This window comes from Methylobacterium sp. GXF4, from assembly GCF_000272495.1.
Lineage (GTDB): Bacteria > Pseudomonadota > Alphaproteobacteria > Rhizobiales > Beijerinckiaceae > Methylobacterium > Methylobacterium brachiatum.
On record NZ_AKFK01000077.1, the window covers coordinates 56625 to 112276 of the forward strand.

Genomic DNA, 55652 nt, shown 5'->3' on the forward strand with positions numbered 1-55652 from the left:
TGGGCCTCGGTCCGGGCCGCCGGCACCCAGTTCGCCTTCATCAAGGCGACCGAGGGCGGCGACCACGTCGACGAGCGCTTCCGGACCAACTGGGATGGCGCGGCCCGGGCCGGCGTGCCGCGGGGCGCCTACCATTTCGTGTTCTGGTGCCGCTCCGCCCGGGACCAGATGGAGTGGTTCAAGCGCAACGTCCCGAACGACCCGACGGCCCTGCCGCCGGTGCTCGATGTCGAGTGGAACGGCCACTCGCAGACCTGCCCGAAGAAGCTGCCCAAGGCGCAGGCCCTGGCGATGGTCACCGAGATGCTCGAGGAGATGGAGCGCTACACCGGCAAGCGCCCGATCATCTACACCGACATCACCTTCCACAAGGATGTGCTGGAAGGCGAGCTGCCGGACTACCCGCACTGGTTGCGGTCCACCGCGGCCGAGCCGGAGCAGCGCTTCGTCAACCGCAAATGGATGCTGTGGCAGTTCACCTCGACCGGGCGCGTCCCCGGGGTGCAGGGCGACGTCGACCGCAACGCCTTCTACGGCACGCCGTCCGACTGGGCCTCGTTCCTGTCGACCGATTGTGATCCTCGCGAGCACCGGCGGCTCTCGGAACAGGGCCTGTGCACCGACAAATAATTGAGCGGGCCCGATAGACTTAAGTTGGTTCACGAACACGGGGTGGGATATAAGCGTGTCCGGTTCGCCGGCTCGCAGGCGGGCAACCGGTGAGGATCCTTTCGGGAGCCTCTTGTTCCACGATCCTCATCCCGCAATGCCCGCTGACCGCGCCGCCGCCCCGACCGGCAACCTGCTCCTCGACGCGCTTCGAGGGGCCGACCGCGCGCTGATCGCGCCGCATCTCGAGCCGGTGGCGTTCGACAAGGGCGCGATCGTGTTCGAGGCGGGCTCGGACGTGACGCACATCACCTTCCCGTGCGGGCAGACCGTGGTGGCGCTGATCATCGCCACCCGGGACGGGCGCTGCGCCGAGACCGCCACGATCGGCCGCGAGGGCGCGGTCGGCGGGATCGTCAGCGCGGGCCGGGTGCCGGCCTCCACCGAGGCGATCGTGCAGATCGGCGGCCCGATGCTGCGGCTCGAGACCGACCGGCTGCAGGAGGCCAAGCGCCAGTCTACCGAGATCCGCAACCTGTTCGCGCGCTACTCCGACTGCCTCCTGGCCCAGGTGCTGCAGGCGGCGGCCTGCAACGCCCTGCACCCGATCGAGCAGCGCTGCCTGCGCTGGCTGCTGACGCTCCAGGACCGGATCGGCGGCGACACGCTGCCGATCACCCACGAGTTGCTGGCCTCGATGCTCGGCGTCCAGCGCACCTATCTGACGCGGATCCTCAGCACCCTGCAGGACCAGGGCCTGATCCGGGTCGGGCGCGGGCGAATCACCGTGCTCGACCGCCGGGCGATGTCGGCGGCGGCCTGCGAGTGCCATTCCCGCGTGCAGCGGCATTTCAAGACCGTGCTCGGCGCGGTCTACACGGCAGAGGGCCTCGACCGGATCGAGCCGCCAGCCCCGGTCGATGCCGATCCGGAGCCCGCCCTGGCGTTGCGCAGCAGCGCGCACGGCTGAGCCGGGCCGGCGTCAATCGGCCGACCGGCGCTCCAGGATCTCGATCAGCGCCCCGTCCGGTCCCTCCACGAAGGCGATCCGCAGGCCCGGGCCGCGCTCGGTGATGCCCGCCCGCACGGTGACGCCGCGGGCCGTGAGATCGGCCATGGCCGCCTCGATGTCGGCGACGCGCAGGCCGATATGCTCGATGCCGAGGCAGGGCGTCTGCGTGGCGGGGGCGGTCTCGGGCGGGGCCTGCTCGATGAAGACGGTCAGGCCGCCGAGATCGAGCACCATGCGCTGCACCGGGTCGGCGCCGACGCGCTTCACTTCCCTGGCCCCGAAAGTCTCGACGTAGAAGGACGCGGCCTTCACCGCATCGCGGCTGCGCAGATGGACGTGGTCGCAGGCGTACTGCATCGCGTGTCTGTCTCCGGGGCCCGGTCCCGGCCGGCCCGTCATGGCGTCGCCGACAAAGGGTAGGGGGTCGCGCGTCCCGGGGCGAGATCCGCCGCTTGACGCAGCGCACGAACCCGCAGACTTTCGCCGCCGCGATCGTTGCAGGGATGCAACATCCTTCCCACATCCGGGTGGAAATCCCACACCGCACAGCTCAAGAGACCGATGCGCAATCCCTACGACGTGCTGGGCGTCCCCAAGGGAGCGAGCGAAGCCGATATCAAGAAGGCTTATCGCAAGCTCGCCAAGGACTTCCACCCCGACCGCAACAAGAACGACGTGAAGGCCAAGGACCGGTTCGCGGAGGCGAACTCGGCCTACGAGATCCTGGGCGATTCGGAGAAGCGCAAGCAGTTCGACCGCGGCGAGATCGACGCCGATGGCCGGCCCCGCGCCTCCGGGTTCGAGGGATTCTCGGGCGGGTTCGGCGGCGGCCGGTCGAGCGGCTTCGATTTCGAGAACATGGCCCGCGGCCGACAGGGCGGCATGGGCGGTGGCATGGGCGGCGGCGGGATGGGCGAGGATATCTTCTCGCACATCTTCGGCGAGGCGTTCCGCGCCGGCGGCGCCGGGCCGGGCGGCGCCCGCCAAGCCGCCAAGGGCGACGACGTCGCGGCCGAGCTGTCCGTCAGCCTGGAGCAGGTCGCCAGCGAGGAGAAGCTGCGCCTGGCCCTGCCCACCGGCCGCGAGGTCGACGTGGTGATCCCCCGGGGCGTGGAGGATGGGCAGACCATCCGGCTTCGCGGCCTGGGGCAGAGCGCCGGCCCCCGCGGCGAGCCCGGCGACGCGCTGCTCACCATCCGGGTCCGGCCGCATCCCCGCTTCACCGTCGACGGGGCCGACCTGAAGACCAGCGTCGAGGTGCCGCTGGAGGATGCCGTGCTCGGCGGCACGATCCGGGTGCCGACCCTGACCGGCGCCGTCGAGATGAAGATGCCGCCCATGACCAGCTCGGGCCGCACCTTCCGGTTGCGCGGCAAGGGCCTGCCCAAGAAGGACGGCACCCGCGGCGACCTGCTCGCCACCACGGCGATCACCCTGCCGGAGAGCGAGGATCCGGCGCTCATCGAGTTCGCCCGGAGCCGGCGCGCGAAGGCCGCCTGAGCGCCTGCGTGACAGGCGCGGCCTCTCGGGCCGCGCGGCGGCCCGGTGCGGACTTCCGTCGCCGGTCCGCCTCCGCTAAGGAGACCGCCGGTGCCGCGAGGGGCCGAGAGGTTTCCAGGATCGATCATGGCGGAACACGGGCAGGGCATTCTGGCGGGCAAGCGGGGCCTCGTGCTCGGGGTCGCCAACAACCGCTCGATCGCCTGGGGCATCGCCTCCAGCGCCCGCGCGCACGGGGCCGAACTCGCCTTCACCTACCAGGGTGACGCCCTGCGCAAGCGGGTCGAGCCGCTGGCCAAGGAGCTCGACGCCCACGTCATCGGGCATTGCGACGTGACCGAGGCAGCCACGATCGACGCCGTGTTCGCGGAGGCCGCGCGGGTCTTCCCCGAGGGCATCGACTTCGTCATCCACTGCATCGCCTTCTCGGACAAGGACGAGCTGACCGGCCGCTACCTCGAGACCTCCGAGGAGAACTTCACCAAGTCGCTCCTGGTCTCCTGCTACTCGTTCACCGCGGTGGCCCAGCGCGCCGAGAAGATCATGCGCCCGGGCGGCTCCCTGGTGACGCTGACCTATTACGGCGCCGAGAAATGGATGCCGCATTACAACGTGATGGGCGTGGCCAAGGCGGCGCTCGAAGCCTCGGTGCGCTACCTCGCGGCCGATCTCGGCCCCAAGAATATCCGCGTCAACGCGATCTCGGCCGGCCCGATCAAGACCCTGGCGGCCTCGGGCATCGGTGACTTCCGCTACATTCTGAAGTGGAACGAGTACAACGCCCCTTTGCGCCGGACCGTCACGATCGGCGAGGTCGGCGAGACCGCCGCCTACCTGATCTCCGACATGTCGGCCGGCATGACCGGCGAGATCCTCCACGTGGATGCGGGCTACCACGTCGTCGGCATGAAGAACCCCGAGGCGCCGGACCTGACCCTCGACAAGGATTAGTCGTCTGCGTCGTCAGCGAAATCCCCCGAGAGTCTCAGCCCCTCGATCCAGGTCTCGCCGTCACGCTTGACCACGACCCGCGGCCGGGCGCCGCCATGGCTCGCGATCCCGTCGGCGAGCCGCCCGGAATGGGTGACCAGCCAGATCTGGGTGCGCTGGGCCGCCCGGGCGATCAGCCGGGCCAGCGGGTCCATCAGGTCGGGATGCAGGCTGGTCTCCGGCTCGTTCAACGCGATGAACGGCGGCAGCCGATAGCCGAGCAGGGCGCCCATCAGGGCGAGGTAGCGCAAGGTCCCGTCCGACAATTCCGGAGGGCCGAAGACCCGGTTCGGAAAATCCGGCACCGTCATCCCGAAACGCGCCTCGCGGCCTGGCACCGGCACCACCAGCCTGGCGCCCGGGAACGCCTCGTCCAGGGCCTCGTCGAGATCCGCCATGTCCTGCCGGATATGGGCCAGGGTGGCGAACAGGGCCGCAAGGTCGGACCCGTCCGAGGCGAGCGTCGGCGTCGTCACCGCGAGGCAGGGGCGGCGGAGCGGTGACTCGGCGTCGGTGCGGAAGGCGTGGTGGAAGCGCCACGCCGTCATGGCGAGACGCACCAGGGCGATCTCGGGGTACAGGGTCGCGTCGAGGAAGGTGCCGAGCGCCGTCTCGGTGGGCAGCAACTCCGTGCCGAGCGAGCGCTTGCGCCCGTCCTCGTCCCGGGCGAAGCCGGTCCGGCCGTCGCGGTCGAGGATGACGGCGGTCCGGCCGCCCGTGCGCACCGACAGGCGCTCGGTCTTGACCTGCGGCTCCTGGGCGAAGGCCGCGCCGGTGGGGATGCCGTTGACCTGCGGCACCAGCCCGATCTCGACCGCGTAGGCGAAGTCCTGCCCGGTCCCGTCCTCGTGCAGGGTGGCGGACAGGCGGACCCGCGCGGCCTCCCCCTGCCGCCGACGCCCGGCCCAGAGCGCCGAATCCATCCCGCCCTCCGCGGCGAGCTCCCGGGTGAGCGTCCCCCGGGCTGCGGCCTGCAGCAATTCGAGGCCGCGATAGAGGTTGGTCTTGCCGGTGCCGTTGCCGCCCACGAACACCGACAGGCCGTCCACCGGGAAGCCGATCCGCCGGAGCGAACGGTAGCCCGAGACCGCGACCTCCCGAACCAACAGCATGCGGCACCCCTTCGTTCAGTCCGGGACCTTCAGGTCGGCGATGCCCTTGGCGGCCTTCGGGAATCGCGGGTCCATCGCCTCCAGCGTATCGGCGATCGTGCGGGCAATCACGTAATTGCGGAACCACTTGTGGTTGGCCGGCACCACCAGCCACGGGGCGTGCGGGCTCGAGCATTGCGACAGGGCATCCGAGAAGGCCTGCTGGTAGGCGTCCCAGGATTTCCGCTCGACCAAGTCGGCCGGGTCGAACTTCCAGTGCTTCTCCGGGTCGGCGATCCGGGCCTCCAGGCGCTTCTTCTGCTCGTCCTTGGAGATGTGCAGGAAGAACTTGATCACCACCGTGCCGGATTCGGTGAGCAGACGCTCGAAATCGTTGATCAGCCGGTAGCGACCCTGCCAGACCGCGTCCGGCACGAGGCCCTTCACCCGCACCACGAGGACGTCCTCGTAATGGCTGCGGTTGAACACGCCGATCATGCCGCGCCCCGGCGTCTTGGCGTGGTAGCGCCACAGGAAATCGTGATCGAGCTCGTCGCTCGACGGCACCTTGAACGACGACACCGTGCAGCCCTGCGGGTTCACGCCCTTGAGCACGGCCCGGATCGTCCCGTCCTTGCCGCCGGTATCGATCGCCTGGAACACGAGCAGCAGGCTGCGCGCGCGCTCGGCATAGAGCCGCTCCTGCAGCGCGCTGATGCGCTCGCGCTCCTGGCCGAGGGCGTCCTTGGCCCAGAGCTTGTCGAGGCCGCCATCGGCGTCCGCGTCGAGCGCCGACAGGTCGATCCGCGTCCCGGGCTCGACCGCCACGATCCCCGGGGCGGCCAGGATCGGGATCTGCCGGTGGCTGCCCAGGGCGGCCGGCACCGTCCCGGCGATCGCGTCCGCCGCCCCGGCCCAGACGGCGGTTGAGGGCGCCCGCGCCCGGGCGGCCTGGTGCCGATCCGGGCCGTCTGTCACGCTCCCGTCCTGCGAGTGGCCGGGAAGATGCTTGCCGTGCTTCTTGGACATGGGCAGGACCGTGTTGAGGGGCTTTGCCGACGAACGCGCAGAACGGTTGGCAAGCCCGGCCGTTCCGGGCGCCTGCGCAGCGACAGGATTTTGAGACGGTTGGCCACGATCTATTTCATCCGCCACGGCCAGACCGCCTGGAATGCCGAAGGCCGCCTGCAGGGCAGTCGCGACATCGACCTCAACCCGCAAGGGGAGGCGCAGGCCGTCGCCGTGGCCGAGCGCCTGGCCGCGGTGGCGGGGCCGGGCCTGGCGGAGGCCGAGTTCCTCGCGAGCCCGCTCAAGCGCACCCGGCGGACCATGGAGATTCTGCGCACCACGCTGGGCCTGCCGCCGGGCGCGTACCGGACGGATCCGCGGCTGCGGGAGATCGGCTTCGGCACCTGGGAGGGCTCGACCTGGGCCGAGATCCGCCGCCGCGACCCGGGGGGGGCCTCGGCGCGCGACCGCGAACGCTGGAACCACCGTCCGCCCGGCCTCGGCGGCGAGAGCTACGCCACCCTGGTGGAGCGGGTCGGGCCGGTCCTCGCCGATCTGCAGGGGGATGCCGTGGTGGTGGCCCATGGCGGCGTCGCCCGGGCGGCCCTGGTCGCCCTTGGCCTGCTGGACGTCTACGCCGCGCCGCGCCTCGGCATCCGCCAGGGCGAGGTGCTGGTCCTGGAGCCGACCGGCTGGCGCTGGGCCTGAGCGTCTCGCGCGGGATGCCCGCGGCACGCTCGCGTGCGGTGGAAGACAGCCCGGCGGCCCGTGCGTTTGGTAAGGCGCGCTAAGCCGTCCTTCACCCAGGGTTCAAAGCCGCCTCGATAACGGCATGATCGACTGGCTATAGGGCGGTCGCCACGGTATGCGCCGACCTGTTCGGTCGGCCAGCGGAGCAGCGGATGAGCGACCTCGCCGAGAAGACCCGGTCCGGACCGGCTGCCGAGGCGCGTGAGCGTCCGGCGGACGGGGCGGCCGTGCTGCGCGGCGCGCACCGCCCCGACCTGATCCGCGACGAGGTGCTGGCCGAGATCTTCCTGGCCTCGGCGCGCGCCCGGCCGGAGCATCCCTGCCTGATCGACGGTGCGCGCGTGATCGCGGGCGGCGTCCACCCCAGCCTGACCTATGCCGAGGTCGCCGCCCGGGCCGGGCGGATCGCCGCCGGCCTCGCCCATCGCGGTATCGGCCCCGGCGACATCGTCGGCCTCTGGATGGCCCGCGGTCCCGACCTCCTCGTCGCCCAGATCGGCATCACCCTGTCGGGCGCCGCCTGGCTCCCGTTCGACGCCGAGGCGCCGGCCGACCGGGTCGGGGTCTGTCTGACGGATGCCGCCGCCAAGGCGCTGCTGGTCTCGCCGGCGCTCGCTGCCGCCGCGCCCAGCGCGGCGCCGGCCCTGACCCCGGCCGATCTCGATGCCGCGACGCCCGCGGATGCGCCGGTGCCGGATGCCCGCGCCGCCGGCCTGACGCCGGAGCATCCCGCCTACCTGATCTACACCTCGGGCTCGACCGGCGTGCCCAAGGGCATCGTCATCAGCCACGCCAACATCTGCCACTTCCTCCGGTCGGGGAACGCGCTCTACGGCATGCGCGCCGACGACATCGTGTTCCAGGGCGCCTCGGTCGCCTTCGACCTGTCGATGGAGGAGATCTGGGTCCCGTATCTCGTCGGCGCGACGTTGTTCGTGGCGAGCCCGGCCATGATGGGCGACGTCGAATCCCTGCCGGGCATCCTGGAGGCCGAGCGGATCACGGTGCTCGACACCGTGCCGACCCTGCTGGCGATGATCTCCGGCGACCTGCCGACCGTGCGCCTGGTCCTGCTCGGCGGCGAGGCCTTGCCCGAGCCGCTGGTCGCCCGCTGGGCCACCGGTGCGCGCCAGTTGTTCAACACCTACGGGCCCACCGAGGCGACCGTGGTCGCCACCGCGGCCGAGATGCGCCCGGGCGAGCCGGTGACCATCGGCGGCCCGATCCCGAATTACTCGGTCTATGTCGCGGGCAAGGATCTGAGCCTGCTCGACCGCGACCAGCAGGGCGAGTTGCTGATCGGCGGTCCCGGCGTCGCCCGGGGCTACCTGGCGCGGCCCGAACTCACGGCGGAAAAGTTCATCGCCAACCCGTTCGCCTCGGACGGGACCGACCCGATCCTCTACCGCTCGGGCGACGCGGTCTCGCTCGATGCCGCCGGGCGGATCCTGTTCCACGGCCGCATCGACGACCAGGTGAAGATCCGCGGCTTCCGGGTCGAGCTCGGCGAGATCGAGGCGCGGATCCGCAGCGTGCCCGACATCAACCAGGCCGCCGTGGTGCTGCGCCAGGACGACGGCGTCGACCGGCTCGTCGCCTTCCTGATCCCCGAGCGCGGCCGGACCGTGGACACCGCCACCTTACGCCGGACGCTCGCCGGCCAGATGCCGCCCTACATGGTGCCCGGCCATTTCGAGCTGGCCGAGACCCTGCCGCGCCTGACCTCCGGCAAGGTCGACCGCAAGGCGCTGAAGATCGCCCCGCTCACGGTCGTGTCGGCCGACGGCGAGCAGGAACCCCCGGCCAACGAGACCGAGGCGGCGCTGGTCGCCGCGGCCAAGCAGGTCTTCGGCAACCAGCCGATCCCGTTGGAGGGCGATTTCTTCGCCGATCTCGGCGGGCACTCGCTGCTGGCCGCCCGCTTCGTCTCGGCGGTGCGCGAAGCCCCGGCGCTCGCCGGCATCACCCTGCCGGACGTCTACGCCCTGCGCACCATGCGGGCGATGGCCGACGCGCTGATCGCCCGCACCGGCGGCATGGGCGCGGCGGCCTCGGTCCGCGACCTGAGCTTCGAACCGCCGCCGTTGCTGCGGCGGGCCCTGTGCGGGCTGGCCCAGGCCGTCGCGCTGCCCTTCGTCATCGCGCTGGCCACCGCGCAGTGGCTCGGCATGTTCGTGACCTACCTGCTGCTGACCGGCGGCGGCCTCAGCTTCTTCGCCGAACTGGGTGTGCTGCTGCTCGTCTACATCGCGATCAACGGCGTGACCGCGGTGGTCGCGGTGGCGGGCAAGTGGCTGGTGCTCGGCAAGACCAAGCCCGGCCGCTACCCGCTCTGGGGCGCCTATTACTACCGTTGGTGGCTGGCGCAGCGCCTGGCACCCCTGGTCCACGTGAAGTGGCTCCAGGGCTCGCCGGCGATCTCGGTCTACCTGCGCTTGATGGGGGCCAAGGTCGGCCGCGACGCGCTGATCTCCGACATCGAGATCGGCGCCCCCGACTTGCTCACCATCGGCGACGGCGCGTCGCTCGGCGGCCGGCTGGTCATCGCCAATGCCGAGATCGTCGGCAACGAGCTGGTGATCGGCTCCGTCGAGATCGGTGCGGATGCCGCGATCGGCACCTCCTGCGTGCTCAGCCACGACACGGTGATCGGCGCGCAGGCCGAGATCGCCGACCTCACCACGATCCCGACCGGCACCCGGGTCGGTCCGGCCGAGATCTGGGACGGCTCGCCCGGCCGCAAAGTCGGCCTGGCAAACCCGGCCGAGCTGCCGGCGGCGGCCGAGGCCTCCTTCCCGCGCCGCGCCGCCTTCGCGGCGGCCTATATCGTGCTGCTCGGCGCGATCCCGGCGGTCGGCCTGCTGCCGATCTTCCCGGCCTTCTTCATCTTCGACCAGATCTCGGATTCGCTCTCCGACATCACCGATGTCGACTACCACTGGTACCTGCCGATCCTCACCTGGCCGACCGCCATGCTGATGACCGCCGGCACGGTGCTGCTGATCGCCGGCATCCGCTGGATCGTGCTGCCGCGGACCCGCTCGGGCACCTACTCGGTCCACTCGCTGTTCTACCTGCGCAAGTGGTCGCTGGCGCTCGCCGTCGAGGTGACGCTGGAGACGCTCTCGTCGCTCTTCGCCACCGTCTACATGCGCGCCTGGTACCGGCTGATGGGCGCCAATATGGGCCACGGCGCCGAGATCTCGACCAACCTCGCCGGCCGCTACGACCTCGCCGAGGTCGGCGCGAAGAACTTCATCGCCGACGAGGTCGTGTACGGCGAGGAGGAGATCCGCCGCGGCTGGATGCATCTCGAGCCGGTGCGCACCGGGGCGCGGGTCTTCGTCGGCAACGATGCCGTGGTCCCGCCCGGCGCCGTCATCCCGGACGACGTGCTGATCGGTATCAAGTCGAAGCCGCCGGCCAACGACGCGATGAGCCCCGGCGAGACCTGGTTCGGCTCGCCGCCGATCCGGCTGCCCGCCCGCCAGAAGGTCGATCTCGGATCGAACGCCCAGACCTACGAGCCCGGGATGTGGCCGAAGATCCGGCGCGGCGTGTTCGAGGCGTTCGCGACCTCCTTCTCGCCGATGCTCTACATCACCCTGGCGATCACCGTGATCGACTGGTACTTCTACCCGGCGATCCTGGAGAAGGACTGGACCGGGCTGGCCGTCAGCTTCGTCACCGCCAGCGTCTGCATCGCGCTGATCCAGTCCGCCGCGGTCATCGCGATGAAGTGGCTGCTGATGGGCGTCTACAAGCCCGGCATGCAGCCGATGTGGTCCTGGTGGGCGATGCGCACCGAGGCGATCGCGGTGGCCTATTGGGGCCTCGCCGGCAAGGTGCTGCTCGAGCACCTGCAGGGCACGCCGTTCCTGCCTTGGGCCCTGCGCCTGTTCGGCGTGAAGGTCGGCAAGGGCGTGTGCATGCTCACCACCGACATCACCGAGTTCGACTGCGTGTCGATCGGCGACTACGCCACGATCAACCGCGTTTCCGCGCTGCAGACCCACCTGTACGAGGACCGGATCATGAAGATCGGCCGCGTCGTGGTCGGCCGCGGCGTCTCGGTCGGGTCGTTCGCGACGGTCCTGTACGACACCAAGGTCGGCGACTACGCGCGCCTGCGCCCGCTCACCATCGTGATGAAGGGCGAATCGATCCCCGCCAGCACCGAGTGGGAAGGGGCGCCGGCGGTACCGGTGATCCACGCGGCGCGCGACGCGGGATAGTGTGTCTCGGCCTTGTCCCCACCCATGCCCTCATCGTGACGTGCCCTCCGATCGCCGGGCGCCTCAGGATAGGGGCGCCGGGTCGGAGGGGGCACCAAGCAAGACCAGGCGAGCCTTCGTCGTGGACCGCGACCGGCCCCCAGGAGGGCGGGCCTCGCGCCCGTTCGGTGGCGTCCAGTAGTGCGCAGCATCCATGGCGCATCGGGCCTGAAGAGGCACAGCCGCCCAAGGTCTGGGCGGCCGGACCGGCCTGAGGTGTCCCGCGACATCACAACCGAAGGTTGCTATCGCGCTGAAGTGTAAGCATCGGCGCGGTATTTTCGTCGCTCCGGTGCGAAATGAGCCGGAACGTGCGTTGAGGTCCGGCCAATATCAGATGGCTCGTGCTATCGTCCGAGTCGGAGACTGATAGAACGCCGTGCATCTCGATCCAGCCACCCTGCTGATCGTTAGTTCCGTGATGACCTTGCTGGTCGGCACGCTGTTCGTTCTGTCGTGGCGGCAGGCGCCGGCGTCGCGCGCCCTGGCGCTGTGGGGCGTCGCGCATATTCTCGGTGCCGTCGGCTCCGCCGGCCTCGCCCTGCGCGGCCAGATTCCCGACCTCGTATCCATCGCGCTGTCCAACGCCGTCGTGCTGGCGGCCTATGGGCTGATCTGGAGCGGCGTCCGCTCGTTCGAGGGGCGACCGATCCGGATCGGCCTGGCGCTCGCGGGGGCCGCCATTTGGTGCGTGCTCTGCCTAGTGCCGGCCTTCTACGGATCGATGGAGGCCCGGATCGTGTACGCGTCCGCGGTGGCAGCCCTCTATTCCGCCGATTCGGCCCGCGCGTTCTGGCGCGGCCGCGGCGAGCGCCTCGCCTCGCGGGTGGCGGCCGTGACCACGCTGGGGCTGCACGCCACCTTCTACCTTGTCCGCATCCCGTCGACGCTTCTGGCGCCGCCGCCGCCGAAGCTGAACCCGTTGACCTCGCCCTGGGTGGCGATCCTGTGCTTCGTCACGCTGCTGTTCTCGATCGCCCTGGCCTTCACCTGCATGGCCCTGGTCAAGGAGCGGGCCGAGCGCGAGCAGCGCCTCGCCGCGGCGACGGACCCGCTCACGGGAATCCCCAACCGGCGGGCCTTCGCCGAGGCCGCGGAGGCGGCCCTCGCCACGCGCCGGGACGTGGCGCTGCTGCTGTTCGACCTCGACCGGTTCAAGGCGGTCAACGATGTCCACGGCCACGCGGTCGGCGACGCCGTGCTGGTCGGGTTCTGCACCATGGCGGCCTCCCTGCTGCCCCGGGAGGCGGTGCTCGGCCGGCTGGGCGGCGAGGAATTCGCCTGCCTGCTGCCCGACGTCTCCCCGGCCGAGGCCCTGGCGCGGGCCGAGGAGCTGCGCCGGACCTTCGCGAGCCTGTCGGTCTCGGAACTGCCGGACCTGCAGGTCAGCGTCAGCATCGGGATCGCGCAGGCCCGGGACGGGATCGATTACGAGGCGCTGATGCGTCGGGCCGATGCCGCGCTCTACGTCGCCAAACATGGCGGGCGCGACCGGGTCGCGGTGGCGGAGCGGGTGCAGGCGGCGTAAGCCGGCGCGGTCGGAAACCGGCCGCGGATGCGGTATCGCGGGCCGGATTGGAGACCGGCCATGGACGAGCCCACCCGCATCGATCGCCTGGAGATGCGCCTCACCGAGCAGGACTCGGTCATCGAGGATCTGAACCGCACCGTCACGGAGCAGTGGCGGGTGATCGACCGGCTGGTCCGCCAGGTCGCGGCGCTGCGGGATCAGGTCGAGGAAGCGGCGGCCCGGTCCGCGCCGCGCGGGCCGGAACCGCCGCCGCCGCATTACTGACGGATGTCGGCGCGCCGCTTGCGGCGACGCGCCGGGTCGGGATCAGAAATTGGCCTGCGTGACGAACTTGGTCACCAGATAGGCGTCGAGCGCTTCCGAGCCGCCCTCGCTGCCGTAGCCGGATTCCTTGACGCCGCCGAAGGGCGTCTCCGGCACAGCGAGGCCGTGGTGGTTGATCGAGATCATCCCGCTCTCCACCGTGTTCGCCACCCGCGCGGCCCGCTCGGCCGAGCGCGTATAGGCGTAGGCCGCGAGCCCGTAGGGCAGGCGGTTGGCCTCGGTGAGCGCCTCCTCGTCCTCCGAGAACCGGTTGATCATGGCCACCGGGCCGAACGGCTCCTCGTTCATCATCCGGGCGGTCAGCGGCACCTCGGTGAAGACCGTCGGCTCGAAGAAGTTGCCGCGGTTGCCGATGCGCTTGCCGCCGGCCCGCAGCGACGCCCCGGCCGATTCGGCATCGGCGGTGAGCGCCTCGATCGCCTCCAGGCGGCGCCCGTGGATCAGCGGGCCCATCTTGGTATCGGGGTCGAAGCCGTCGCCGACCTTCAGGCTCTTGGCGTGGCTGGTGAAGCCCTCGACGAACCGGTCGAACACCGAATCGTGGACCAGGAACCGGGTCGGCGAGACGCAGACCTGGCCGGCATTGCGGAACTTCGACGGGGCGAGGACCGAGACGGCCTTCTCAACGTCGGCATCGCCGAACACGATCACCGGGGCGTGGCCGCCGAGCTCCATCGTGGCGCGCTTCATGTGCTCGCCGGCCAGCGCCGCGAGCTTCTTGCCGATCACCGTCGAGCCGGTGAACGAGATCTTGCGGATCACCGGGTGCGGGATCAGGTAGGCCGAGATCGTCCCCGGGTCGCCGTAGACCAGCGACAGGGCGTCGCCCGGGATGCCGGCATCCAGGAAGGCGCGGACCAGGGCGGCGCAGCTCGCCGGCGTGTCCTCGGGGCCCTTGAGGATCACCGTACAGCCGGTGCAGAGTGCCGCCGAGATCTTGCGGACCGCCTGGTTGATCGGGAAGTTCCAGGGGGTGAAGCAGGCCACCGGGCCGACGGGCTCGCGCACCACCGCCTGCAGCACGCCGTCGGCGCGGGCCGGGATGACGCGGCCGTAGGCGCGCTTACCCTCCTCGGCGAACCAGTCGATGATGTCGGCGGCCGCCAGGGTTTCGACCCGCGACTCGGCCAGCGGCTTGCCCTGCTCCTGGGTCATGATCCGGGCGATCTCATCGGCGCGGCTGCGCAGCAGGTCGGCGGCCTTGCGCATCAGCTTGCCGCGCTCGAAGGCCGACACCTTCCGCCAGGCCGGGAAGGCACGGGCGGCCGCGGCCAGGGCCTCGTCGAGATCCGCCGTGGTGGCGACGGCACATTGGCCGATCGTCTCGCCCGTGGCCGGATTCAGGACGCCCAGGGTCTCCCGGTCGGCGCCCGCGCGCCAGCGTCCGGCAATGTGAAGCTCGGTATCCGGATACATCGGTCAATTCCCGCTCGGCCGCATGCTCGGCCGTGGCCGACATGTGGCAACGTGGCGCGGATCGGCAATCCCGCTCGCGGCATGGCTGAGGTCGGATCGGAGCGTTCGCCGCCGGAACCCGGTCAGGCGGCGCGGGAGCGGATGGCCTCGGGGCCCGAGACGATGGTGGCGCTGCCGTGCCGGGCCCGGAGGGTGCCGCCCTTCGGGACGACCTGCCAGCCCTCGCGGCAGCCGTCGATCGGCTCGGACACGACGACGATCCCGCCCGGGCCATCGCGGAAATACAGGCTCGGCGGCCGGCCGTCGCAGGCCCAGCGATAGGCGGTCAGCGTCTCGCCGTCGGTGAGCAGGGCGGTGAAGCGCAGCGGCTCCGAGACGCCCGCCTCCTTCATCAGGCCGCGGACCGTCTCCAGGGTGCGGGCCATGGCGCCGACCGGGTCCTGCTCGAGCCCGTTGGCCAGGGCCAGCAGGAAGATCGCCTCGGAATCGGTGCTGCCGCGCCGATGATCGTAGAACGTGTCCGGGATCAGCGCTTCCAGCCGCCGCTTGATGCGGTGGTAGCCGCCGATCTGGCCGTTATGCATGAACAGGTGCCGCCCGTAGACGAACGGATGGCAATTCGCCCGGGCCGTGGCGGTGCCGGTCGAGGCGCGGACATGGGCGAAGAAGGTCCGCGCGCGCACCTGGCCGCACAGGTTGGTCAGGTTCTCGTCCGACCAGGCCGGGGAGATGTCGCGATAGACGCCGGGCTCCGGGCGCTCGCCGTACCAGCCGATGCCGAACCCGTCGCCGTTGGTCTCGGTCTTCCCCTCGTCGGCGTGCAGGGATTGGTGCACCAGCGAATGCGTCGGCGCGCAGACCAGGTCCGAGAGAAAGACCGGCTCACCGCTATAGGCGAGGAAACGGCACATGTCGGACGTCGATCCTTCTGTGGTCCGTGCGCGATCCGCTGAAGGTCACCCCCGGAACGGAACGGGTGCCCGCGAATGAGATTAACAGTCGGTCCACACGGGTGAACAGTTTCTTAACCGCGACCCAGCTGCGCCATTTTCGGGCGATCCGAGCAAAAATGGCGCCGCTTGATCGCGGAGCGGGCAAGAACGGCTCGACCACGGGGACACTTGTGAGCCGGCTCCTCGCAGGTCACCATGGCCGAATCGGGGAATCAGCGGTCCATCAATGAGGCCGCGACCCGTCGAGGGGTCGAACGCAAACCAGAACAGGAGATTTACATGGATCGCGCACAGCCCGAGTGTTCCGCCCCCGTGGCCCTTGTCGTGGAGGACGACGCGGCGGTGCGCGACCTCGCGACCGCGGTCCTGGAAGAGAGCGATCTCGGCGTGATTGCCTGCGAGAGCGCCGAGGCCGCGCTCTCGGTGCTGGAGCGGTCCGACGTCACCGTGGCGCTGCTGTTCGCCGATATCCGCTTGCCGGGCGCCATGGACGGCGTGTCGCTGGCGCAGGCGGTCGAGCGCCGCTGGCCGGACGTGCGCGTGGTCGTCACCTCCGGGGCGAGCCGCGACGAACGCCTGCCCAATCAGGCGGTCTACATGCAGAAGCCCTGGCGGGCGCTCGACGTGCTGGTCCAGGCCGAGCACGCCACGATGGCCGCCAAGGCGGCCTGAAACGGGGGTGCGGCGCGCCTCCTCCCGATGAGGGGAGGGGGCCGCGTATCCGGGCTCCGCGGAGGCTCTGTCCCGGCGAAGATGCGCGAGTTGCGATTCTGCTCAGCCGCACACGATGGTTGCCGGCAGTGGGTTGCAGCCTCTTCTGCCGTCATTGCGAGCGCAGCGAAGCAACCCAGCGAAACGCCACGTTCGGGAAGCGCGCGCAGCCCTGGGTTGCTTCGCTGCGCTCGCTATGACGGAGCTCGGCAACGAACGGGAGGCTGATGGGTATCCGTAGCTGTGGCCGCGCCCGGAACCCTCACGCTCCAAGCGATGATCGAACGCAAAAAGCCCGGCCGCTCGCGCGGTCCGGGCTCCTACCGTTCGGGGACGAACGTCTTAGGCGACGGGCGCCGGGTTCACCGGAACCTGGCCGGCGGCGTTGCCGCCCTGCGGGCCGGCGGCGGACGGCGACGGGAAGCCGGGGCGGCGGCTGCCGGCCGGGAAACGGGGCTTCGGCTTCGGAGCGGCGATCAGACCCTCGCGGATCGCGGTTTTGCGCGCCTGCTTGCGGGCGCGGCGGACGGCTTCCGCCTTCTCGCGCGCCTTGCGGACGGACGGCTTCTCATAAGCCTTGCGCTGCTTCATCTCACGGAAGATGCCTTCACGCTGCATCTTCTTCTTGAGGACGCGGAGCGCCTGATCGACGTTGTTATCGCGAACGAGTACCTGCAACGGACTTGATCCTCTGGACCTGGATTTGGGGCTCGCGCAGCCCGCCGCCGATCTGGAAACCGGCAACGTCCCTCGCCCGGGAGAACCCGGGAGGGACGGGAACGTCGGTTTCCGAATCGGCGTGGAGCCCACGCCTTGGCGCGCCTTCTACACCAAGCGCGAACCAGTTCCAACATCTTCGCGGCAGCGATCTTCGCCGTGGCGGTCTCGAAACCGCTGGCGGCGAGTCGGATACCGGTTCCACGCGCACCAGCCCTGCTCCGCCTCGATTTGGCGCCGAGCCCGATTGCAACGCGATCGGACGCGGATCTAGGCTGTGCCCATGCAACACGACGACTCGCAGCAATTCGCCAGTGACAACTACTCCGGCATCTGCCCGGAGGCGTGGTCCGCCATGGAGGCGGCCAATCGCGGCCACGCGCCGGCCTATGGCGAGGATGCCTGGACGGCCCGGGCCGCGGACGCGTTCCGCCGCCTGTTCGAGACCGAGTGCGAGGTGTTCTTCGCCTTCAACGGCACCGCCGCGAACGCCCTCGCTTTGGCCGCCCTGTGCCAATCCTACCACAGCGTGATCTGCGCCGATTCGGCCCATGTCGAGACCGACGAGTGCGGGGCGCCGGAATTCTTCTCCAACGGCTCCAAGCTGCTCACAGCGCGCACCGAGGGCGGCAAGCTCACCCCGGAGGCGATCCGTGGGCTCGCCACCAACCGCAGCGACATCCACTTCCCGCGCCCGCGGGTGGTCACGATCACCCAGCCGACCGAGACCGGGCAGGTCTACACGCTGGCCGAGCTGCGGGCGCTGTCGGCCACCTGCCGGGACCTCGGCCTCGCCCTGCACATGGACGGCTCGCGCTTCGCCAATGCCTGCGCCAGCCTTGGATGCAGCCCCGCCGACATGACCTGGCGGGCCGGGATCGACGTGCTGTGCTTCGGCGGCACCAAGAACGGCATGCATGCCGGCGAGGCGGTGGTGTTCTTCGACCCCAAGCTCGCCGAGGATTTCGGCTTCCGGTGCAAGCAGGCCGGCCAGCTCGCCTCGAAGATGCGCTTCCTGTCCGCCCCCTGGGTCGGCATGCTGGAGAGCGGCGCCTGGCTGCGGAACGGCGCCCACGGCAATGCCTGCGCCCGGCGCTTCGCCGATGCCGTCGCCGGGCTCCCGGGGATCCGCGCGCTGTTTCCCGTCGAGGCCAACGCCGTCTTCCTGGCGATGCCGGCCGTGACCATGGAGCGGCTTCGGGCGCGGGGCTGGCGGTTCTACACCTTCATCGGCGGCGGGGCGCGGTTCATGTTCGCCTGGGATGCCGAGACCGCGCGCGTCGACGCCCTCGTGGCCGACCTGCGCGCCCTGGCGGCCGAGGCCGCCTGAGGCCGGGTTTCCGACCAGCTCGGCCCTTGGGCGGTTGATCGGCGCGGGGCCCTGACGGCGGCCGCTCAGATCAGCCCGAGATCGGCAGGCTCGGCGCCGGAGAAGACCCGGTGGAGGCTCGCCTGGTCCAGGCCGTAGAGGCGCTGGAGCAGGCCGCCGAGCAGGGCGCGGTAGTTGGTGAGCACCGGGTAATCCCGGTTCTGGAACAGATGCGCCGCGTCGGCGCGCACCTGCGGTCCGACGATGCGGCCGCCCCGGATTCCGCCGCCCAGCACCCAGTAGACGCTGCCATGGCCGTGATCGGTGCCGCGGTTTCCGTTCTCTCGGAAGGTGCGGCCGAACTCGGACAGCACCACCACGACGGTCTCGGACCAGCCCGGCCCGATCTCCTCGACGAAGCCCGCCAGGCCCCGGCCCAGCTCGCCGAGCCTGTCGGCGAGATAGCCGGTGCCGGCGCCCTGGTTCACGTGGGTGTCCCAGCCGCCGACATCGACGAAGCCGAGGTTGAAGGTCTCGCGCATCAGCCGGCCGATGCGCCGCGCCGAGAGCTCGAAGCCCTTCGGCGAGACCGCGCCGCGATCGGCCTGTCCGGCATGGTCCGAGATCGTGTTGTAGACCGCGTCGCGCACGCGAAACCCCTCGGCCACGGCGCCGGCCAGCTTGGTGTCGCCGTACATGGCGGCGATCAGCCTGGCCTGCCGGGCATCGAGACCCGGCTTGGCGACACCGTTGATGGCGACGTTCGGCACGGTCTCGCCGCCCCGGAAGATCAGCGGCATCTGCTCCGTGAAGGCGATCGGCCGGACCCGGGTCAGCTCCGCGGCGAGCCGCGCCATGAAACCGGAATTGTAGTCGCGGGTGGCGCCGACCGTCTGGCCGAGCTCGATCGTGTCCTGGGTCTCAAAATGGCTGCGGGTCAGGTCGTCGGTGCCGGCGAAAGGCACGAAGGCCGCCTGGCCCTTGGCGTAGAGCGGCAGGATCGTGTCGCGCAGCGCCGGGTGGAGCCCCCAATCGGCGTCGAGCGCCAGCGCGGCGTTCGGATTGCCGGGATCGGGCCTGGCCACGGCGAGGTTGGGCCGCGCCTGGTAGTAGAACGCGCTGCCGGTGGGGATCACCACGTTGGCCGCGTCGTAGGCCCCGCGCAGGAACACGACCAGCAGGCGGGCATCCGCCTTCGGGGCCGCCCAGACGCGGCCGGCCACGGTCGTGAGGCCGAGGGCCGTGGTGGCGCGGAGAAGGTCACGGCGATTCATCGCATGAACTCCGGCGAGGCGAGGTAGAGTGTGTTCCAGTCCTGCGGCGAGACCGCCTGGGCCAGCGCGCCCTTCGTGGATGCGCTCAGCGTCCCGGACAGCGTCGAGAAGTAGAGGGCGTTGGCGAGGACCGGGAAGGCCGGCTCCTCGGGCCGGTCCGGGGCGGCCGGCTTGAACAATCCGGCCGGGCCGGAGCCGATCTGGCGGGCGATCTCGAACCGGGTGGTGAGCTGGCCGGGCCCGCTCCAGGCGGCGGCGTCGAGGGCGTAGCCGTCCGGCGTCGAGCGGTTGAACAGGCCCTCGCCGAGGCGGTTCAGCCAGCCGAGCACCGGGCCGGTGTTGAGGATCACCCGCTCGTCATAGGCCATCCGCAGGGCCGAGAAGACGTAGCGCACCGGATCCTTGAAGGCGCTGGTCTGCGCCGTCGCGAAGGCGGGATCGCGGATCAGGGCGTCCATCACGGCGGCGATGTGGCCGTCAGTGCGGGTGAAGATCGCCGCCAGCCGGGCCACCAGCGCGTCGTCCGGCGCCTGGCCCATAACGTAGGTGGCGAGCGCCCGGGAGACGCTGGAGGCGGTGGCGGGGTGCCGGGCGATCAGGTCGAGCGCCTCCTCGACCTCGGGCCAGCCGCGGCCGCGGATGCGCGTGCCCAGAAAGGTCTTGTCGCCGTAATCGTGCCGGTTCGGGTTGAATTCGAACAGGCCGTCCCGGATGAAGTCGGCGGCGTGCTCGGGGCGGAGCTTGGGCGATTCGGGCTTCAGGTCGATCCCGACCCCGGTGAGGATCCGCGCGAGGGCCTCGACATCGGCCTGGCTGTAGCCGGAGCCGACGCCCATCGTGTGCAACTCCATGATCTCGCGGGCGTAATTCTCGTTGATGTGGCCCGCCGCGTTGGCGTCGTTGTCGAGGTAGCGCAGCATCGCGGGGTGACGCAGGCTCGCCATCAGCAGGTCGCGGAACCGTCCGAGGACGTGGGGGCGGATCGCCGTGTCGACGTAGTCGCCCACCGCGGCGCGCAGGGTCGACTTGCCCTGGTGGACGTTGAGGCGGTTGAACCAGAACCAGGTCAGCCGTTCGCGCAGCTGGTCCGGGCTGTAGAGGGCGCGCAGCACCCAGGCGGAGGCGGCGTTCCGGGCGGCATCGTTCAGCGCGGCCTGGAACGCGCTCTGGGCGGCCTTGCGGGCCTCCGGATCGGCCAAGTCCTTGCCGGCCTTGGATTGCGCCTCGAGGGATCGGGCGCGTTCGAGCAGCGTTCCCGGGGGCGTCAGCGCGTCGACCTGCGCCTGTGCGGCCGGCGGCAGGCGGGGCTCGGCCGGCGGGTGGAGCTGCGCCTGCAGCCAGCGGGCGCGGCCGTCCCGGCGCAGCTGCGCGAAGGCAGACGGGGTGGCACCCCAGGTCAGGGCGTCGAGGAACGCGACATCGGCGGCCGGCGACGGGCCGGTCTGCGCGGCGAGCGGCCCGGCGGCCATCAGCATCGCCGCGAAGGCCACGCGAAGGGACAGCTGTGCGGTGCGCATCATCGGTGCTCTCGCCGAAGAATTGGTCGCCCGGTCGAGCCTGATCCGGCGCGCCTGTACCGCAGATTAAGGGCTCCGGCGGCGGTTCTTTGCCAAGGCCGGGGCTTGCCGCTACACGATCCGGAGACCTTCGCCCGTGACGGCACCGCCGGGCGACGCCCCTCACGTTTTGCCGACCCAGAGCGTTCGCTCCATGCTGATGCAGACCAAGTCCGAAGCGAAGCCGGCCGATCCGGTTGCGCGGCGGCGCACCTTCGCGATCATCTCGCACCCGGATGCGGGCAAGACCACGCTGACCGAGAAGCTGCTGCTGTTCGGCGGCGCGATCCAGCTCGCCGGCGAGGTCAAGGCCAAACGCAACCGGGTCTCGACCCGGTCCGACTGGATGGGCATCGAGAAGGAGCGCGGCATCTCGGTGGTCACCTCGGTGATGACCTTCGAGTACGGCGACTGCGTCTTCAACCTGCTCGACACGCCGGGCCACGAGGACTTCTCCGAGGACACCTACCGGACGCTGACCGCGGTCGATTCGGCCGTGATGGTGATCGACGCCGCGAAGGGCATCGAGGCGCGCACGCGCAAGCTGTTCGAGGTCTGCCGGCTGCGCGACATCCCGATCGTCACCTTCGTCAACAAGCTCGACCGCGAGGCCCGCGACCCGTTCGAGCTGCTTGACGAGATCGAGAAGACGCTGGCGCTGGACGTCGCGCCGGTGACCTGGCCGATCGGCACCGGCCGCAACTTCTCCGGGACCTACGAGCTCGGCGGCAACCGCGTGCGCCGGCTCGACGCCGCCGAGGATGCCGGCATGGTCGCGGTGTCGGGCCCCCAGGACCCGCTGTTCGACGAGCTGCTCACCGAGAACGGCGCCGCCGATGCGTGGCGCGAGGAGGTGGAGCTAGCCGAGGGCGGGCTCAAGCCGTTCGATCTCGACGCGTTCCGCGAGGGCCACCTGACGCCGGTGTTCTTCGGCTCGGCGCTGCGCAATTTCGGCGTGCGCGACCTCATCGACGGCCTCGCCAAGGTGGCGCCGCCGCCACGCGGCCAGGATGCCGACAAGCGCCTGGTCGAGCCGACCGAGCCGCGCATGACCGGCTTCGTGTTCAAGATCCAGGCGAACATGGACCCGAACCACCGGGACCGGATCGCCTTCATGCGGGTCTGCTCGGGCAAGCTCAGCCGGGGCATGAAGGCCCGGCTGGTGCGCACCGGCAAGCCGATCTCGCTCTCGGCGCCGCAATTCTTCTTCGCGCAGGACCGCGCCATCGCGGACGAGGCGTTCGCCGGCGACGTGGTCGGCATCCCGAACCACGGCACCCTGCGGATCGGCGACACGCTCACCGAGGGCGAGGATCTGCTGTTCCGCGGCGTGCCGAGCTTCGCCCCGGAAATCCTCCGGCGGATCAAGCTCACCGACGCCATGAAGGCCAAGAAGCTGCGCGAGGCGCTCCAGCAGATGGGCGAGGAGGGCGTCGTCCAGGTGTTCGTGCCCCAGGACGGCAGCCAGGCGATCGTCGGCGTGGTGGGCGCGCTCCAGCTCGACGTGCTGAAGGAGCGCCTCCAGGCCGAGTACGGCCTGCCGGTGGATTACGAGACCTCGCGCTTCTCGGTCTGCCGCTGGGTGTCCTCGGATTCCGAGGTCGAGCTCGACAAGTTCGTGGACAGCCACGGCTCGGCCATGGCCAAGGACCTCGACGGCGCGCCGGTCTTCATGGCGACCACGGCGTTCTCGCTCCGCTACGAGGAGGAGCGCTACCCGGCGGTGCGCTTCACCGACGTGAAGGATTACCAGAAGCGGGCGGCGTGATTCCTTTGGGGTGGGGGCGTCTCGCTTCCCCCTCAGGTCGGCGATGATCGGACACGGCGACCTGTGATCTGCGGCGCGTATCCGTATCGCCGCTGTCACCGGATCACTCCCACCAACCCTCCTGGTCCTGCGGTGCCCGCGTCGGCGGGCCTCGACGGAGGCCTCCGGCCAGCCGTGGGATTCCGGGAGGCGTCCTCCCCGGCTGCGGCGCCGCAGCTCGGAATCACGGGATTGGTCCGGATAAGCCGCCGGTGCCGTGAAACCGCGGTCTGTCGGCGGTTCTGGATCCCGGGCTCCGCTGCGCGGCCCCGGGAAGACGGGGTGCGTGAGCCGGCGACGGGGAAAGCCCGCCAAGCGCCTCAGAACTTCCCGAGCATCGGGAAATCCACGGTGAGCGTCGATTCCGCCGCGATCGGGGCGTCGCGCTTGCGCGGCTTGCGGTTGAGGACCTGTTTCAGCTTGCTCTTCAGCACCGCCATGTCGAACGGCTTCAGGATGAAGGCGTCCGCGCCCGCCTGGTGGGCGAGGTTGATGTCCTCGAAGTCGAAGGACGATTCGGTGAGCATGAAGGGCGTGTTCATCAGCGCGTCGTCGCCGCGGATCTCGCGCAGCAGGGCCAGCCCGTCCATGGGCTCCATGGTGAGGTCGGAGATCACCAGGGCGTAGCGGCGCGTGCGCAGCCGTTCCAGGGCCTCGGCGGCCGTGGTCACCCCCTCGACGTCGGGGAAGCCGATCCGGGTCATCAGCATCACCACGAGACGCAGGAGCTTCTCCTGGTCGTCGACGATGAGGATCGGGGGCGTATCGCTCTCGGACATCGCTCGGCTCAGATGAAGAGGTGGTCGATGCCCTGGCGGGACATCGCGTCGTTCTGGAGCGCCAGGCAGAGCCCGTGGATCGCGGTCGCCTTCGGGGTCCCGCGCTGAAGCATCGGCAGCAGATTGGCCTTGGCGAACAGGCCGTCATTCGCCGTGTTGCGCTGGGCGCTCTTGAAGGAGTGGACGAATTCCCGCTTGGCGATCTCCCGCCACTCGTTGATCTGCACGTCCCGGTGGCGCTGGTCGGCGCTGACCCGGTCGAAAGTCTCGTGGACCGAGGAGCGCTCGCCCTCGATCACCTGGCAGGCGAAATTGCCCTCGACGATCATGAAGCTGGTGATCACCGAGAATTCGTTCTTCTTCTGCGCGACGCGGCCGATCTCGGCGATCTGCTCCGATCGCTTCGCCGGATCCGCCGACAGAGTGAGGCGCGAGAAGTAGATGATGTGGACGAGGCTCGTCCGTTTCGCCCGCATGACCTCTAGATCCGAAATCCGTATCGCGTGTGCGTTCGGGCGGGACGCGCCCCACCCAGATTGCCCCGTCGACGATCTTCGCCCGCGCCGGATAACACCCCGTAAACGCCCGCCGGCCTGCGCGCCGGACCGGTGCAGCCTTGATCCGGCAGAATCTGCCGGGCCGGCATCCCCACTCGGCGAGGGCTGCCGGGCCGGCGGCGGCCCGTGCCTGACGAATCAAGGGCTTAGCTCTGGCACGGCGGTTGCGGTCCCTTGATCCTGCGGGCCAGTGCGGCGCGTATCGGGATCGCATGCCATGGATCTTTTTACCGCCCTGCAGACCTCGGTCTCCGGACTGCAGGCGCAATCCTACGCCATCAGCAACATCTCCGGGAATATCGCGAACTCGCAGACGACCGGATTCAAGCGAATCGACACCAGCTTCGTCGACATGATGTCCGAGACCACGCCGAAGCGCGAGGTCGCCGGCTCGGTCCTGGCGCAGTCGCAGCTGACCAACACGATCGCCGGCAACGTCGTGGCCTCGAGCGTCCCGACCAACATGGCGATCAACGGCGACGGCTTCTTCACCGTGGTGCGCAAGACCGGCGATTCGAACGGCGCGGCCACCTTCAGCGGCACGAACGTCTACACGCGCCGGGGCGACTTCGCGAAGGACAAGGACGGCTACTTGGTCAACGGCGCCGGCGGCTACCTGACCGGCACCAACCTCGACCCGGTCACCGGACAGGCGACCAGCACCGGGCTGCTGCGGATCGGCGACACGTCGCTTCCGGCCCAGCCGACCACGTCGCTGACCTACGCGGCCAACCTGCCGGCGACGCCGGCCACCACCGCGTCGGCGACTTCCGGGTCCGACGTCTACAACCAGCTTCCGGCGGCCGTGGTCCTCACAGGCGCGACCTTGCCCGGTCCCTCGATTGATCCCAAGGTCGATCCAACGGCTCCTGGGACATTCGTCAATAACAGCATCGCGGGCCCGTCGATCACCGCCTACACGCAGACCGGAGCACCGGTAACCCTGAGCACGCGCTGGGCTAAAGTGCAGGACGCTTCGACGACACCGAAGCAGGATGCGGTCTGGAACCTCTATTACGCCTCCGACCCCACGGCCTCGGCGAATGCGACGACCTGGCAGAATGTCGGGACGGCCTTCACCTTCGATTCCACCGGAAAGCTGACCGCGCCGGCCACCAGCCCGGTCCCGCTCGGCGACGTGAAGGTCGGCGACTACACCTTTTCGGGCATGACCATGAATGTCGGCACGGCCGGGCTGACGCAGTACGCCGATACGTCGGGCGCCGTGACCACGAACACGCTGAGCCAGAACGGCAACAGCGCCGGCACGCTCACCAGCGTGGCGATCGGCGAGGACGGCAAGATCAACGGCACCTTCTCGAACGGCTCGGTGCTGGGGCTCGCCACGGTGGGCATCGCCCAGTTCGCCAATCCCGACGGGCTCAAGGCCGATTCGAACGGCAATTACCTCCAGACCGCCGAATCCGGGCCGGCTTTGGTCGGGCTGAACGGCAGCACGATCACGGGCGCGAGCAATGAGCAGTCGAATACCGACATTGCGAGCGAGTTCTCTAAGATGATCGTAACCCAGCAGGCCTACTCTGCGAACACGCGCGTCATGTCGACGGCTCAGACGATGATGTCTGACCTGCTCAACGTGATCCGCTGAGTGAGGACGCAATCCGAACCGCGGAGGCCGTGAGATGTCGTTGAACGCGCTTTCCACCGCGACCGCCGGCCTTGCGGCGACGCAGGCGGCGATCAACGTCGTCTCGCAGAACGTCGCCAATGCGGGCACCGCCGGCTACGTCAAGCGGACGCTCTCGACGGTCGCCACCGGGACCAACAATTCCGGTGTCGCCACCGGGGCGATCACCCGCAGCTTCGACGCCGCCGCGCTCAAGCAGCTGCGGCTCGAGACCTCGGGGGCGGCCTATACCAGCACCAAGGCCGGGATCGCCTCCCAGCTCGACGCGCTGTTCGGTGCGCCGGGCAGCGCGGCGGCGCTGGACGGCACGCTGAACACCTTCACCCAGTCGCTGCAGGAGCTGTCGGCCAACCCGACCTCCGCGGCGGCCCGCACCACCGTGCTGAGCAACGCCTCGGCGCTGGCCAGCCAGATCAACGGCGCCGCCAACGCGGTGCAGAACCTGCGCACCGGGGTGGAGGCGCAGCTCGGCACCGACACGCGCTCGGCCAGCACGCTCCTGTCCAGCGTCGCGAGCCTGAACGCCAAGATCCAGAACACCACCGACGCCGCATCCCTGGCCGACCTCCAAGACCAGCGCGACCAGGTGATCAACACGCTGTCGGGCTACATGGACGTCCAGACCGTGGACCAGCGGGACGGGACGGTCTCGGTGCTGACCCGGTCGGGCGTGACCCTGGTCGACCGCGGCAGCGCGGCGGTGCTGACCTTCGACGGCCACGGCTCGCTCAACCCCAATTCGAGCTACTCGACCGACCCGACGCAGCGCACGGTCGGCACGATCACGGCGACGCTCCCGGGCGGCGGCAAGATCGACCTCGGCGCGCCCGGTGCCATCCGGTCGGGCAGCCTCGCGGCCGGAATCGAGCTGCGTGACCAGATCCTGCCGCAGGCCCAGCGCCAGCTCGACGACCTGGCCGGGGGGCTCGCCAGCGCGCTCACCGACAAGGCCGTGACCGGCACGGTGACCGGTTCCTCGGCGACCATCGACCTGACCGGCATCAAGGCCGGCAACAGCGTGACGATCCCGGTCACCGCCGCCGACGGCTCGGTCCGCAACGTCACGCTGATCGCCTCGAACGCCGCGACCGCCGCGGTCGATCCGAGCCAGACCGACGATGCCAGCGGGCTGGCCCAGACCTTCAACATCTCGGGCGGCCCCGCGACCTACGCCAGCGCGATCTCGACCGCCCTGGCGGCGCTCAGCAGCCGGGCCACGGCGGCGGGCATCAAGAACGCCCCCAACCTCACCGCCACCGGCACCGGGGCAACGGTCACGATCGGGCCGGCCGCGGCCGGCACCGACAAGGTCTCGGGGGCCGGCGCCAGCATCACACAGCCGACCTCGCCGGGCGACCTGACCACAGGCTACCCGCAGCTCGCCCTGTTCACCGACGTGTCGGCGGCGCCGCCCCCGACCCCGCGGCTGTTCACCGGCTCGTTCGACAGCGGCTCGCAGCTCACCGGCTTCGCGCAGCGGATCTCGGTCAACCCGGCGCTCTCGGGCGACACCACGGCGCTCACGGCCTCCAGCGCCACCGACAAGAGCGCCTCGGGGGGGCGCGCGCAGGCGATCTTCACCGCGCTGACCTCGGCCCAGCAGACCTTCTCGTCGTCGAGCGGGATCGGGGGCGTCTCGGCGCCCTACCGGGCGAGCGTCGTCGGCTTCGCCCAGGACGTGATCGCCTCGCAGGGCGCGGCGGCCTCGAACGCCGCCGCCCTCGACGACACCCAGCAGACCGCCCTCTCGACCGCGCAGAGCCGGTTCTCCGCCGGGGCGGGGGTCAATATCGACCAGGAGATGTCGAACCTGATCGCCCTGCAGACGGCCTACGGCGCCAATGCCCGGGTGCTGACGGCCGCCCGCGACATGCTCAACCAGCTGCTGCAGATCTGACCATGACGACGATCTCTCCCTTCGCGGCCGGCTCCTACATCGCCAACCGGAACACGTCGCAGCTGCTGGCGCTGAAGAACCAGCTGAACGACCTGTCGAACCAGCTCTCCAGCGGCAAGGTCTCGCAGACCTATGGCGGGCTCGGCACCGGGCGCTCCACGGCGCTCGCCGCCCAGGCGACCCTGAGCGCGCTCGACGGCTACGGCGCCGGCATCACCGCCGCCCAGACCCGGACCAATCTCGCGGTCACCAGCCTGACCCAGGTCGCGAAGCTGGGCACCGACGCCCGCACGGCCCTGAACAACGGCCTGCAGAGCATCGCGGCCAACACCACGGCCGGCCGCTCGATCGCGCTTGCCAACCTGCAGACGGCGCTCGATACGCTCAACCAGTCGGCGGCAGGCAGCTACCTGTTCGGCGGCCGCGACGCCACCACCCAGCCGGTGCTCGACGCCGACACGATCCTGAACGGCACCACCGACAGCCAGGGCAACACGCTGGCGGGCCTCACCGCGCTGGTCAACGAGCGCGTCACCGCGGAGCTGGGCCCGGGCGGCAACGGCCGCCTGACCCAGACCGCGCCGAGCGCCACCTCCGTCCAGGTGACCGACGAGGCGAACGCCGCGACCCGGGGCCGATTCGGCTTCACCCTGTCCGGCACCCCGACCACCACCGGGACGGCAATCAACGCCGCGATCACCGGCACCGGCCCGGCCGCCCTCACCATCGGCTTGGCGGGCCAGCCGGCGGTGGGCGACAGCGTCAGCTTCGCGCTGAAGATGCCGGACGGCACCTCCACCACCGTCACCCTGAGCGCGGCCGCCAGTGCCGATTCGACCTCGACCACCAGCTTCGCCATCGGCGCCACCGCGGCCGACACGATGAAGAACCTGTCCGCGACGCTGACCAACGCCCTCAAGGGTGCGGCCACCGGCACCCTGGCGGTGAACGCCACGGCGTCCGTCACCCAGGACTTCTTCACCGGCTCGGCCCGGGGCGGTCCCTCGGGGACCGGGATCATGCCCCAGCGCATCGCGTACGACGCGGCCAAGAACCCGACCGGCTACGTGGCCGCCACCCCGACCAACACGGTGCTGTGGTACCAGGGCGAGAACACCTACACGACGCCGGCGGACCCGACCCAGGCCGTGCCGACCACGGCGCTCGACACCCAGTCGGTCCAGGTCAGCGCCACCGGCCAGGTCGGCACCGGCGCCCGCGCCAACGACAAGACGATCCAGAACGTGCTCGCGGGCCTCGCGACCATGGCGTTCGCGCTGCCGACCACGAGCGACGCCAACACCAGCGCCACCTATAAGACGGTGGTCAGCAAGGCCGGGGCGCTGCTGTCGGCCTCCGACCAGACCAATCCCAGCGTCCAGGACACGGTCACGCAGCTCAGCGTCGCGGCGACGCGCCTGTCGAACGCCAAGACCACCAACACCGCCACCCAGACGACGGTCCAGAACACCCTCGACGGGATCGAGCAGGCTCCGACCGAGGAGGTCGTCGCCAAGCTGCTCGACGTCCAGAACCGGCTTCAGGCCAGCTACCAGGTCACGGCCTCGCTCTCGAAGCTCTCGCTGGTCAACTACATCAGCTGACGCCTGTATTCGGTGCCGCGACCATAGTCCTGCCGCTTTCCCGCAGTGAATCGCGCCGGGCGGTCGCGTGTCGTGCGATCGCCCGATCGAGGAGAGGTCCGCATGGCGCTGTCCGAACCCGTCCACGCGATCCGCCGCCTGGGCGCCGCGGCGCAGATCAGCGCCATCGTGATGGCCGAGCAGGCGATCGACACCTATCTCGACGGTTGCCGCCGGCCCGACGACCGCGCGACTGCGCTCGACATCCTGCTGCGCGACCTCGCGCGGCTGCGGTTGCTCGAGCCTGATCTCGACGGCTTCATCGGCGAGGTCGAGCGCTACATCGATCTGCTGCACCGGGACCTGTCGCGCCGGGCCGCCTGAGATGGCCGGACAGCGGATCGGCTGGCTTCTGGCCGCCGCCCTCGTCGCGGCGTCGAACGCTGCCGCCGCTCGGGAGCTCGAGAAGGCCCCGACCGCCGCGGCGGCGATGGCATGCCCGTCGAAGGGGCCGGGCTTCATGCGCCTGCCCGGCAGCGCGAGCTGCATCCGCGTGTCCGGACGGGTGATCGCGGGTGCCGACCTGCGCCCGGGACACGGCGCCGGCGCAGCGGGCCCGCCCGCGATTGCCGGCCGCCTGGCGATCGACAACCGTGCCGACACCGATCTCGGCGAGGTCCGGACCTACGTGCGGATCGGCAACGGCCGGCGCTGAGCGCGGCCCTACAGGTTCCGCGACAGAACCAGCGGCCCGCTGCGGACGCCGCGCCCGTACGGGGACGGGGCGGGGGCCTGCTTGCCGTAGCCCGACGGGACCTGCGCCCGTCCGATCTCGTCCGCTAGGGACTTGATCAGCCCCTCCGAGACGGATCGCGCGCTGTTGAGGACCGACTGGTTGGCCTCGACCGCCGCGGTGAAGCGGCGATGGGCGGCCCGGAGGGTCTCGACCCCGTCCGGGTTGAAGCGCTTGAGCGCCACGGCGTTGGCCTTGGCGACTTCGAGGCCCTGCATGTAGGCCGCGGCCAGGGCCGCCTTCGGCTCGGCCGCCGCCAGGCCCTCGCGCAGGCGCCCGGCCCGGACATGGGCGGCCTCCTCGGCCAGGATCGCCTCCAGCGCGGCCATGTTGGCGAGCACGCCCCCGACCAGCGCCTCTGCGGTGACCCGGTCGCCGACGCGCAGCGGCTCAGCCCTTTGCATTGACGGCTCCATCGCTCGACGCGCCCTGCAGCTTCATGATCTCACGGAACACCGAATCGGCGATGCCGACGCCGCCGCTCTTCACGATCTGTCCCGCATATTCCTTGGTCAGCATCGAGCGGTAGACGCCGCCGCCGGTGCCGTTCTCGCCCAGCGGGCCCTCGGTCCCCTCCGACTGCATCATCCGGTCGAGGCTGTTCTCCAGGAACATCGACTCGAACTCGGTGGCGGTCTTGTGCGCCTTGGCGGTGCTGCCGGTCTTGAGGATGCCGTCGGACACGCTCGCGGCGATGGATTTCCCGACGCCGGCGGCCGCGGTGGCCGCGAAGTTGGCGAGTGGCAGCATGATTTGGCCCTCCTGTCCTTCCTGGGGCATCGTCTCGTTCCGAAAGCCGGCAACCACCTTTCGGGACGATGCACACGACAATCACATCAGCTCGATATCGGCCTGGAGCGCCCCGGCGGTCTTGATCGCCTGGAGGATCGAGATCAGGTCGCGGGGGCCGACCCCGAGGGCGTTCAGCCCGTCGACCAGCTCGCGCAGGCTCACGCCCTCCTTGACCAGCGCCAGCTTGTTGCCGTCGCCGGTATCGACCTTCAGGCTGGTGCGCGGCACCACGGTGGTGCGCCCGTTGGACAGGGGCGCCGGCTGGCTCACCTGCGGCTGCTCGGAGATCGTCACCGTCAGGTTGCCCTGCGCGATCGCCACCGTGGAGACCCGCACGTCGCGGCCCATCACGATGATGCCGGAGCGCTCGTCGACCACGACCCGGGCGGTCTGGTCGGGCTCGACCTTCAGCTGCTCAACCTCGGTGATCAACCGGATCATGTTGCCGTTGTACTTGGCCGGGATCTGGATCGTGACGGTGGCGGGATCGGTCGGCTCGGCGGTGTCGGCGCCCATGAAGTCGTTGATCGCCGCGGCGATCCGCTTCGAGGTGGTGAAATCGGGGTTGCGCAGGGACAGGCGCAGGGCGCGTGCGTCGTTCAGCTTGAACGCGATCTCGCGCTCGATATTGGCGCCGTTGGAGATTCGGCCGTTGGTCGGCACGCCCCGGGTGATCTTGGCGGCGTCGCCCTCGGCGGAGAAGCCGGCGATCGCCACCGAGCCCTGCGCCAGGGCGTAGACCTCGCCGTCGGCGCCGAGCAGCGGCGTCACCAGCAGGGTGCCGCCCTGGAGGGACTTGGCGTCGCCCAGCGACGAGACCGTGACGTCGATGCGGGTGCCCTGCGCGGCAAACGGCGGGAGGCTCGCCGTCACCATCACGGCGGCGAGGTTCTGGGTGCGCATCGTGGCGCCCCGGGTGTTGACGCCCAGCCGCTCCAGCATCGCCTGCAGGGATTGCTTGGTGAACGGGATGTTGTTGAGCGTGTCGCCGGTGCCGTTGAGGCCGACCACGATGCCGTAGCCGACGAGCTGGTTCTGGCGCACGCCCTCGATCGAGGCGAGGTCCTTCACCCGCGACAGGGCCAGCGCCGGGGTGCCGGCAGCCGCCAGCAGCAGCGCGCCGACGACCAGCGCCGCGAAGGCCGATGCGATGAGACGGAAAGGGTGGCTCGGGCGCATGCCGGGTTTTTCGAGGGTGAACGGACCTGCTCCCCTCCTGCCAGCCCCGTGCCAGCCGGACGTTTCACCTAACTATCTGGCCGAATGGATCATTATTTGGCCGGGCAGCGTCGGGATGGTTTGATCGACCGGCACCGAACATGCCGACCCGGCAGGTTCTGCCGCCCTGTTTACCGGTGCTTAACCCTGCCGGCCGAGTGTCCGGGGAGCGCAGGGGCGCCCGGAGCGACACGAACACGATCATGCGCGTCGAGACTCGCCAGCCGATCCAGAATGCCGGTGGCGTCGCGGCCAAGGCCCGGGTCGAGGGCGGTCGCGGCTTCAGCCTCGATGCGGCGCCGGCCTCTGCCTCTGGCACCGGCGCGCCGGCCGCGGCCGCGACCTTGGCCGGGCTCGACGCGGTGCTGCTGCTTCAGGGCGAGGCCGAGACTCCGCAGGAGCGCCGCCGCCGCGCGGCCAAGCGCGGCTACGACCTGCTCGACGGTCTCGACCGGCTCAAGGCCGCGCTCCTCGGCGGCCGCGTCGCCCCGCAGGATCTGCGCGCCATCGCCGGCCGCCTGGCCGAGCGCTCGGCCTCCTCGGGCGATCCGCGGCTCGACGCGCTCATGGGCGAGATCGAGCTGCGCGCCGCGGTGGAACTCGCCAAGCTGGAAGGCCGGCGCGGCGCATAGATGGGCCGCCGTCCTTGCGAGCGGAGCGAAGCAACCCACGGCAGCGCGCGATCGCGAGATGTGGCGTGTCCCTGGCTTTCTTCGCTCCACAGCAATGACGGAGCGCTTGACGATCGCTACCCCGCCCGCCGCTTCGGCCCGGTGGGCAGCATCTGCGGCTCTCCCGGGCCGGTCTCGACCCCGAGATCCGGCACCGCGATGATCGGCGCGCCGCGCAGGTCCTTGCGGGTGACGATCGCGCCGCGCTCCTCGAGATAGGCCAGCATCCGCCGGGCGCGGCCGCCCGAGCTGGTCCCGTAGGCGTCGGCCAGCATCGCGTCGGTGGGGCAGGGGGCGCCCTCGATCGCCGCGCGGGCGACCACCAGGAACAGGCCGGCCAGATCGTCCGGAAGGCCGGCCGCGATCTCCTGGGCCCGCTCCCAGGTGGAATTGTCGGCGACCGCCCCGCCGGCCTCGGCCCGGGCCACCGCGAGCCGGCGCTTGAATTCCGGCAGGCCCATCGTGTCGCCGCGCAGGCGCCGGATCCGGCAGCGGACGGTGAAATCCTGATAGAGCGTCGCGGGGGTGCAGGCGGCCGCGTCGGCATCGGCCAGGACCGAGGCTAGGACCTCGGCCAGGGCGGCCTCGCGGGCCTCCGGATCCATCGGCTCCTCTTCGGGCTCCTCCGCCGGGGCCGGGGGGCGGTAGCTCGCGAGCTGGACGAGCACGTCCGGGGCCGCCACCGGGCGCGGCTTCGGCCGGGGCATGGGCGGCGCCAGGCTGTCGGCCGGGCTCGCCGTGAGGATCAGCGCCCTTGCATCCTCGGTCGGGTCGGGGAGGGGGACGAGCACCGGCGACGAGCTGCGGCTCACCGTCAGGGTCGGCCCCACCGCGATGGTCAGCGGGCGCCGCGACAAAGCCGGCCCGAGCGCCACGAAATGGCCCCGGGGCAGGTCGCGGAAGGTCTCGGCCTGGCGGCGCTCCAATCCGAGCAGGTCGGCGGCGCGGGCCATGTCGATGTCGAGGAAGGTCCGGCCCATCAGAAAGTTCGAGGCCTCGGCCGCGACGTTCTTGGCGAGCTTGGCGAGGCGCTGCGTGGCGATCACGCCGGCGAGCCCGCGTTTGCGGCCGCGGCACATCAGGTTGGTCATGGCCCCGAGCGACAGGCGGCGGGCCTCGTCCGAGACCTCGCCGGCCGCCGCGGGGGCGAAGAGCTGCGCCTCGTCCACGGCCACCAGCATCGGGTACCAATGGTCGCGGTCGGCGTCGAACAACCCGCCGAGGAACGCCGCGGCGGCGCGCATCTGCCCCTCGGCGTCGAGATTCTCCAGCGACAAAACCACCGAGACCCGGTGCGTGCGCACCCGGGCGGCGATGCGCTGGAGCGCGACGTCGTCGCCGTCGGCCTCCACGACCACGTGGCCGTAGCGGTCGGCGAGGCTGGCGAAATCGCCTTCGGGATCGATCACCGCCTGCTGCACGAGCCCGGCGCTCTGCTCCAGCAGGCGCCGGAGCAGGTGCGACTTGCCGGAGCCCGAATTGCCCTGGACCAGGAGCCGGGTGGCCAGCAGTTCGGTGAGGTCGAGGAGCGCCGGGCGCTCGCCGGTCAGGCCGAGATCGATATCGGAACGCATGGTCGCTCCATAGCATGCCGGGGCGGGATCCGGGCCTCCCCCGGACGCGCTGTCCACGCTTCCCGCGAGGCTGCCGCGCGGCTGCAATGTCGCGGCCGCGCTGGACCCGGGCGCCGCCGCCCTGTAGGGGCCGCCCTCCCTCGAAACAAACCGGATCCCTCACGCGATGGCGGCCTGCGGCCTCGATTTCGGCACGTCGAACACCACCCTGGGGCATCTCGCACCGGCGGGACCCACCCTGCTGCCGCTGGAGGGTACGCACCGGACGATCCCGAGCGCGATCTTCTTCGAGCTCGGCCAGGAGCCGCTGATCGGCCGGGCCGCGACCGCGGCCTATGTCGACGGCCATGCCGGCCGGCTGATGCGCGGGCTGAAATCGGTGCTCGGCACGCCGCTCATGGACGAGGCGACCCCGGTCGGACGGCAGCGTCTGCGCCTGCGCGACATCATCGCCCGCTACCTCTCGGCCGTGAAGGCGCGGGCCGAGGCGGCCTGCGGGCAATCCCTCGACACCGTGGTCCACGGCCGGCCGGTCCATTTCGTCGACGGCGACCCGGAGGCCGACCGGCGGGCCGAGGACACGCTGCGCGACATCGCCCGGGACGTCGGGTTCCGCGAGGTCTCGTTCCAGTACGAGCCGATCGCCGCCGCTCTCGATTACGAGCGCCAGGTCCGCGCGGAGGAGATCGCGCTGATCGCCGATATCGGCGGCGGCACCTCGGATTTCTCGATCGTGCGCCTGTCGCCCGAGCGGCGGGGCCGCCCGGACCGGGCCGGCGACATCCTGGCCAATGACGGTGTGCGCATCGGCGGCACCGATTTCGACCGGCAGCTCAGCCTCGGCACGGTGATGCCCCTGCTCGGCCTCGGCAGCCCGATGCGGCGCGGCGACCTCGCGGTGCCGAACGCCTATTACCACGACCTCGCCACCTGGTCGGCGATCAACCGCCTCTACAATCAGAAGACCCTGCGCGAGATCGACGAGGTGATCCGCGATTGCGCCAAGCCCGACCTCGTCGCGCGCCTGCGCGCCGCGGTGGAGGGCGAGCGCGGCCACGCGCTGGCCGGGGCCGTGGAGGGCGCCAAGATCGCCGCCTCCGAGGCCGGCGCGACCGCTCTCGACCTCGGCCTGATCGAGCCGGGGCTCGCGGCCGAAGTGAGCCGCGACACCCTCTCGACGCAGACCGGCGACCTCGCCCGGTCGGTTGCCGCCCGGATCGCCCGCTGCCTCGCCCAGGCCGAGCTCGGGCCGGAGCGGATCGACGCCATGTTCCTCACCGGCGGCTCCACCGGCCTGCCGCATCTGCGCGCCGCGCTCACCGCCGCGCTGCCCGCGGCCCGGGTGGTGGAGGGCGACACGTTCGGGTCGGTGGGCCTCGGCCTGACCATCGAGGCGGGGCGGCTGGCGGGGTGAGCGCGCGTTAGCCGCCCGGGACCGATGGGCGGCTGGTCCAGGGATCGAGGATCCGCACCCCCGTCGGAGCGAAATCCACTCCGTTGCGGGTGACCACCGTCATCGCGTGCACCAGAGCCGTCGCGGCGATCAGCGAATCCCGTTCGGGCCGCGGGTTCGGGACGTGGAGGGCCGCGCAGCGCAGGGCCACCGCCGTGTCGACGGGCAGGATCCGCCCGGAGAATTCCGGCAGGACCTGTTCGTTCATCCAGGCGCGCAGATGCGCGCCCTGCGCCGGGTCGCGCCGCTCGGCCAGGCGGATGCCGAGGTCCAGCTCCATCACGGTGATCGCCGACAGGTAGAAGCGATCCGCATCCTGGGCCGAAAGCCAGCGCACCACGTTGGGATCCGCCCGGCCGTCACCGACCTTGCGCAGTTCGGACACGACGTTCGTGTCCAGCAGGAACGTCACGACAGATCCGCCGCCCGCGGCAGGTCGCTGGCCGTGGGGATATCCAGCGCGATCTCCGAAAGCCCGGGCTTCGACAGCGCCTCGACGAGGCTGCGGCGCTGCCCCGTGAGCCGCCGATACTCCTCGATGCTCAAGAGCACCTGCACCGGCTCGCCGCGCCGCGTGATGAAGACCGGGCCGTGCTCGGCGGCCTTCTGCGCTTGGTTGGCGTTCTGCTGGAACGCGCGACTGGACAGGGTGGTGACGGTCATGCCCGGCCCTCCTGGGCGACGGAAACGTTGATACGTTAGAACCTTGGCGACCGACGAACAATCCGGATTGTGGCGCAGCGGCTCCCGTCTCTCGTTGCGATCCCGCTTCATGAGGGGACCGGCGCAGCCTCCACCCGCGATCCGCGCCCGAGGCCGGAAGCCCGCGATTGACGGGCCCGCCGCGATCCCCGACAAGGCAGGCGCCTCGCGCCCGGAGAGACCGGCGGCCCATCCTTCCCCTGCGCGCCGCCCCGCCCGATGCTGTTCAACTCCTTCGTCTTCCTCCTCGCCTTCCTCCCGGCCGCGCTGATCCTGCACGCGCTGGTGGCGCGCGCAGCCCCGGCCTGGCGGCTGCCGCTGCTCGTCGTCCTGTCCTTCGTCTTCTATGGCTGGTGGGATGTCCGGTTCGTGCCGCTGCTCGCCGGCTCGATCCTGGCGAACTGGTGCGTGGCCCGCCTCTACCGGCGGTGGCCCGGGCGCTGGCTGATCCCGGGGGCGATCGCCGCCAACCTCGCCCTGCTTGGGCTGTTCAAGTATCTCGACTTCTTCGCCGACCTCGCCAACCTGATCCCGGGGCTGGAGGCGCCGCGGCTCGGGCTGGCCCTGCCGCTCGGCATCTCGTTCTTCACCTTCCACCACATCATGTATCTCGCCGACCTGCGGGCCGGCCGGGCGCCGGCCTTCGGGCTGACCAAGTACGCCCTCTACATCGCCTTCTTCCCGCAGGTTCTCGCCGGCCCGCTCGTGCGCTGGAGCGAGATCATGCACCAGTTCGACGAGCAGCCCTACGCGCGGCCCGACGCCGCCGAGCGCTTCGCCCGCGGGCTGATGCTGCTCACGGTGGGTCTTGCCAAGAAGGTGTTTCTGGGCGACCCGCTCGCGGCCTACGTGAATCCGGTGTTCCAGGCGGCCGCCGCCGGCAAAGTGATCACCGTCGCGGAGGCGTGGCAGGCGACGCTGGGCTTCACCTTCCAGATCTATTTCGACTTCTCCGGCTACACCGACATGGCGCTCGGCATCGCGCTGCTGTTCGGGCTGGTCCTGCCGCAGAATTTCGACGCGCCCTATCGCGCCACCTCGCTGCGCGATTTCTGGCGGCGCTGGCACATGACCCTGTCGCGGTTCCTGCGCGACTACCTCTACATCCCCATGGGCGGGAACCGGCGCGGCCTGAAGCGGCAGATCGGGGCGCTCGCCGCCACGATGACGCTGGGCGGCCTGTGGCACGGGGCGGGCCTGACCTTCCTGGCCTGGGGCGCCCTCCACGGGCTCGGCCTCGGCGCCGGGGTCCTGGCCCGACGGGCGCGGCTGAGCGTGCCGGCGCCGCTCGGCTGGCTGCTCACCAGCCTGTTCGTGATGCTGACCTGGGTGCTGTTCCGGGCGACCAGCTTCGAGGCGGCGCTGCTGATCTTCAACGGCCTGTTCGGCCTCGCGCCCCACGGTTCGGGCTTCAAGTGGCGCACCATCGCGGTGGCGGCCCTGGTCGCCACGATCGGCCCGACCGCCTGGGCCGCGGTGCACCGCCTGCCGCCCAAACGCATCCTGGCCTTCGGCTTCGCGCTCCTGTTCGTCGTCGTCCTCCTGAAGATCGGGGACGATGCGAATTACGAGTTCATCTACTTCCAGTTCTGAGGATGGCGCTCGCTCACCCCCCACAGGACCGGGCCTGGCGCGCTTTCGTCCGCACCGTGCTGCTGGCGATGGCCGGTCTGTCCGCGGCCTATCTCGGCCTGGCGGTGCTGGTCGACCCCTACGACACCGGCCGCTCGACCCTGTTGTCCCGCGGGGCCGTCCGCCCCCAGGGCCCGCGTACCGCCTCGGCGTTGCGCGGCCGCGACCCGGCCTATGCGGGGGCGGTGATCGGCAATTCCCACATCCAGCTGATCGAGCCGGCTTCGCTGACCCGGCTGACCGGCATCCCGTTCGTGCAGCTCTCGGTGCCGGCGACCGGCCCATCCGAGCAATTCGCGCTGCTGGACTGGTATCTGAAGCACCACGCCAGACCCGAGGCGATCGTGCTCTCGTCCGACGCGTTCTGGTGCTCCGACGACCCGAGCTTCCCGAGCGAGCACGGCTTCCCGTACTGGCTGGTCGGCGACTGGCCCGCCTACCTCAAGGGCCTGTTGCGCTTCACCGCCGCGCAGGAGACGATCAACCGCCTCGGCTGGCTGCTGAACCCGCGCCGGAAGCAGGCCGCCGCCGACGGCTGGTGGGACTACGAGTCGAACTATCTGAGCCAGGGGTTCGGCCGCGACCCGGCCAAGAAGGCCGCGCTCGAACGCCCCGTCGGCCCCGAGCCCGAGCCGCATCACGGCGGCCCGTTCCCGGTGGGCGACCGGCTGCGCGCCGAGCTGGCGCGGGTCCCGGCCGAGACCGCCGTGGTCCTGGTCTTCCCGCCCGTCTACGCCCGGGCCGAGCCGCCGGCCGGCAGCCCCCGGGCGGCGGCCGAGGCCGCGTGCCGCGCCGAGGTGCGCTCGGCGCTCGCCATGCATCCGCTGAGCACGGTCGTCGAGGGCCGCGACCGGCACCCGCAGGCCGCCGACCCCGATCTGTTCTTCGACCAGACCCATTATCGGCTGCCGCTCGCCCGATCGCTGACGGACGAGATCGCCGCGGCGATCGTCAGATTGCGCAGGCATGCAGCAGAATAAGCCCTAGACCGTGGCTTGTTTGCCGCAGGTGCGAACGCATTCGAGACAAGTTCCGAGCCCTGCAACGCTGCGCGTTGTCGCGATTACGCACCTCGACTATACGGCACCTCACGTTATCGCCGCGCACCGGCCATCCCCTGGTGGGCGGTTATGATCCAGCGAGGGTGACGCATGGCGAAGGTGACGCTGGAGGACGGCTACGTCCCGTCCGACGACGAGCCCTTCATGAACGACCGGCAGCGCGAGTACTTCCGGCGCAAGCTCCTGAGCTGGAAGAGCGACATCCTGCGCGAGGCGCAGGACACGCTGGTCGCTCTGCAGAGCGAGAACGAGAACCATCCCGACCTGGCGGACCGCGCCTCGTCGGAGACCGACCGGGCGATCGAGCTGCGGGCCCGCGACCGGCAGCGCAAGCTCACCGGCAAGATCGACGCGGCCCTGGCCCGCCTCGAGGACGGGTCCTACGGCTATTGCGAGGAGACCGGCGAGCCGATCTCGCTCCGCCGCCTCGACGCCCGGCCGATCGCGACCCTGTCGCTCGAAGCCCAGGAGCGGCACGAGCGCCGCGAGAAGGTCTATCGGGACGATTGAGGGGCGGCTCCGGCCCGGCGCCGGAGCGCATTCCGGCGCGCGCCGCCCTCGTGCGTGCCGGGAAGCAACCGAGGGCGGCGCGCGATCCCCGGGTGGCCTCGACCCGCCGCCCGGATTGTCCGACCGCGTCGCCTATTGCGTCAGCCGCAGCGCGCCGATGCTCGCCTGGATCTGCTTGAACGCCTTGATCAGGTCGTCCGAGGTGTTGGCCAGGTAGAACTGGCCCGGATTCGTGGCGCAGTTTCGCAGGAGCGTCTGTCCCGCGGCGTCGATCGGGTCGGAGGGGACGCTGAAGCCGATCGTGTAGATCGCGATGTTGACCGCCTTGGCGTTCCGGCAAGCCTCCGCCGTGAGGGCGTCCAGCGCGTTGCGGGCGGACGTCGTATCCTTCACGTTCTGGTTGTTGGGCGGCAGACGCACGTTCGCGCTCGTGTCATTGGCGTTCTGGAAATAACCGGCGGCGAAATAGAGCGATCCGGTGGGGGCGCTCGCGTTGGTCGACCAACTGTTGGTGCCGTCGGTCATTAGGATGATGATCTTGTTGATGGTCGTCGAATTCGAGGCGTTCGACGCCGGCGCGTAGGCCGCGGGCGTGCTGGTCCCCGCGAAGACGCTCTTCGGCGAGAGCGTCCGCCACCCCCACATGAAGCCCTCGTGGATGTTGGTCGCGCCAAGGGGCGCCATGTTGTTGATCAGGCCCTTCAGGGCGCCGGTGTCGTTCGTCAGGGGCAGGAGCGGCCTCGTGGTGCAGCCGAAATTCGGCCCGTTCGGGATCCCGAGATAGCTGTTGGACGTGGCGTTGCGGGGGCTGGTGTACTTGCAGGCCCGACCAAGCGCGGCGTCGTACGACAAGCCCTTGACGGGGCAGGCGCCGCCGGAACTGCTGGTATCGTCGTCGATGTAACTATTGTACGATCGATAGCTGCCGCTGCTATCGCTGAAATCTCTGTATCCGCTGCTAGCGTCTCCCGGCTCATCCGGCGAGAACAGGGGGACAAAATAAGAATCCTTGTTCGCCGCTGTCGGCGCGCCGTCCTGGACGTTGAGCGGATAAGGCAAGGTTTCCAGGCATCCCGCCCAGCCCCAGCCAGAATTGGCGGCCTGCAGCTTGGCGAAGATGTCGAACCGGCTGGCGAAGCCCGATCCGCTGGCAGATAGGACATTGGTCCAGTGGAGGCTGGATTTCCCGGTCTGGTCGATCCAACCGGCATAGCGATTGGTCACCGGATCGACCGCCACGGCGCCGGCGAACGGCACGATCGAGACCCGGGTCGCGCTGGAGAAGGCCGCGTTGGTGTAGACGTAATTGATGAAGTCGGTGGCCGCGCTCTGCACCGCCTGCAGCTTCGACTGGCCGCCGCTCGAGGCCGCCATCGATCCGGTATTGTCGAGGACCAGCGCGATCTCGAAGGTCTTGGGCAGGGGCGTGGCGCATTGCGCGGTGGCGCCCGGGTTGATGCGGTTCGTCCCGGTCACCTTGCCGAAGAACACGGTCGAGAGCTTGTGGGCGGTCAGGGTGATCTGGCGCGGATTGCTGGTGATCGCAAGCGTGTCGACCACGAGGTCGGACGCCCCCATGGCGCCGTTCATCGCCGCCTGCGCCATCCGGTTGAGGTCGGCGTTCGAGGTGGTGAGCGGCGTCTGGCACAGGAGCAGCGCGGTCGCGTCGGTCGCGGCCTGCAGCTTGGTCTCCAGCCGGGTCGCGAAGCCGTAATCGATCGCCGCGCCGGTGAACATCAGCATCGGCACGCTCAGGAAGGCGAACAGGATCGCGACGTTGCCGCCGCGTTCCCGCGCGAAGCCGAGCGACCCCGGCCGGCGGGCGCGATCAGAGTAACGGGGCATCGCAGGCCTTCTGGGTGGTGCCCGGTAGAATGACCTCGGTGTAGGTGTTCGACCCGTAGGTCGTGCCGCCGCGGGTCGGCCACGGGACGGAGGCCGAGAGGGTGATCGTGTTGCCGACGCCCTTGACCAGCTTGACCAGGGCGGAGCCGATCATCGGCGTGTAGCTGATGCTCACCTCGGCCAGCACGTAGCGCATGCCCGAAGTCTGGTAGCCCGCGGGCACGAGCAGGTCGGTGGCGGTGCCCGTCGACCGGGGCTTGGCGTTGCCGTTCGCCACGCTGGAGCAGACCTGCGGCAGGAGGTTCAGCCGCTTCAGGTCGACGCCCATCGCGCTGACGACGATCTGGATCTTGCTGGTGTCGAACGGGCGCATCACCTTGGCGGCGGAGGCGACGATGTCGGTCATCAGCGCCGGGCCGATCGGGTTCTGCGTGTCGCCCTGCGCGGTCAGGTCGGCGACGGTCCGGGCGAGCAGGGTCAGCTTGCGCCACTCGTCGATGGCGTGGGCGAGCTCGGTCATCCCGGCCCAGATCGCCAGCAGCACCGGCAGGATCACGGCGAATTCCGTGAGTGCGCTGCCGCGCCGGTCCCGGCGCAGCCCCGCCGTCCTGCGGACCAGGCGCCTCAGCACGGGTTCTGCCCGGTGACCTGGTAGGGCTCGGTCCGGAACACCGCCGTGGAGGTGAGCAGGCTCGATCCGGCGCCGGTGCCGCTGGTGAACGCCTTGGTGGTGAGGCCCATCAGGTTGAACAGGGTCGGGAACTGCACAGCCGCGGTCACGATCACGATCGTGCCGGGCTTGGCGCAGGCGTAGTTCGAGCCGAATCCGGTGGTCCAGGTGCCCGTGGTGGCGTTGACCGGCGTCGCGGCGCTGGCACCGGCCATCGTGCCGGCGGTGGACACGTCGATCTTGACGGCCTGGCAGTTGAACACCGTCGGGATGGTGCCGGCGCCGGTGCCGCACATCGTGGTCTTCAGCGCCGCCAGCATCGTGGCGGCCTCGGTCTGCGCGGCATTGGCGTTCTGGAACTGCCCGGTGAAGATCGACCGGACCGCGTTCTGCAGGGCGCGGTCGAAGTTCTGGGTCGCCCAGATCTGGAACGCGATCTGGAAGACCGCCCCGACCAGCGCCAGGAACGGCAGGGCAACCAGAGCGAATTCCACAGCGGCCGCGCCGCCCGCATCCCGCCGCAGGCGCGTCAGGAGGCAACCTGAGGTAGGTTTCGCTCGTGGAACTATTTGTACTCGTCGAGTCATTGACTCAGATTGCCGCACGAAGACCATGTGATGCCGTCATGTGCGGCCAATCGTTTGCGAAACACTTAATCCGACCAAGCAGATCACGATGAGTTCAAGTATTCTACTTGGGGTTGTGTGCATCGGTCGGGCGTGGGGTCTGCGCGGTGACGCGCTGCCATTGACGCCCGGCCCCCCGGCGCCACTTCGTCGACGGCATCCGGCCGGAGAACCGCATGACGTCCCCTGGTAAGGCCGCGCTCGTCTCGGGGCTGATCGCGGCGCTGGCGCTTGCCGGCTGCGACGCGCCGAAGCCGGGGCCGGCCGGGCCGCCCGGTCCGAAGGGCGAGCCGGGCCCTCCGGGGCCGCAGGGGCCGCCGGGCCTGAACGGCGCCACCGGCGAGCGCGGCCCCGCGGGGGATCGCGGGCCGGCGGGCGCTGCCGGCCCTCCGGGGCCGGCGATGAACACGCTGATCCGGCTCGACGTGGCCTGCCATCGCGACGAGGTGCTGATCGGCGCCTATTGCCGGGGCATGGCGGTGGTGCCGTCCGTAACCGTCACCGACGGCGTGGCCACGGTCGGCTGCCTCGACATGACCGCCAAGGCCGCCAAGGATGCCGAGCCGGTCGCCGTCTGCATGAGGAAGCCGTGAGACCTCTCGCCCTCGCTCTGCTCGCCGCCTCGGTCGCGTCCGGGGCCGTCGCACAGCCGTTCCTGCCCACCGAGCGGGCCGCGATCGACCTCGTGCGCAGCCGGCACACCGACAGCCTCGCCACGGTGGACGGGACGCTCGCCTATGCCGAGCGCGCCACCGGCGGCGCGTTCACGCGCGGCGGCTACCGGGTCGTGCGCCGCCCCGGCGAGCCCTTCGCAAGGGTGCAGATCTGCTACCGGCTGGGGATCGACCCGCCGACCTGCGGGCTCGACTATCTCGTCACCGTCAATCCGCCCCATATCGAGCCGGCCCAGCGCCATGACGGCCTGGCCCGGGATCTCGAACACGGCCCCCGGGCCTTCCTGCGGGCGCTCGCCCGGGAGGCCGATCTCCAGCGCCAGCCGGCGGCCCTGCGGCGGATCGAGGCCGCGCTGGAGCCCGACAACCCCTACGATTGGCGCTAGAGGCTCAGAGGAGCCGCGGCCAGCCGAGCAGGCGCTCGGGCGCGAAGGGCGCCACCGGCACCGCCGGTTTCCGCCCGGTGGCCAGGTCGGCCACGATCTCCCCGGTGATCGGCCCGGTGGACAGGCCGATATGGCCGTGGCCGAAGGCGAAGAGCAGGCCCTTGTGGTGGGGCGCCGGGCCGATCACCGGCATGCCGTCGGGGGTGGACGGGCGCGAGCCGAGCCAGGACTCGTTGTCGAGGGGCCCGCCCAGCCGCAGGGTCTCGGCCGCCTCGCGGGAGGCGGCTTCGATCTGGGTGTGGTCTGGCTCGGCGTGGCGGGCGTTGAGCTCGACGCCGGAGAGCACCCGGACCCGATGGTCGCCCATCGGCGAAAGGATCGAGCCGGCGCCGGTATCGAGCACCGGCCGGGTCAGGGGCGGGCTGTCCGGGTGCAGGGCGTAGTGGCGGTGGTAGCCGCGCTCGGCCGCCACCGCGAAGCGGTAGCCCAGGGTCCTGGCGATCGCCCCGGAGGCCGCGCCCGCCGCCAGCACCACCTGCTTGGCCCGCACGGCGCCGGCCTCGGTCACGACGCGCCAGCCCTCCGCCTCCGGCGCCAGCCGTTGAACGCTGCCGCGCAGGCGTTTTCCGCCGAGGCCCGCGAACAGGGCCTCGCAGGCCTCGACGAGGCGCCCGGGCTCGCGCACCGAGCCGGTCTCGGTGAGCAGCATCGCCCGCGCGTAGGGGCGGACCAAAGCTGGCTCCAGATCGCGGATCCCGGCGGTGTCGAGGATGTCGAACGCGACCCCGTGCCCGGAGAGAATCTCCCGCTCCAGCGATGCCGCCGCGAAGGCGGCCTCGGTGCGGTAGGCCTTGAGCCAGCCGGTCCGCTGCAGCCGCTCGCTGGTACCGGCCCGGGCAGCCAGCCGTTCATGGGCCGGGTAGGCGGCGCTGGTCAGGGGCAGCAGGGCGGCGGCGGCCCGGCGCCAGCGCGAGGCCCGGGCGCTCGCCAGGAAATGCGCGGTGTAGGGCAGGATCCGCGGCAGGTGGCTGTAATGCAGGCGCAGGCCGCGGTCGGCATTGCGCAGATAGGCCGGGAGCTTGCCCCACAGGGCCGGGCTCGACATCGGCAGGATCGAGCCGCGGCTGACCACGCCGGCATTGCCGTAGGAGGTCCGGGCCCGGGCCTCGCCGGGATCGCACAGGACCACGTCGAGACCGCGATCCTTGAGCGCGATGGCGCAGGCCAGCCCGACCATCCCGCCGCCGACCACCACGATATCGGCCGTCTCGTCCATTCCGCTTATCCCGACCCGCACCAAGCGTGGCGTTCTGACGGGTTTTGCCGGCGGTGGGTAGCGGGCTGGTGCCGGGGCGGGGGCGGTTCGCGCCACCCATGCGCGAGGAGACGCGCAAAACCCGGTGCGGATCGGCTACAGAGCGGATCATGACGCTCGTCCGCTTCGCTCCCTCACCCACCGGCTACCTGCATATCGGCAACGCCCGCCCGGCCTTGCTCAATGCGCTGTTCGCGCGAAAGGCGGGCGGCCGGTTCCTGCTGCGCCTGGACGACACGGATGCCGAGCGCTCCACCGAAACATTCGCCGAGGCGATCCAGGAGGATCTCGCCTGGCTCGGGATCGAGCCGGACCTGTTAGCCCGCCAGAGCGACCGCAAGGCCCAGCACGATGCCGCCGCCGACCGCCTGCGCGCGGCGGGGCGGCTCTATCCCTGCTACGAGACCCAGGAGGAGCTGGAGCGGCGGCGCAAGCGCCAGCTCGGCCGCGGCCAGCCGCCGATCTACGACCGGGCGGCCCTGCAGCTCACTGCCGAAGACCGCGCCGCCCTGGAGGCCGAGGGTCGCCGGCCGCATTGGCGCTTCCTGCTGGACGCGCGCACGGTCACCTGGGACGACCTCGTGCGCGGGCCGGCCCATGTCGATTGCGCGTCGCTGTCCGACCCGGTTCTGATCCGCGCCGACGGCAGCTACCTCTACACGCTGCCCTCCGTGGTGGACGATGCCGATCTCGGAATCACCCACGTCATCCGCGGGGAGGACCACGTCACCAATACCGGCGTGCAGGTGCAGATCTTCGAGGCTCTGGGCGCCGCCGTGCCGGTCTTCGGCCACCACAACCTGCTCACCACCGCGGACGGGGAGGGGCTGTCGAAGCGGCTCGGCCACCTGTCGCTGCGGGGCCTGCGCGAGGCCGGCTACGAGCCGGCGGCGGTGCGCTCGCTCGCCGTGCTCACCGGCTCGGCCGAGTCGGTCCGCGCGGTGCCCGATCTCGACACGCTGGCGAGCCTGGTCGATCTCGGCGAGATCTCCCGCGCGCCGGCCCGGTTCGACCCGACCGAGCTCGATGGGCTCAACGCCAAGCTCGTCCACGCCATGCCGTATGCTGAGGTGGCCCCGCGCCTGGCCGATCTCGGCATCCCGCACGAGACCGCGGAGGCGTTCTGGCGGGCGGTTCAGCCCAATCTCGGACGGGTCTCGGAGGCGCGGGACTGGTGGCAGGTCGTGGCCGGCCCGATCGATCCGGTGATCACCGAGGAAGCCGTGATCGCGGCGGCCCGGGAGACGCTACCGGCGGAGCCGTTCGGCCCCGAGACCTGGAAGGCCTGGACCACCGAGATCCGCAGCCGCACCGGCGCCAAGGGACGGGGCCTGTTCATGCCGCTGCGCCTCGCGCTCACCGGCCTGGAGCACGGGCCGGACCTCGCCGGGCTGCTGCCGCTGATCGGGCGCGACCGGGCGGCGCGGCGTCTGGCCGGCGAGGCGGCGTAGCGCCTACTCCGCCTCGGCTTCCTCCAGCCGCGTGACCAGCAGCTTGTCCACCCGGCGACCGTCGAGATCGACCACCTCGAAGCGCCAGCCTGAGATCTCGCAGGTCTCGCCGGTCTCGGGCAGGTGCTGCAGCGCCGCGATGACCAGGCCGGCGGCGGTGGCGTAGTCGCGCGAGGGCGGCAGGCGCAGGCCGAGCTGGTCGGCCAGCTCGTCGGCGGGCATCGACCCGGCGATCAGCCAGGAGCCATCCGGTCGGCGCACCGCGTCCGGCTCGATGCTCTCGGAATGGAACGCGCCCGCGATGGCGTCGAGGATGTCGGCGGGGGTCACCAGGCCGTCGAAATGGCCGTACTCGTCATGCACCAGCGCCATCGGCACGGGGCCCTTGCGCAGGGCGTCGAGGGCGTCGAGGGCGTCGAGCGTATCGGGCAGAACGGGAGCCCGGCGGACATGCGCCCGCAGGTTGAGCGGCTCGCCGCGTGACAGCGGGCCGATCAGGTCGCGGACCTGCACGACGCCGATCATGGCGTCCGGGCCGCCATCGGCCACCGGCAGGCGGGCATGAGGGCTCGCCAGCAGGCGCTCCCGGATGGTGTCGGGATCGTCCGAGAGGTCGAGCCATACGACCTCGGTGCGCGGGGTCATGACGCCGCGCACTAGCCGGTCGCCGAGCCGGAGCACGCCGGAGATCATCGCGCGCTCGCCGCCCTCGATGACGCCGGCGGTCTCGGCCTCGGCCACGAGGCTGCGGATCTCCTCCTCGGTGACCGCGCTGGCGCTCTCGGTCTCCTGGCCGATCAGCCGGAACACCGCCCGGGTGGAGGCGTCGAGCAGCCACACCGCCGGCAGGGCGACCCGGGCGACGAGCCGCATGCCGGGCGCCACCGCGCAGGCGATCGCCTCCGGGTTGCGCAAGGCGAGGTGCTTCGGGACCAGCTCGCCGATGATCACCGACAGGTAGGTGATCACCCCGATCACCAGGGTGTAGCCCAGCGTGTCGGCCCAGCCCTTGGGCAGGCCGAGATCGATCAGCGTCAGCGCCAGACGGTCGCCGAGCGCCGCACCCGAGACCACGCCCGACAGGATGCCGATCAGCGTGATGCCGATCTGGACCGTGGAGAGGAAGCGCCCCGGCTCCTCCCCGAGCGCCAGGGCCGCCTTCGCGCCGGGACGGCGCGCGTCGGCATAGGCGCGCAGGCGGCTCTTGCGCGACGAGACCACCGCCAGCTCGGAGAGAGCGAAGACGCCGTTCAGTGCGATCAGCAGGACGACGGTGACGAGCTCGAGCAGGCGGGCTTGCAGAGCCGCGATCCCGCAGCGCGGGCCGGGCTTCCTCTGATGACACGGGATCCTAACATGGGGCCACAGCCCGGACCGTTCAACGGCCAAGCCTCGAACTGTGTTTCAACGCTTGGTTGGCCCGGCTGTCCCGACCCGCACTTCCCTCCTGACAGGCCGTGCGTTTTTCGATCGGCAGACGGGCTTGCACGCCAGCAGGCGGTGCGGGCGCCTCTCTCGTGCGGCCACGGGCGATCCAATGGTCCGGACGATCAATCCTGCAACCTGGATCGCGCGTAGCCCGCTCGGGACGGGGGCGCCGTGCGTCATCCTCCGAGGATCGGGACCGTCTTTTGCCGGCCGGTGTCGGGTCGAAAACCCTCTCAGTGCGGGCGCGCCTCGATCAGCACCGAATCGAGCAGGAAACTGCCGTCGGCCTCGATCGAAAAATGCTCGGTCACTTCGACCGGGGCCGTGGCCTGGAGGGCGCGGATCGCCGCGACCTGGACGTCGGGCGTGCGCATCCGGGCGATCCAACTGGAAAACTCCATGCGCGGCCGGTAAGCGGTCGCCTCGCCGGGGGCGAAGCCCGCCGCCGTCAGCATCGTGCGCCATTCCGAGACCCGGTAGTCGCGCACATGCGAGGGATCGCGCAGCAGCTCCACCGCCTGGAGATGCGTGTCCAGCAGCGGCTCTTCGGGCGCCACGATATCGCAGACGACCAGCAGTCCCGCCGGCTTCAGCACCCGTCGCGCCTCCGCCAGCGCGGCCGGGACGTCGCGCCAATGGTGGGCGCTGTAGCGGGTCAGCACCGCGTCGAAGGCGGCGTCCGGGAAAGGCAGGGCTTCGGCCGCGCCCTGGCGGCTCTCGATCCGGTCGAGGCCGCGCCGTCCGGCCTCGGCGGAGACCGCCGCCAGCATCTCGGCCGAGAGGTCGTAGGCGGTGACCGCGGCGCCCGCCGTCGCGGCCGCGAAGGCGACGTGGCCGCCGCCGCAGCCGAGATCGAGCACCCGCGCGCCCGGCAGCCCGCGCGCAAGCGCGCCGATCCGGTCGAGATCGGCGCCGGCGGCGTGGACCGCGCTCGTCACGTAGGCGGTGGCCTGGGCGCCGAACTGATCGACGACATGGCCGGCATGGGTGCGGGCGCTCATTGTTTCCCTCCCGAAATCAGACCGTCAGCGGTGCCAGCCGCGACAGCCGAATCGCGATGGCCAGCGCCAGACCGTAGAGGGCGCCCACGAACAGCACCACGCCGGTCCAGCCGGCATGGGCAAAGAACCAGCCGCCCGCGGTGCCGAGCACCGAGGAGCCGAGATAGTACAGGCACAGATACATCGAGGACGCTTGCGCCCGGTCGCGCAGCGCCCGCCGCCCGACCCAGCTGCTCGCCACCGAATGCGCCCCGAAGAAGCCGATGGTGACCACCACCACGCCGGCGACGATCAGCAGGATGTTATCGGCCGCCGTCATCAGGATCCCGGCGAGCCCGAGCGCGGTGGCGAGCCACAGCACCCGGCGCCGGCCGAAGCGGCTCGCCAGCTCGCCCGCCACCGGGCTGCTGACCATGCCGGCGATGTAGACGGAGAAGATTAGGCCGATCACCGTCTGGCTCAGCGCGAAGGGCGGATCGAGCAGGCGGAAGCCGATGTAGTTGTAGATGCAGACGAAGCCGCCCATCAGCAAAAAGCCTTCCGCGAACAGCCAGGGCAGGCCGGCATCGCGAAAATGGTGACCGAAGCTGCCCGGCACGTCCCGCCAGGCCATCCGGCGCGGCACGAAGTTGCGCGCCGGCGGCAGCCAGCGCCAGAACGCCAGCGCGGCGATCAGGGCCAGGCCGCCGATCGTGGCGAGACCGATGCGCCAGTTCACATGGTCGGCCATCACGCCGCTGATCAGCCGGCCGGACATGCCGCCGAGCGCATTGCCGCCGACCAGGAGACCCATCGACAGGCCGATCGCCTGCGCGTCCATCTCCTCGGCGAGATAGGCCATCGCCACCGCGGGCAGGCCGCTGGCGGTGAGCCCGGACAGCGCCCGCAGGACCAGGAAGCCGTGCCAGCTCGGCACCAGGGCGGCTACGATGGTCAGCACCGCCGAGGCGAACAGGGAGGCCAGCATCACCGGCTTGCGGCCCCAGATCTCCGAGAGCGGGCTCACCACCAGCAGCGCCACCGCCAGCAGCCCGCAGGGCAGGGACAAAGCGAGGCTGCTCTCGGCCGGCGATACGTTGAACTCCTCCGAAAAAATCGGCAGCAGCGGCTGCACCGCGTAGAGCACCGCGAAGGTCGAGAACCCCGCGGCGGCGAGCGCCAGAGCCGTGCGGCGGAAGACCGGCGTGCCCGACCGGATCAGCCGTCCGTTGCTGTCGCTCGCCATCACCGTCCCGCGCTGCGAAAGCATCATCCCGAACGGTGGTTGCCGGCTTCCGGGATGATGCGCCATCCGGTGGTGCGGTGCGGGCCAGCCGGCGTCAACCGCAGGCGGCGCGGTCTCGCCATGCGGGTGGATCAGTCGGGATCGAGGGCGCGGAGCGCCGGATCGATCAGCGCCAGCAACTCCGCCCGGGTCGCCCCGTCCCGCGCCTGGAACGAGATCGCCTGCATGATCCCGTGAAAGAACGCGGCGAGCCGCGCGATGTCCGTGCCCGCCGGCAACTCCCCGTCCGCGATCCCGCGCCGGAGCCGGTCCGCCACCAGCGCGACGGTCTTGCGCCGGGCGTTCAGGAGATGCGCGCGCGCCGCCTCGTTCACGGGCAGGCAATTGACCACCCCGAGGATCAGCAGGCAGCCGCCGGGCTTTGCCGAGAGCGCGACTTCGACGCTGCCCTCCAGCATCGCCCGCAGACCCGCGCGGACCGTCGCCGCCGCCTCGAGCGCGCGCATCGGGGCCGCGCCGATCGTGGCGATGTACAGGTCGATCGCCTCGCGGAACGCCGCCTCCTTCGAGCCGAAGGCCGCGTAGAAGCTCGGCGGCTTGACCCCGATCGCCGCGGTGAGGTCGTTGAGTTGCGCGCCCTCGTAACCCTTCGCCCAGAACACCTGCATCAGGCGCTCCAGGGCCAGATCGCGGTCGAAGCCGCGGGGCCGTCCTCGCGCGGAAGCCATCACACACCTTTCTGTAGCAGGATTTATAGAATGGCTTGACCGCCCGCGGCAAGCGCGCTTACCCATTCTGTAGTCGATTTTACAGAAATGGGGGCCGACGATGCGGGCAGCGGAGACAACGGTCGAATCACGGGACGTGACTGGTGCGGTCGAGCCCGGCGCCGCCACGATCCCGCCCTGGGTTTATCTCCTGAGCGCGACGATCTTCGTGATCACCACGGCGGAGTTCATGGTCGCCGGGCTGATGCCGTCTTTGGCCGCGGCCTTCTCGGTCTCGGTGGGCGAGATCGGCAACCTGATCGCGCTGTTCGCCCTCGGCATGACCTTCGGCGGTCCGCTGGTGATCGCCCTGCTCCTGCGGCTCGGCGTGTCGAACAAGGACGCGCTGCTGTGGCTGCTCGGCGTGTTCCTGATCGGCAGCACGCTGGCCGCCATGGCGCCGAGCTACGCGGTGATGGCCCTCGCCCGCACCCTGCAGGGCGTGACCAGCGCCGCCTGCTTCGGGATCGGCCTGACGCTCTGCGCCGAAGCGGTCAGGGTCGACCTCCGCGGGCGCGCCGCCTCCCTGGTCCTGGCCGGGCTGATGATCGCGCCGGTGGTCGGCGTGCCGGCCGCGGCGCTGATCAACGACCTGTTCGGCTGGCGCTCCAGCTTCTGGCTGATCGTCGGCCTGACGGCCCTGTGCATCGCCGTCGTCGGACCGACGATCCCGAGGCCTGCCCGCGGCACACAGGTCGACCTGGCGTCCGGTCTGGCCGAGCTGCGCAACACCCGCCTCTGGGCCGCCTACGCGACGAGCGGCCTGATCATCGGGGCGACCTTCGCGGCCTTCAGCTACGTCACGGCCATCTTCACCGCGGTGACCGGGCTGGCGCCGCGGCTGATCCCGATCGTGCTCGCCGCCTACGGCGTCGCGACGGTGATCGGCAATCTGATCGTCGGCCGGCTGGCGGATCGCCACACGATCCCCGTCCTGGCCATCGGCCTGGTCGTCCTGGCCGCGGCCCTGGCGAGCTTCGCGGCTGTCCCGACCGATGCGGCCGTCAGCGTCGCAGCCTTCCTGGTGATCGGCCTGACCGGCGTCTCCCTCAACCCGGCCATGGTCGCCCGGGTGATGCGGGTCGCCCATCCCGGCCCGCTGGTGAACAGCCTCCACACCTCGGTGATCACGGGCGGCCTGGCTTTCGGGACCTGGCTCGGCGGCCTCGCGATCGACCGGGGCTACGGCCTCGCGGCCCCGCTCTGGATCGGCGCGGGGCTCGCGGTGCTCGGGCTGCTCAGCCTGGCCCCGCGGCGGGCGCGGGACCTGACGGCGTGACGGATCCGCTCAGCGCGGCGCCGCCTGCGCGGTTCCCTGCTGCAGCAGCGGCGTGATCCGCCGGACCGTGACGCGGCGGTTCTCCCGGGCGGCGCCCTGCGTGTTCACCTTCAGGTACTGCTCGCCGTAGCCCTGCGTGGTCAGGTTCTCCGGCGGCACCTGGAACTGCTGGGTCAGCACGGTCGCCACCGATTGCGCCCGGCGGTCCGACAGGGACAGGTTGTCGATGTCGGAGCCCACCGCGTCGGTGTAGCCCTCGATCAAAAACACCTCCTGCGGGTTGGCGCGGATCGCCCGGTTGATCGCGGCCGCGATCACCGACAGCCGGGCGGCCTGGTCCGGTGTCACCGTGAACGAGGCCGTGTCGAACGTGATCGTGTCGATATCGACCGAGCGCATCCGGGCGCGCAGGTCCGGGCTGTAGCGGACCTGATCCAGGGTGTAGCGGCGGTCCACGGCGACGACCGGCGGGGCGGTCAGCGCCTCGTAGACCGCGCCCTCGTCCGCCTGCTCGTACTCGACCACGTACCGGTCGCGCGGGATGCGGATGTCGGGGGGCGGCAGCACGACCACGTCGTCGTAGATCGGGCGCGGCGGCCCGGCATAGCTGTTGTCGATGATCACCACCTCCCGGCCGTCGCGGAAGCGGCGGTAGCGGCGCAGCAGCCGGCCGTCATCGTCCGTCACGGTGACGATCTGCTCGCCGCCCGGCCGGTCGATGAAGCTGTAGAAGTCGGCGCCGCGCCGTTCGGACCGGAAGCCCCGCGGGTCGAGGTCCCGGAACCGCTCGTTCTCGTCGTGGCGGATCAGGTAGCCGTCGCGGTCCCGGACGATGATGCGGCCTGGCTCCCGGTAGAAGGTCCGGCCGCCCTCGCTGAACTCGCGCCGGTCGCGGCGGACCTGACCGTAGTCGCGCACGTCGTCATCCGCGCGGAAACCGCCCGGGACGTAGCCGGGCTGGCCCGGCGTGTTGAACGCGCCGCGTCCGCCCGGCCCGCCGGCGGGCGGCTGACCCGGCTGTGCGCCAGGCGGCGGGGGCAGGGCGTTCGGGCCGGGCGGCGGCCCCGGCGGCTGGACGGGGCGGCCGGGCACCCCCGGCGCCATGTTGGGCGGCAGCGGGCGTGCGGGCTCGGCGCCCGGCTGCGTCTGAGCGCCGGGCTGGGCATCGGGACGCTGCACGGGACGACCGGGCACGCCCGGTGCCATGTTGGGCGGCACGGGACGTCCGGGCTCCGCATTCGGCGGCGGCGCGGCGCCGGGCTGGGCATCGAGGCGTTGGCCCGGACGGCCCGGAACGCCGGGGGCCGCGTTGGGCGGCGGTGCGGCGTCGGGGCCACCGAGGCGCTGCGCGGGTGCCCCGCGATCCGGGGCGGGATCACGGCGCCGCGCGGGCGCGTCCGGCGCGGCGTCGGGGGCCGCGCGCTCCTCGCCCGGTGCCCGGCGCTCCTGATCGGGAGCCCGCTGGAGCTGGGCGGGTGGGTTCGGCGCGGTGCGGGGGGCGGCCCGCTCCTGATCCGGTGCCCGGCGGTCCTGATCCGGTCCGCGCGACGGCTGGGCGGGACGCTCGGGCGCTGCCCGCGGCGCGGGTGCCGGGTCGCGCGGCGGCCGGTCGGGATCCCTCCGGTCCGGCCCGGGGTGATCGGCGGGGGGACGCTCCGGCGCGCGCCGCTGCTCCGGCGCCGGACGCTCCGGTGCCGCGCGGTCCTGGATGTCGGGTTGCCGGTCCGGCCGGCGCTCGGGGGCGCGCTCGCGCGGGGGCGGCTCGGCCTGGGGCTGCCGCTGGGCCGGCGGTTCGGGACGTTCGCGCGGCGGCGGGGCGCGCTCCGGCCGTGGCTCGGGCCGCTCGCGCGCGGCAGGCGGCGGGCCCGGACGCTCCTGCGGCGGCCGCTCCGGACGCGGACCGCCATGCGGAGGCTCGCCGCCGCGCGGGCCGCGCTCGTCGGGCCCGCCCTGCGCCATGAGGATCGGGCCCGGGGATGCGCCCGCGGGCTGCATCAAAGCGAGGCCCGGGAGCACCGTACCGGTAAGAAGGATCAGTCGCAGCAACCGCATCGAGGCCTCGTTTCGGATCGAGCCGACCCGAACCCGCTCAACGGCCCATGGTTCCGCGCCCGCCGCTCAAGACTCCGTCAGGGCGTCAGCCGCTGGGGCACCGCGATCATGTCCGGGGCGATGATCCGCACCGCGACGTGATCGGGCTTGGCGACACTCGCCGGGGGCGCGCCGGGCTTGGCGTCGCCCGCCTTCCCGTCCGTCGCGCCGGCATTCAAATCGACCCCCGCGCGTCCGGCGGCGTCGGCGGCGAGCTCGGCCGCGGTCCGGTCGGCCCGGCCGACCAGGGTCAGGCGCACTTTCGGACGCGACAGGGCCTCGGCCTGCATGGGCGTGACGAAGATATCGCCCTTGTGCCGCACCAGCATGCTCTCGGCCTTCACGAGCGACTGCGCCCAGGTCTGGTTCTGGGGCTTGCAGGAGCAGTTCGGGACGAATTCCTTGCGGAACTTGAACGCGTTGGCGAGGCTCACATAGGCGCGGCTGCCCTTCACCGAGGCGGCGTGCTTCAGCGCCTCGTCGCCGTAGGGCATCGAATAGGCCTGCGCCTCGGTGCCGGGGCAGAGCGCCTGGCACATCTCGTCGGCGCCGCCGCGGCCCTCGGGCAGGTTGCGCATCGGGAAGAAGCCGCCGTCGCAGGTCCGCACGCAGACCGTCTGCGGGCCGCCCTTGGCGTAGGTCTCGCCGGTGCCGGCATAGGTTTCCCGGGCCGGGCAATTGGCGGTGACGAGCCCCTGCAACTCGCGCTTGCGGGCGCTGCTGTCGTCGAACACCGCGCCGCCATAGGTGGCCTTGAGCGCGCGGATGCGCTGCTCCACGGCGCCGCACTGGGGCGGGCGCGTGTCGAAGAAGAGGAACTTGCCGCCCTCGCAGTTCAGCCCGCGGAAATAGGCTTCCAGCCGCCCGATCTCGTCGTTGAGCGCGCGGGTCGTGCTGGCACCGTTCTGGACGGAGGCGAGCTCGGCCCGGTAGCGCCGGCAGGCGGGCGAGGGCAGTTGCGGCGCGACGGGCTTCGCCTCCCCGGCGACGGGCTGGCCGACCGGAGTGTCCTGCGCCCGGGCGGTATCGAGACTCTGGGACAGACCGAACGCAAGCGCCGCGCTCAAGATGAGGCGGCCGAGCGAACGGACGATCGGGCGGTCAAGCATAGGCTGCATCGCGGTGGTCGGAAATGCGGCGGTCCCCTCGGTCGGGTGCTGTCCTGCCCCGGCCTCGGGACCGAAGCAGCTTG

At 71.0% G+C, this 55652-nt stretch carries 51 protein-coding genes (1 of these 51 only partly in view); 25 read left to right on the forward strand and 26 right to left on the reverse strand.

Going from position 1 to position 55652, the window contains the following annotated elements; translation table 11 throughout:
* A protein-coding gene (locus tag WYO_RS21365) for a GH25 family lysozyme (RefSeq protein ID WP_007566378.1) crosses the window boundary here: on the forward strand, positions 1 to 630 show its 3' portion. 252 nt of this gene lie to the left of the window's left edge; the window shows 630 of its 882 coding nt (coding positions 253-882); its start codon lies off the left edge, out of view; the stop codon is at positions 628 to 630.
* A gap of 136 nt (positions 631 to 766) precedes the next feature.
* Positions 767 to 1579, forward strand: coding sequence for a Crp/Fnr family transcriptional regulator (locus WYO_RS21370; protein ID WP_007566379.1), 813 nt, complete (start codon positions 767 to 769; stop codon positions 1577 to 1579).
* 12 nt (positions 1580 to 1591) lie between these two features.
* On the opposite strand, the gene WYO_RS21375 is transcribed toward WYO_RS21370, so the two are convergent.
* Complete coding sequence (locus WYO_RS21375; protein WP_007566380.1) at positions 1592 to 1978, reverse strand: VOC family protein; 387 nt, start codon at positions 1976 to 1978, stop codon at positions 1592 to 1594.
* Between the two features lie 204 nt (positions 1979 to 2182).
* On the opposite strand from WYO_RS21375, the gene WYO_RS21380 reads away from it, so the two are divergent.
* Together WYO_RS21380 and fabI are read left to right on the forward strand one after the other, a co-directional pair.
* Entirely contained in the window at positions 2183 to 3121 is a 939-nt protein-coding gene (locus WYO_RS21380; protein WP_007566381.1) for a DnaJ C-terminal domain-containing protein, read from the forward strand.
* A 126-nt stretch (positions 3122 to 3247) separates the two neighbouring features.
* The gene (gene fabI / locus WYO_RS21385) at positions 3248 to 4072 is read left to right on the forward strand and encodes an enoyl-ACP reductase FabI (protein WP_007566382.1); all 825 of its coding nucleotides are present in this window, start codon (positions 3248 to 3250) and stop codon (positions 4070 to 4072) included.
* Here the strand turns inward: fabI and WYO_RS21390 are convergent.
* Both WYO_RS21390 and WYO_RS21395 read right to left on the reverse strand, forming a co-directional pair.
* A complete protein-coding gene (locus WYO_RS21390) occupies positions 4069 to 5223 on the reverse strand; it encodes an AAA family ATPase (RefSeq protein WP_007566383.1) in 1155 nt (384 codons plus the stop codon). The genes fabI and WYO_RS21390 overlap by 4 nt on opposite strands.
* 15 nt (positions 5224 to 5238) lie before the next feature.
* Positions 5239 to 6231: a polyphosphate kinase 2 family protein gene (locus WYO_RS21395; RefSeq protein WP_007566385.1), complete on the reverse strand. Its 993-nt coding sequence runs from the start codon at positions 6229 to 6231 to the stop codon at positions 5239 to 5241.
* Between the two features lie 99 nt (positions 6232 to 6330).
* Between WYO_RS21395 and WYO_RS21400 the strand changes: the two genes are divergently transcribed.
* The 4 genes from WYO_RS21400 to WYO_RS21415 all read left to right on the forward strand — a co-directional run bounded on the left by WYO_RS21400 (position 6331) and on the right by WYO_RS21415 (position 13029).
* Entirely contained in the window at positions 6331 to 6918 is a 588-nt protein-coding gene (locus WYO_RS21400; RefSeq protein WP_007566387.1) for a histidine phosphatase family protein, read from the forward strand.
* Positions 6919 to 7112: 194 nt separating this feature from the next.
* Entirely contained in the window at positions 7113 to 11195 is a 4083-nt protein-coding gene (locus tag WYO_RS21405; protein WP_007566390.1) for a Pls/PosA family non-ribosomal peptide synthetase, read from the forward strand.
* A gap of 418 nt (positions 11196 to 11613) precedes the next feature.
* Complete coding sequence (locus WYO_RS21410; RefSeq protein WP_007566392.1) at positions 11614 to 12762, forward strand: GGDEF domain-containing protein; 1149 nt, start codon at positions 11614 to 11616, stop codon at positions 12760 to 12762.
* A 60-nt stretch (positions 12763 to 12822) separates the two neighbouring features.
* The gene (locus WYO_RS21415; RefSeq protein ID WP_007566394.1) at positions 12823 to 13029 is read left to right on the forward strand and encodes a SlyX family protein; all 207 of its coding nucleotides are present in this window, start codon (positions 12823 to 12825) and stop codon (positions 13027 to 13029) included.
* A 42-nt stretch (positions 13030 to 13071) separates the two neighbouring features.
* Here WYO_RS21415 and WYO_RS21420 read toward each other — a convergent pair whose 3' ends face one another.
* Both WYO_RS21420 and WYO_RS21425 read right to left on the reverse strand, forming a co-directional pair.
* Complete coding sequence (locus WYO_RS21420) at positions 13072 to 14505, reverse strand: NAD-dependent succinate-semialdehyde dehydrogenase (protein WP_007566397.1); 1434 nt, start codon at positions 14503 to 14505, stop codon at positions 13072 to 13074.
* Positions 14506 to 14627: 122 nt separating this feature from the next.
* Positions 14628 to 15416: a class II glutamine amidotransferase gene (locus tag WYO_RS21425; protein ID WP_007566399.1), complete on the reverse strand. Its 789-nt coding sequence runs from the start codon at positions 15414 to 15416 to the stop codon at positions 14628 to 14630.
* A 321-nt stretch (positions 15417 to 15737) separates the two neighbouring features.
* On the opposite strand from WYO_RS21425, the gene WYO_RS21430 reads away from it, so the two are divergent.
* Complete coding sequence (locus WYO_RS21430; RefSeq protein WP_007566401.1) at positions 15738 to 16130, forward strand: response regulator; 393 nt, start codon at positions 15738 to 15740, stop codon at positions 16128 to 16130.
* A 381-nt stretch (positions 16131 to 16511) separates the two neighbouring features.
* On the opposite strand, the gene rpsU is transcribed toward WYO_RS21430, so the two are convergent.
* Positions 16512 to 16847, reverse strand: a complete 336-nt coding sequence (gene rpsU / locus WYO_RS21435) for a 30S ribosomal protein S21 (RefSeq protein WP_007566403.1) — start codon at positions 16845 to 16847, stop codon at positions 16512 to 16514.
* A gap of 322 nt (positions 16848 to 17169) precedes the next feature.
* Between rpsU and WYO_RS21440 the strand changes: the two genes are divergently transcribed.
* Positions 17170 to 18216, forward strand: coding sequence for a low specificity L-threonine aldolase (locus tag WYO_RS21440; RefSeq protein WP_007566405.1), 1047 nt, complete (start codon positions 17170 to 17172; stop codon positions 18214 to 18216).
* Positions 18217 to 18281: 65 nt separating this feature from the next.
* Here WYO_RS21440 and WYO_RS21445 read toward each other — a convergent pair whose 3' ends face one another.
* Together WYO_RS21445 and WYO_RS21450 are read right to left on the reverse strand one after the other, a co-directional pair.
* Complete coding sequence (locus WYO_RS21445) at positions 18282 to 19469, reverse strand: DUF1501 domain-containing protein (RefSeq protein ID WP_007566407.1); 1188 nt, start codon at positions 19467 to 19469, stop codon at positions 18282 to 18284.
* Positions 19466 to 20989, reverse strand: a complete 1524-nt coding sequence (locus WYO_RS21450; RefSeq protein ID WP_007566409.1) for a DUF1800 domain-containing protein — start codon at positions 20987 to 20989, stop codon at positions 19466 to 19468. The genes WYO_RS21445 and WYO_RS21450 overlap by 4 nt, the downstream gene beginning before the upstream one ends.
* Before the next feature lie 190 nt (positions 20990 to 21179).
* On the opposite strand from WYO_RS21450, the gene WYO_RS21455 reads away from it, so the two are divergent.
* Complete coding sequence (locus WYO_RS21455; protein ID WP_007566411.1) at positions 21180 to 22793, forward strand: peptide chain release factor 3; 1614 nt, start codon at positions 21180 to 21182, stop codon at positions 22791 to 22793.
* 359 nt (positions 22794 to 23152) lie between these two features.
* Here the strand turns inward: WYO_RS21455 and WYO_RS21460 are convergent, their stop codons facing one another.
* Both WYO_RS21460 and WYO_RS21465 read right to left on the reverse strand, forming a co-directional pair.
* Positions 23153 to 23611: a response regulator gene (locus tag WYO_RS21460; protein ID WP_007566413.1), complete on the reverse strand. Its 459-nt coding sequence runs from the start codon at positions 23609 to 23611 to the stop codon at positions 23153 to 23155.
* Positions 23612 to 23619: 8 nt separating this feature from the next.
* Positions 23620 to 24087, reverse strand: a complete 468-nt coding sequence (locus WYO_RS21465) for a BLUF domain-containing protein (protein WP_007566415.1) — start codon at positions 24085 to 24087, stop codon at positions 23620 to 23622.
* Positions 24088 to 24385: 298 nt separating this feature from the next.
* On the opposite strand from WYO_RS21465, the gene WYO_RS21470 reads away from it, so the two are divergent.
* The 5 genes from WYO_RS21470 to WYO_RS21490 all read left to right on the forward strand — a co-directional run bounded on the left by WYO_RS21470 (position 24386) and on the right by WYO_RS21490 (position 30011).
* Positions 24386 to 25777: a flagellar hook-basal body complex protein gene (locus WYO_RS21470; protein ID WP_007566417.1), complete on the forward strand. Its 1392-nt coding sequence runs from the start codon at positions 24386 to 24388 to the stop codon at positions 25775 to 25777.
* 34 nt (positions 25778 to 25811) lie between these two features.
* The gene (gene flgK / locus WYO_RS21475) at positions 25812 to 27713 is read left to right on the forward strand and encodes a flagellar hook-associated protein FlgK (RefSeq protein WP_007566418.1); all 1902 of its coding nucleotides are present in this window, start codon (positions 25812 to 25814) and stop codon (positions 27711 to 27713) included.
* A 2-nt stretch (positions 27714 to 27715) separates the two neighbouring features.
* Positions 27716 to 29317, forward strand: a complete 1602-nt coding sequence (locus WYO_RS21480) for a hypothetical protein (protein WP_007566420.1) — start codon at positions 27716 to 27718, stop codon at positions 29315 to 29317.
* 102 nt (positions 29318 to 29419) lie between these two features.
* Positions 29420 to 29680, forward strand: a complete 261-nt coding sequence (locus WYO_RS21485) for a hypothetical protein (protein ID WP_007566422.1) — start codon at positions 29420 to 29422, stop codon at positions 29678 to 29680.
* Position 29681: 1 nt separating this feature from the next.
* A complete protein-coding gene (locus WYO_RS21490; protein ID WP_007566424.1) occupies positions 29682 to 30011 on the forward strand; it encodes a hypothetical protein in 330 nt (109 codons plus the stop codon).
* 8 nt (positions 30012 to 30019) lie between these two features.
* Here the strand turns inward: WYO_RS21490 and WYO_RS21495 are convergent, their stop codons facing one another.
* The 3 genes from WYO_RS21495 to WYO_RS21505 form a co-directional block, all read right to left on the reverse strand.
* A complete protein-coding gene (locus WYO_RS21495; protein ID WP_007566427.1) occupies positions 30020 to 30493 on the reverse strand; it encodes a hypothetical protein in 474 nt (157 codons plus the stop codon).
* On the reverse strand, positions 30480 to 30839 hold the full coding sequence (locus WYO_RS21500) for a rod-binding protein (protein ID WP_007566429.1): 360 nt from the start codon (positions 30837 to 30839) through the stop codon (positions 30480 to 30482). Before WYO_RS21500 ends, WYO_RS21495 begins: the two co-directional genes overlap by 14 nt.
* A gap of 81 nt (positions 30840 to 30920) precedes the next feature.
* Positions 30921 to 32060 carry a flagellar basal body P-ring protein FlgI gene (locus WYO_RS21505; protein ID WP_007566431.1) on the reverse strand — a complete coding sequence of 380 codons (1140 nt, stop codon included), beginning with the start codon at positions 32058 to 32060 and terminating at the stop codon, positions 30921 to 30923.
* Positions 32061 to 32302: 242 nt separating this feature from the next.
* Here WYO_RS21505 and WYO_RS21510 point away from each other — a divergent pair, with 242 nt between their 5' ends.
* Positions 32303 to 32731 (forward strand): flagellar assembly protein FliX, encoded by a 429-nt coding sequence (locus tag WYO_RS21510; protein WP_039903625.1) that lies wholly within the window; start codon positions 32303 to 32305, stop codon positions 32729 to 32731.
* Positions 32732 to 32847: 116 nt separating this feature from the next.
* On the opposite strand, the gene WYO_RS21515 is transcribed toward WYO_RS21510, so the two are convergent.
* Entirely contained in the window at positions 32848 to 34344 is a 1497-nt protein-coding gene (locus WYO_RS21515) for an ATP-binding protein (protein WP_007566434.1), read from the reverse strand.
* 166 nt (positions 34345 to 34510) lie between these two features.
* Here WYO_RS21515 and WYO_RS21520 point away from each other — a divergent pair, with 166 nt between their 5' ends.
* A complete protein-coding gene (locus tag WYO_RS21520) occupies positions 34511 to 35758 on the forward strand; it encodes an Hsp70 family protein (protein ID WP_007566436.1) in 1248 nt (415 codons plus the stop codon).
* A gap of 7 nt (positions 35759 to 35765) precedes the next feature.
* Here WYO_RS21520 and WYO_RS21525 read toward each other — a convergent pair whose 3' ends face one another.
* Positions 35766 to 36209 carry a type II toxin-antitoxin system VapC family toxin gene (locus WYO_RS21525; RefSeq protein WP_007566438.1) on the reverse strand — a complete coding sequence of 148 codons (444 nt, stop codon included), beginning with the start codon at positions 36207 to 36209 and terminating at the stop codon, positions 35766 to 35768.
* Positions 36206 to 36460, reverse strand: coding sequence for a type II toxin-antitoxin system prevent-host-death family antitoxin (locus tag WYO_RS21530; RefSeq protein ID WP_007566439.1), 255 nt, complete (start codon positions 36458 to 36460; stop codon positions 36206 to 36208). Before WYO_RS21530 ends, WYO_RS21525 begins: the two co-directional genes overlap by 4 nt.
* 258 nt (positions 36461 to 36718) lie before the next feature.
* Between WYO_RS21530 and WYO_RS21535 the strand changes: the two genes are divergently transcribed.
* The 3 genes from WYO_RS21535 (at position 36719) to dksA (ending at position 39702) form a co-directional block, all read left to right on the forward strand.
* The gene (locus tag WYO_RS21535) at positions 36719 to 38092 is read left to right on the forward strand and encodes an MBOAT family O-acyltransferase (protein WP_007566442.1); all 1374 of its coding nucleotides are present in this window, start codon (positions 36719 to 36721) and stop codon (positions 38090 to 38092) included.
* 2 nt (positions 38093 to 38094) lie between these two features.
* Positions 38095 to 39111 carry a hypothetical protein gene (locus WYO_RS21540; protein ID WP_007566444.1) on the forward strand — a complete coding sequence of 339 codons (1017 nt, stop codon included), beginning with the start codon at positions 38095 to 38097 and terminating at the stop codon, positions 39109 to 39111.
* A gap of 171 nt (positions 39112 to 39282) precedes the next feature.
* A complete protein-coding gene (dksA, locus tag WYO_RS21545; RefSeq protein WP_007566446.1) occupies positions 39283 to 39702 on the forward strand; it encodes an RNA polymerase-binding protein DksA in 420 nt (139 codons plus the stop codon).
* A gap of 132 nt (positions 39703 to 39834) precedes the next feature.
* On the opposite strand, the gene WYO_RS21550 is transcribed toward dksA, so the two are convergent.
* The 3 genes from WYO_RS21550 to WYO_RS21560 are packed head-to-tail and all read right to left on the reverse strand — an operon-like array spanning position 39835 to position 42711.
* Positions 39835 to 41547, reverse strand: coding sequence for a pilus assembly protein (locus WYO_RS21550; RefSeq protein ID WP_007566448.1), 1713 nt, complete (start codon positions 41545 to 41547; stop codon positions 39835 to 39837).
* On the reverse strand, positions 41531 to 42178 hold the full coding sequence (locus WYO_RS21555) for a TadE/TadG family type IV pilus assembly protein (RefSeq protein ID WP_007566450.1): 648 nt from the start codon (positions 42176 to 42178) through the stop codon (positions 41531 to 41533). The genes WYO_RS21550 and WYO_RS21555 overlap by 17 nt, the downstream gene beginning before the upstream one ends.
* Positions 42172 to 42711 carry a TadE/TadG family type IV pilus assembly protein gene (locus WYO_RS21560; protein WP_007566451.1) on the reverse strand — a complete coding sequence of 180 codons (540 nt, stop codon included), beginning with the start codon at positions 42709 to 42711 and terminating at the stop codon, positions 42172 to 42174. The genes WYO_RS21555 and WYO_RS21560 overlap by 7 nt, the downstream gene beginning before the upstream one ends.
* 308 nt (positions 42712 to 43019) lie before the next feature.
* Here WYO_RS21560 and WYO_RS21565 point away from each other — a divergent pair, with 308 nt between their 5' ends.
* The gene (locus WYO_RS21565) at positions 43020 to 43436 is read left to right on the forward strand and encodes a hypothetical protein (RefSeq protein ID WP_007566453.1); all 417 of its coding nucleotides are present in this window, start codon (positions 43020 to 43022) and stop codon (positions 43434 to 43436) included.
* Entirely contained in the window at positions 43433 to 43903 is a 471-nt protein-coding gene (locus WYO_RS21570; RefSeq protein ID WP_007566455.1) for a hypothetical protein, read from the forward strand. Before WYO_RS21565 ends, WYO_RS21570 begins: the two co-directional genes overlap by 4 nt.
* A 4-nt stretch (positions 43904 to 43907) precedes the next feature.
* Here the strand turns inward: WYO_RS21570 and WYO_RS21575 are convergent, their stop codons facing one another.
* Complete coding sequence (locus WYO_RS21575) at positions 43908 to 45179, reverse strand: FAD-binding oxidoreductase (protein ID WP_007566457.1); 1272 nt, start codon at positions 45177 to 45179, stop codon at positions 43908 to 43910.
* A 149-nt stretch (positions 45180 to 45328) separates the two neighbouring features.
* Here WYO_RS21575 and gltX point away from each other — a divergent pair, with 149 nt between their 5' ends.
* Complete coding sequence (gltX, locus tag WYO_RS21580; RefSeq protein ID WP_007566459.1) at positions 45329 to 46669, forward strand: glutamate--tRNA ligase; 1341 nt, start codon at positions 45329 to 45331, stop codon at positions 46667 to 46669.
* A 3-nt stretch (positions 46670 to 46672) separates the two neighbouring features.
* On the opposite strand, the gene WYO_RS21585 is transcribed toward gltX, so the two are convergent.
* The 4 genes from WYO_RS21585 to WYO_RS21600 all read right to left on the reverse strand — a co-directional run bounded on the left by WYO_RS21585 (position 46673) and on the right by WYO_RS21600 (position 51051).
* Positions 46673 to 47959 (reverse strand): hemolysin family protein, encoded by a 1287-nt coding sequence (locus WYO_RS21585; protein ID WP_039903659.1) that lies wholly within the window; start codon positions 47957 to 47959, stop codon positions 46673 to 46675.
* 371 nt (positions 47960 to 48330) lie between these two features.
* On the reverse strand, positions 48331 to 49098 hold the full coding sequence (locus WYO_RS21590; RefSeq protein WP_007566463.1) for a class I SAM-dependent methyltransferase: 768 nt from the start codon (positions 49096 to 49098) through the stop codon (positions 48331 to 48333).
* Between the two features lie 16 nt (positions 49099 to 49114).
* A complete protein-coding gene (locus WYO_RS21595) occupies positions 49115 to 50323 on the reverse strand; it encodes an MFS transporter (protein WP_039903661.1) in 1209 nt (402 codons plus the stop codon).
* Positions 50324 to 50454: 131 nt separating this feature from the next.
* On the reverse strand, positions 50455 to 51051 hold the full coding sequence (locus WYO_RS21600) for a TetR/AcrR family transcriptional regulator (protein WP_007566467.1): 597 nt from the start codon (positions 51049 to 51051) through the stop codon (positions 50455 to 50457).
* Positions 51052 to 51187: 136 nt separating this feature from the next.
* On the opposite strand from WYO_RS21600, the gene WYO_RS21605 reads away from it, so the two are divergent.
* Positions 51188 to 52369, forward strand: coding sequence for an MFS transporter (locus tag WYO_RS21605; protein ID WP_244424256.1), 1182 nt, complete (start codon positions 51188 to 51190; stop codon positions 52367 to 52369).
* Between the two features lie 9 nt (positions 52370 to 52378).
* Here the strand turns inward: WYO_RS21605 and WYO_RS21610 are convergent, their stop codons facing one another.
* Both WYO_RS21610 and WYO_RS21615 read right to left on the reverse strand, forming a co-directional pair.
* Positions 52379 to 54421, reverse strand: a complete 2043-nt coding sequence (locus WYO_RS21610) for an OmpA family protein (RefSeq protein WP_007566471.1) — start codon at positions 54419 to 54421, stop codon at positions 52379 to 52381.
* Between the two features lie 77 nt (positions 54422 to 54498).
* Positions 54499 to 55569 (reverse strand): DUF2865 domain-containing protein, encoded by a 1071-nt coding sequence (locus WYO_RS21615; RefSeq protein WP_039903629.1) that lies wholly within the window; start codon positions 55567 to 55569, stop codon positions 54499 to 54501.
* Positions 55570 to 55652 lie beyond the last annotated feature (83 nt).

What these genes read in the sequence shown, in the direction of transcription:
- WYO_RS21425 (WP_007566399.1), bottom strand. Translation starts at nt 15,416, where the DNA reads ATGTGCCGTTTCCTCGCCTATAGCGGTGAGCCGGTCTTTCTCTCGGAC.
- WYO_RS21485 (WP_007566422.1), top strand. Translation starts at nt 29,420, where the DNA reads ATGGCGCTGTCCGAACCCGTCCACGCGATCCGCCGCCTGGGCGCCGCG.
- WYO_RS21395 (WP_007566385.1), bottom strand. Translation starts at nt 6,231, where the DNA reads ATGTCCAAGAAGCACGGCAAGCATCTTCCCGGCCACTCGCAGGACGGG.
- WYO_RS21590 (WP_007566463.1), bottom strand. Translation starts at nt 49,098, where the DNA reads ATGAGCGCCCGCACCCATGCCGGCCATGTCGTCGATCAGTTCGGCGCC.
- WYO_RS21380 (WP_007566381.1), top strand. Translation starts at nt 2,183, where the DNA reads ATGCGCAATCCCTACGACGTGCTGGGCGTCCCCAAGGGAGCGAGCGAA.
- WYO_RS21530 (WP_007566439.1), bottom strand. Translation starts at nt 36,460, where the DNA reads ATGACCGTCACCACCCTGTCCAGTCGCGCGTTCCAGCAGAACGCCAAC.
- flgK (WP_007566418.1), top strand. Translation starts at nt 25,812, where the DNA reads ATGTCGTTGAACGCGCTTTCCACCGCGACCGCCGGCCTTGCGGCGACG.
- WYO_RS21495 (WP_007566427.1), bottom strand. Translation starts at nt 30,493, where the DNA reads ATGCAAAGGGCTGAGCCGCTGCGCGTCGGCGACCGGGTCACCGCAGAG.
- gltX (WP_007566459.1), top strand. Translation starts at nt 45,329, where the DNA reads ATGACGCTCGTCCGCTTCGCTCCCTCACCCACCGGCTACCTGCATATC.
- WYO_RS21515 (WP_007566434.1), bottom strand. Translation starts at nt 34,344, where the DNA reads ATGCGTTCCGATATCGATCTCGGCCTGACCGGCGAGCGCCCGGCGCTC.
- WYO_RS21535 (WP_007566442.1), top strand. Translation starts at nt 36,719, where the DNA reads ATGCTGTTCAACTCCTTCGTCTTCCTCCTCGCCTTCCTCCCGGCCGCG.
- WYO_RS21405 (WP_007566390.1), top strand. Translation starts at nt 7,113, where the DNA reads ATGAGCGACCTCGCCGAGAAGACCCGGTCCGGACCGGCTGCCGAGGCG.
- WYO_RS21575 (WP_007566457.1), bottom strand. Translation starts at nt 45,179, where the DNA reads ATGGACGAGACGGCCGATATCGTGGTGGTCGGCGGCGGGATGGTCGGG.
- WYO_RS21500 (WP_007566429.1), bottom strand. Translation starts at nt 30,839, where the DNA reads ATGCTGCCACTCGCCAACTTCGCGGCCACCGCGGCCGCCGGCGTCGGG.
- dksA (WP_007566446.1), top strand. Translation starts at nt 39,283, where the DNA reads ATGGCGAAGGTGACGCTGGAGGACGGCTACGTCCCGTCCGACGACGAG.
- WYO_RS21430 (WP_007566401.1), top strand. Translation starts at nt 15,738, where the DNA reads ATGGATCGCGCACAGCCCGAGTGTTCCGCCCCCGTGGCCCTTGTCGTG.
- WYO_RS21480 (WP_007566420.1), top strand. Translation starts at nt 27,716, where the DNA reads ATGACGACGATCTCTCCCTTCGCGGCCGGCTCCTACATCGCCAACCGG.
- WYO_RS21595 (WP_039903661.1), bottom strand. Translation starts at nt 50,323, where the DNA reads ATGGCGAGCGACAGCAACGGACGGCTGATCCGGTCGGGCACGCCGGTC.
- WYO_RS21520 (WP_007566436.1), top strand. Translation starts at nt 34,511, where the DNA reads ATGGCGGCCTGCGGCCTCGATTTCGGCACGTCGAACACCACCCTGGGG.
- WYO_RS21370 (WP_007566379.1), top strand. Translation starts at nt 767, where the DNA reads ATGCCCGCTGACCGCGCCGCCGCCCCGACCGGCAACCTGCTCCTCGAC.
- WYO_RS21490 (WP_007566424.1), top strand. Translation starts at nt 29,682, where the DNA reads ATGGCCGGACAGCGGATCGGCTGGCTTCTGGCCGCCGCCCTCGTCGCG.
- WYO_RS21565 (WP_007566453.1), top strand. Translation starts at nt 43,020, where the DNA reads ATGACGTCCCCTGGTAAGGCCGCGCTCGTCTCGGGGCTGATCGCGGCG.
- WYO_RS21510 (WP_039903625.1), top strand. Translation starts at nt 32,303, where the DNA reads ATGCGCGTCGAGACTCGCCAGCCGATCCAGAATGCCGGTGGCGTCGCG.
- WYO_RS21600 (WP_007566467.1), bottom strand. Translation starts at nt 51,051, where the DNA reads ATGGCTTCCGCGCGAGGACGGCCCCGCGGCTTCGACCGCGATCTGGCC.
- WYO_RS21550 (WP_007566448.1), bottom strand. Translation starts at nt 41,547, where the DNA reads ATGCCCCGTTACTCTGATCGCGCCCGCCGGCCGGGGTCGCTCGGCTTC.
- WYO_RS21540 (WP_007566444.1), top strand. Translation starts at nt 38,095, where the DNA reads ATGGCGCTCGCTCACCCCCCACAGGACCGGGCCTGGCGCGCTTTCGTC.
- WYO_RS21450 (WP_007566409.1), bottom strand. Translation starts at nt 20,989, where the DNA reads ATGATGCGCACCGCACAGCTGTCCCTTCGCGTGGCCTTCGCGGCGATG.
- WYO_RS21440 (WP_007566405.1), top strand. Translation starts at nt 17,170, where the DNA reads ATGCAACACGACGACTCGCAGCAATTCGCCAGTGACAACTACTCCGGC.
- WYO_RS21375 (WP_007566380.1), bottom strand. Translation starts at nt 1,978, where the DNA reads ATGCAGTACGCCTGCGACCACGTCCATCTGCGCAGCCGCGATGCGGTG.
- fabI (WP_007566382.1), top strand. Translation starts at nt 3,248, where the DNA reads ATGGCGGAACACGGGCAGGGCATTCTGGCGGGCAAGCGGGGCCTCGTG.
- WYO_RS21390 (WP_007566383.1), bottom strand. Translation starts at nt 5,223, where the DNA reads ATGCTGTTGGTTCGGGAGGTCGCGGTCTCGGGCTACCGTTCGCTCCGG.
- WYO_RS21455 (WP_007566411.1), top strand. Translation starts at nt 21,180, where the DNA reads ATGCTGATGCAGACCAAGTCCGAAGCGAAGCCGGCCGATCCGGTTGCG.
- WYO_RS21505 (WP_007566431.1), bottom strand. Translation starts at nt 32,060, where the DNA reads ATGCGCCCGAGCCACCCTTTCCGTCTCATCGCATCGGCCTTCGCGGCG.
- WYO_RS21415 (WP_007566394.1), top strand. Translation starts at nt 12,823, where the DNA reads ATGGACGAGCCCACCCGCATCGATCGCCTGGAGATGCGCCTCACCGAG.
- WYO_RS21610 (WP_007566471.1), bottom strand. Translation starts at nt 54,421, where the DNA reads ATGCGGTTGCTGCGACTGATCCTTCTTACCGGTACGGTGCTCCCGGGC.
- WYO_RS21445 (WP_007566407.1), bottom strand. Translation starts at nt 19,469, where the DNA reads ATGAATCGCCGTGACCTTCTCCGCGCCACCACGGCCCTCGGCCTCACG.
- WYO_RS21420 (WP_007566397.1), bottom strand. Translation starts at nt 14,505, where the DNA reads ATGTATCCGGATACCGAGCTTCACATTGCCGGACGCTGGCGCGCGGGC.
- WYO_RS21615 (WP_039903629.1), bottom strand. Translation starts at nt 55,569, where the DNA reads ATGCTTGACCGCCCGATCGTCCGTTCGCTCGGCCGCCTCATCTTGAGC.
- WYO_RS21470 (WP_007566417.1), top strand. Translation starts at nt 24,386, where the DNA reads ATGGATCTTTTTACCGCCCTGCAGACCTCGGTCTCCGGACTGCAGGCG.
- WYO_RS21460 (WP_007566413.1), bottom strand. Translation starts at nt 23,611, where the DNA reads ATGTCCGAGAGCGATACGCCCCCGATCCTCATCGTCGACGACCAGGAG.
- WYO_RS21465 (WP_007566415.1), bottom strand. Translation starts at nt 24,087, where the DNA reads ATGCGGGCGAAACGGACGAGCCTCGTCCACATCATCTACTTCTCGCGC.